This is a genomic window from Thalassolituus sp. ST750PaO-4 (genome assembly GCF_020320405.1).
Classification (GTDB): domain Bacteria; phylum Pseudomonadota; class Gammaproteobacteria; order Pseudomonadales; family Oceanobacteraceae; genus Venatoribacter; species Venatoribacter alkanivorans.
Genome location: NZ_JABVCB010000007.1, coordinates 288,356 through 346,026, shown reverse-complemented (window position 1 = coordinate 346,026; position 57,671 = coordinate 288,356). Strand labels below are relative to the sequence as shown.

The following is a 57,671-nucleotide window of genomic DNA, read 5'->3' as shown; positions in this document are numbered from 1 at the left end:
AGCAGCAGAATCTGGCTGCGGAAGGTATTCAGCCTCATGCTGTGGCCTCAGCGGCGTAGTTTATTACCAAAGCCCTGCCCCTCCTGCTGCTCTGGCGCAGCAACGGCCAGTGACAGTGTTATTTGTATATGCCCGTCAGTCCGGGGCATGGTGTTCAGTTGCTGCAGAGTCAGAGTCTGCCGCTCATTCTCGTTCAGCGACAATCTGGGATGCCAGACGCTCAGCGTTGATGCTGCCGGCAGATCAGGTATACGGATTCGTCCATCCCCGTTACTGATGAAGGTATCGTCGCCGTCACTAACATAGATATAACCAACCATCTGGTCATGAATGTTGCAGCCCAGCACAACCAGACCGGGCTGATCAAACAGTACCGGCTCTTTTGGTGTGTTGGCATATAAACGGATTTCAAAGATTTTCGGAGACGAAAAGGAATAAACATGATGGCGGATATTATCGCTGTTGGGAAAGCTGACACGCTGCCCCTGCTGAACAATGAGAACCGAAGGCCGGAACTGTTTGTTCACCTGATCCATCACCGCTACCGGGATATTTCCTGCCGGTACCTTTCTGACAGACGTTCCACGAACACTGACGACAACATCTGCCAGGGGTTTGCCCTGCTGATCGTGAAATTCCAGCACCAGCCCAGACTCAGGCTCTGCCCGGACAGAATGAACCTGAATAAAGGATAACAACAGAAACGTTGTCAGAACCTGCTCAGCCCATGACGGGCCGCCATGTCCCTGCCGGAATAATCGCCACACTTACCACCTCAGTCATCTGCAACCATCGCTTAAAAATAGTTGCAAACCGGCCTTAGCGCAAAGTATGAGATCCGGCGGGCAGCATATCAGCTGCGCTGATTGAAATGCGTCAGCTTGATATACATAAGTGCGGTCGAGATCACATCTCCCATGGCGGTATGGCGCTCAATAATGGGAACCTTCAGATCTTTGGCCAGCCCTTCAAAGGTCAGATCCAGCTGCAGCTCGGGGATATATTTACGCTTCTGGCGCACATAGAGTTCAGATACCTCGATAAAGCGGTTCGGCAACTGAAAATTATGCAATTGTTTGATATAGCGGTTAAGGATGGCGCGGTCATATTCGATATAAAAACCACAGATTGGGCGGTTTCCGACAAAATCCAGAACCTTCTCAATCGCTTCCGAAACTGCAACGCCCTGACGCCGGTCTTCGCGCCGCAGATAATGCACCCGCACCGCATTGGGGTCGGTTACGGCATTGGAATTAATGGTCAGATCCAGAGCTTCTGACAGGCGGATTTCCCCACCTTTTACCCGTACCGCGGCGACACTCAGCAGCTCGCCTTTTTTCTTATCGAAACAGCTGGTTTCGCAGTCCAGCACCACCACTTCATCGCCATCATAAGGCTCGGCCAGATGACGCCAGCGCCCTTCCGGTGGCATATAACCCGGCAGCTTTTTCAGCAACCAGAACGGCGCCATCAGAAATTCTCCAGATGATAATGATTGACCAGTAATTGCTTGAATTTTTTAACCCGGTGCAGCGCATGACGCAGCAAGCTGCGATCAACACTGCGCAGACTGTTAAGCTGCAGTTGCTGTGTCAGTCCCGGATTATCTGACCCGCTTTCCAGCTGCTGGCGCAGACGGATGCGTAAAAAGAACAGTAAAGCATCTTTAAGGCCCTGGGTTGTTTCATCATCCAGAACGTTCAGCGCCTGTAATTTATCCAGTCGTTGCAGGGTATTGCAGTCGCTGATGGCATATTCAAATGCCAGTGCACGGACACCGTGAACCAATGGAAAAATGCCGCCTTTTTTAATATCAATGGTGCCGTGGTCTTCGCGGATTTTACCCAGAAAAGTCAGCGGCGTTTCAAACTGCAGGGCTGGTTTGGCAAACCAGGCCGATGTCATACTGGAGCGCAGTGCCTCGGTCTGCCAGCTGGCTTTTACCGGTACAAATAATTCCCGGTTTCCGCATACCGGTTCAGCGTCCATAAAAATCGCCATATTCATCATGGGTTCCGGACGACCAGAGCGCATCCAGCGCTGTACTTTGCCGACCCAGCCGTCAACGGTATTAATCCAGCTGTCGTTAATAAACATGACGCCCCCCGGACAGGGCGGATAGCCAAAGTCGAGCAACGCCTGATGCAGGTTTTGCAATAACGGCTGCACCGCTTCACGGTCATGCTCATTCTGCAGGATAATGGCGTTGTCCTGATCGGTTTTCAGTATCTGCTCTCCCCGGCCCTCACTGCCCAGAACCAGAATGCACACACTCTTTTGTAGCCGTTTGGGGAAAATAAGCTCGAATGCCCGCTCCATCAGGCGGCGGTTCAGTGTGGTAATCAGCTCCATAATCGCCACGACTTTTACCCCCTGGGTACTGAGGCTGTCGATCAGAACCTCAAGGCGCCGGGCAGCCACCACCAGTTCCTTCATGGTTTTGGCCTGCTCAATACGCATGGCAATAACATGAGAGTGTGTCGAGAACACACTGAGCATATCCATCAGTTCGAGCATACCGACGATATCGCCATCACGGGTGACAATAACCCGCTCAATATGATGCTGGGTCATCTTCAGCAGCGCACTGAACAGAAAATCGCCGTATTTCACTTCGACCAGATCAAACTGAGCAATATCAGCCACTTTACTTTGCTTGGTTTTATCGCCGAGCAAAGTGGCACGCAGTAAATCGGTGCCGGTTACGATGCCGACCTGACGAGCGGTCCGAACCAGTACTGCGTCATATTTCTGCTCTTCCATAATGGCCGCAACCCGCGCCAGACTGGTTTGCCCGGTAACATAAACCGGCGGGCGTACACTGTCTTCATCGATGCGGGCAAGAATAAATTCAGAGACATCATTACTGCGTTGATCGACCAGTTCTTCCTGGGTGCCGAGATCGGTTTTGAAATAGATAGAAAAATCACTGGATTCATCCAGAAGCTGAATAAAATCTTTGGCGCGCAGTAAATAGCAGAGAGTTTCTTCTATCGCGGTGTAGCGGTGTTTACAGGAGGATTCCAGTACGGCACGTACGTCGAAGATATCCTCTTTGCCATACTGGGAAAAAACCTGCTGGCCGCTTTTATCGGTTTCTTCGACCACACCTTTGTAGACGATGTAGACCCCGGGAGACACATCTCCCTCATCCAGAATAACCGCACCGGCAGCAAAGAAAACCAGATCCAGGCGCTTGGTTAACCACTCCAGTTGCTGCTCAGACAAAAAACTGAACGGCGGCTGGTTAAGGTTTATCTGAATCGTCATAACCTGTCTCCTTTCTGCGATGACAGCACCGCTTTCCATTCAGTATAAAATAAAAAAGACACCGTCACAGGACGGTGCCAAGGGGAGCCCCAGCTCGAGGCAATCGTGCAGGCCAGCAAAACCGGCCAATATTCTCAGACCTGTTTACACCTATAAAACAGGTTCAGTGATCCGCTGCCTGTGCCGCACCCAACCCGGTATGCGAGCGCACAAACTGCTGATCAAATTTCTCCCGCTCCTGTGCTCCGGCGGCTGATTTATCTGTGATTGAGAAGTACCAGATCCCGGCGAAGGCAACAATGACCGAGAACAAGGCCGGGTATTTATATGGGAATACCGCACTTTCATTACCCAGAATCTGCACCCAGACAATCGGCCCAAGAACAACCAGAGAAACCGCCGTTAACAGACCCAGCCAGCCACCGATCATGGCTCCGCGGGTGGTCAGGCGCTGCCAGTACATCGACAGGAACAGCACCGGGAAATTCGCACTGGCAGCAATAGCAAAGGCCAGACCGACCATAAAGGCGATATTTTGTTGTTCGAATAAAATACCCAGTCCTATCGCAATCACACCCAGCACCAGCGTGGTAATTTTCGACACCCGCACTTCTTCTTCATCCGTTGCATCCGGACGGAAGACATTGGCATACAGATCATGAGACACCGCCGAAGCTCCGGCCAAAGCCAATCCCGAAACCACCGCCAGAATGGTGGCAAAGGCAACCGCAGAAATAAAGCCGAGGAACCAGTCGCCACCCACTGCTTTTGACAGATGGATTGCAGCCATATTGTTGCCACCGATTAAAGCGCCGGCTTCATTAAGAAACTCACTGTTGGTCGACACCAGAACGATAGCGCCAAAGCCAATAATAAAGGTCAGAATATAGAAATAGCCGATAAATCCGGTGGCATAAAAAACGGACTTGCGCGCTTCGCGGGCGTCAGCCACGGTAAAGAAGCGCATCAGAATATGCGGCAGACCAGCAGTACCAAACATAAGCGCAATACCGAGACTGATCGCCGATACCGGATCAGACACCAGACCACCCGGCCCCATAATGGCAATGCCTTTTTCGTGAACTTCGGTTGCCTGCTGGAATAAATTGCCCATATCAAAACCGACATAAACCAGTACCATCAGGGCCATAAAACTGGCACCGGATAACAGTAATACCGCTTTAATAATCTGTACCCAGGTTGTAGCCAGCATACCGCCCATGGTGACGTACAGCACCATCAGAATACCCACCAGCACGACGGCATAGTCGTACGGCAAGCCAAACAGCAGTTGAATCAGTTTTCCCGAGCCAACCATCTGGGCAATCAGATAAAGAGAAACAACACAAAGCGATCCAACAGCCGACAGCGTACGGATCTGGGTCTGCCCAAGACGATACGAAGCCACATCGGCAAAAGTAAACTTGCCCAGATTGCGCAGCCGTTCGGCAATCATAAACAGAATCAGTGGCCAGCCGACCAGAAAGCCGATGGAATAAATAAGGCCGTCAAAACCGGATAAATACACCAGGCCGGAAATCCCCAGAAAAGATGCCGCCGACATATAATCCCCGGCAATGGCCAGACCATTCTGAAAACCGGTAATACCACCACCAGCCGCATAATAATCGGCGGCGGAACGGGTGCGACGACTGGACCAGACGGTAATACCCAGCGTAAAGGCCACAAAAATAAGAAACATAATAATGGCCGACCAGTTGGTGGCCTGCTGCTCTACGGCCCCGCTGATAGCATCGCCGGCAAAAGCCAGACTGCTCAGGGACAAGAGCGGAAATAATACAAAGGGTTTCAAACGTTTAAACATACGGATTCCTTAACCCTTCAGACATTCTTCAATGATGCGTTGATTTTCTTCATCAAATTCGGTGTTCGCACGTTTAACGTAAATACCGGTCAGCAGAAACGATGAAATAATAATAAAAACACCCATAGGGATTCCCCAGGTGGTGACGCTGCCCTGAGCAACCGGCTCGGCCAGAACGCCGGGAGCAAAAGCAACCAGCAGAATAAAAGAAAAGTACATCACCAGCACAATGGCGGAGAGTTTCAGGGCAAAGGATTTGCGCTTTGACACCAGAATCTGAAAATCCGGGTGATCTTTAATTTTTTGGTAGACATCGGACTGCATGCCTGACTCCTGACAATGAATAACTCATTGGCATTCTACTCAACGGGGCCCGCCCCCCCAGCCCGACCATAGTCTCAGGAAGTACGCCGCCGGATCTTTCACCCTGTACGACCTTGGTCTAAGATCAGGACAGTGACGCAGAGTGAAAACAGGGGCTCGTGTTAAGCTCCCCAGAGGCAAAAAAAATACAACAAGGAAAGCTATGATTCCGGCCTGGCAGCTCATTTCAATTTCTGTGTTATACATTGGCACGCTGTTCGGTATTGCCTGGTACGGCGACCGCCGGGCTCACAGCGGCAGACCTGTGCACAACACCGGTATGATTTACAGTCTGTCGCTGGCGGTTTATTGCACCTCCTGGACCTTTTATGGTGCTGTAGGCATGGCCGCCACCAGCGGCTGGATGTTCCTCAGTATTTATATCGGCCCGATTCTGTTTCTGCTTTTTTTCTGGCGCATGCTGGGGAAAATCATCCGCATTGCCAAAGAAAAACGCCTGACCTCCATTGCCGACTTTATTGCCACCCGTTACGGCCGTGATCACACCCTCGCCATTCTGGTAACCATCGTCGCAGTGCTTGGTGTTGTGCCTTACATCGCACTGCAACTCAAAGCCATCGCCACCACTTTTGAGCTGGTCACTCAGCCATTGGGCGCCGACAGCGGCGGCCCGATTTTTTTCTGGCAGGACACCGCCTTTCATATCAGCTGGGCGATGGCGCTGTTTGTCATTGTGTTTGGTACCCGCGACATTGACGCCAGCGAACAGCATCCGGGGATGATTCTGGCGGTTGCCTTTGAATCGATGGTGAAACTGCTGGCGATTCTCGCGGTGGGAATCTGGGTGATGACGTCCCTGTTCGACTCGCCGCTGGATTTATTCACCCTGTCCAAAACAGTGATGCCCGACCATGCGCTGTTTAACAGCGATGTGATCTCCCTTGCCTTTATTCTGCAAAGCCTGCTGGCCGGGTTTGCCATTCTCTGCCTGCCACGTCAGTTTCAGGTTGGTGTCATCGAGAATGAATCGGTGCGCCACATTCATACCGCACGCTGGATGTTTCCGCTGTATCTGGTGCTGATGCTGTTGTTTGTTGTCCCCATCGCCTTAACCGGCCATCTATTTATGCGCGATCTGGGATTTGCTCCGGACACCTATGTGCTCAGCCTGCCGGTATCCCTCGGTCAGGACGTTCTGGCCATAATTGCGTTTATCGGTGGCGGCAGCGCGGCGACCGGTATGATCATTGTGGCAACCATCGCCATCAGCACCATGGTGTCAAACGAGCTGGTGCTGCCTGCGTTCTTCCGCAATACCCAACAACAGAGTGATATTCAGCAATCATCCAGTGTGCGCACACTGGTACTGACCGTGCGTCGCATGGTGATTGTGGTCATGATTCTGGGTTCCTATCTGTTTTACCGCATGGTCGGGGAATTTGAATCGCTGGCAGCTATTGGCCTGTTATCTTTTGCCGCCGTCGCGCAATTTGCCCCGCCACTGATTGGTGGTCTGATCTGGCAGGGAGGTAATCGTCAGGGCGCTATTGCCGGGCTGTTGAGTGGCACCTTTATCTGGATTTATACCCTGCTCTGGCCAGTGCTGGCGCAGGGCATTGAACAGAGCAATACAACGCCTTATCAGATGCTGGGACTGAATCTGGATGATTTCAGTTTCGGTGTGATATTAAGCCTGTCGGTTAACGTATCGCTGTATATTTTCTTCTCGGTGGTCACCAACGCCTCTGTGCGGGAACGCATGCTGGCCTCCGACTTCACCAGCACCAAGGCTCTGAATCCGGGTAATCAGGTGGCTCCGTCGTTCACCTGCAAAGTCGATGATGTACGCGTGGTGCTGGAGCGGATTCTGGGCTACAAAAAAACCGAATCTTTTTTTGCCGACTATCAGGCTCATCACGGTATTCAGTACGACCATGCCATGGCATCCAGCGATTTGCTGCACGATGCCGAGAAATTACTGGCCTCGGTGGTCGGCTCATCTTCTGCACGGGTTATCTTCTCGACCTTATTAGGTGGCGAGCAGATTCAGATCCGCGATCTGGCCTTCCTCGCCAGCGAAGCCAGTCAGGCCTTTGCCATGAGCCGCGAGCAATTGCAGGCTGCGGTAGAAAATCTGCATCAGGGCGTCAGCGTGGTTGACCGTAATCTCAATCTGGTGGCCTGGAACCGGCGCTATCTGGAACTGTTTAATTACCCTCCGGGCTTTATTCAGGTGGGCAAGCCGGTTGCCGACATTATTGCGTTTAATGCCGAGCGCGGTTTCTGCGGCCCCGGCAGCATAGAGCAGCAGGTTGCACGCAGAATGCGTTTTTTAAGTGCCGGCTCCGCCCATCAGTTTGAACGCCTGCTGCCGCATGGTGTAGTGATATCCATGCAGGGCCATCCGATGCCGGATGGTGGTTTTGTTACCAGCTTCACTGACATTACGGTTCACCGTAAAGCCGAACAGGCTTTAAAAGAAGCCAATGTAAGCCTTGAACGCCGCGTCGAAAAAAGTACCCAGCAGCTGGATGATCTGACCTCGCAGCTGATCGAAGCCAATACCAGTAAAACCCGGTTCCTGGCCGCTGCCGGACACGATCTGATGCAGCCATTAAATGCCGCCAAATTATTTGCCTCGACCCTGGCGCAGCACAATTTATCGGAGGAGCAACGCCATCTGCTGACCCATCTGGAAGGCTCACTGCAATCGGCTGAAGATGTGTTATCGGTGCTGGTTGAAATATCCAAACTGGATGCCGGAGCTATTGAACCCAGCCTGCGGCCTATTCAGTTAAGTGCCGTGTTAAAACCCCTGCGTGATGAATTTACCGCACTGGCGGCGGAGAAAGGTCTGGTGCTGCGCTTCCGCCCCTGTGATTACTGGGTATTAAGTGACGCTCACTGGCTGCGCCGTATCGTGCAGAATCTGCTCAGCAATGCCGTGCGCTATACCCATAAAGGCGGCATTCTGCTTGGCTGCCGTAAGCGTGGTGAGCAATTGGTTATCGAAGTCTGGGATACCGGTCCGGGTATTCCGCGCTCTAAGCTGGGGGAGATTTTTGGCGAATTCAAACGTCTTAATCAGGGCAAGCAGGACAGCAAAGGACTGGGATTGGGGCTCGCCATTGTTGATCGTATGGCTAAGCGTATGGGACACAGCGTGGAAGTCGATTCCTGGGTGGGTAATGGCACCCTCTTCCGTATCACCCTGCCACTGACCGAAGCCGATGTGGTGAAGCAGGATAACCGCGACCAGCAGGCGCGGGTGTCCGGCAGTTTTGAGGGCTTACAGACGTTCTGTATTGATAATGACGCTGAAGTTCTGGCCGGTATGAATGCCCTGCTCAGCAGCTGGCAATGTGAGGTTTTCAGTTGCAGCGACGAGCACGAAGCTGAACAGGTGCCATTCAAGCCGCAAATCATGCTCGCTGATTACCAGCTCGACAACGACGTCACCGGCCTGCAGGTGATGTCGATGCTGCGCCGTCATTTTAATGAGGATATTCCCGGCGTATTAATCTCAGCCGATCCACGGCCATCAGTTGCAGAAGAAGCCAAATCTCTCGGCTTCTATTTCCTGAAAAAACCGGTACGCCCTGCGGCATTACGCGCTCTGATCCGCCGTCTTATCCGCTGAATAATGCGGCAGCCGACCAGAGCATAAACGGCGGCAAGAGCATAAAAAAACAGGAGCAATGGCTCCTGTTTTTTTATGCTGCTTCTGACTGGCAGGCGACGGTCAGACCTGAGTTGCCATCAGGGTATCCGGTTTTTCAAAATCCAGACTCTGCACCGAAATAACGGCCTGGGTACGGGTGCGCACACCCAGCTTACGGAAAATGGCCGTTACATGAGCCTTGATAGTGGCTTCGCTGACGTCAAGATCGTAGGCGATCTGTTTGTTAAGCATGCCTTCCGACATCATGGTCAGTACACGGAACTGTTGCGGTGTCAGACTGGCCAGGCGTTCAGCCAGATCCAGCGCATTCTGGTTTGGCTGATGCTGATGGCGACGTGCAGCATCGGGCAGATAGATATCCCCCTGCAACACCATTTCGATGGCTTTGGCGATATGTTCCAGCGGTGACGATTTGGAAATATAACCGGACGCTTCATGATCGATCGCCTGACACATAATGGCCGGATCTTCACAGGCCGAGACAACGATCACCGGAATTTCCGGGTAATGTGAGCGCAGAAAAACCAGCCCGGAATAACCGTGCGCTCCCGGCATCTGCAGATCCAGCAGAATCAGATCGGCATCTTTATGCTGCTCCACCACCTGCTGCAATTCCGGCAGCGATTCTGCCTGCTCAATCGTAACATCGGGTACCAGCTGTTTAACCGCCTGCTGCATAGCCGTGCGGAATAATGGGTGATCATCAGCAATGATGATTTTTTGTGCGAGCTGCATAGTCCCCTCCGGAGAATCCTGCTCAGCGGTTTAACCGCTGACTATTGTTATTGTGCGACATTTTATCAGCAGATGCTTGTGTCCACTGTAAAAACGCAAAAAACTGCCCAGAGAATTCTCTGGGCAGCTCCGTCAGACACGCAATGATGACTTAATCATCCGTGCTGGTCATCCGCGATTCAGGCGCTTGTCGATCAGTGATTCCACCACCGACGGATCGGCCAGAGTAGAAATATCTCCCAGAGAATCATGTTCGTTAGCGGCAATCTTACGCAGGATACGGCGCATAATTTTGCCTGAACGGGTTTTTGGCAGCCCCGGGGTAATCTGAATCAGATCGGGTGCCGCAATCGGACCGATTTCGGCACGCACCCAGTTGCGCAGTTCCTTCACCAGCTCTTCGCTCGATTCTTCACCGGCATTCAGAGTGACGTATACGTAGATACCCTGGCCTTTGATATCGTGCGGATAACCCACCACCGCAGCCTCAGCCACTTTCGGGTGTGCAACCAGCGCACTTTCTACTTCAGCGGTACCCATGCGGTGACCGGATACGTTGATCACGTCATCCACACGGCCGGTAATCCAGTAGTAACCGTCTTCGTCACGACGGGCACCGTCACCGGTAAAGTACATGCCACGGAAAGTAGAGAAATAGGTCTGCACAAAGCGCTCATGATCGCCGTATACAGTACGGGCCTGACCCGGCCAGCTGTCGATCATCACCAGGTTACCTTCAACCGCACCTTCCAGCAGCATACCGGAGTTGTCTACCAGTGCTGGCTGCACACCAAAGAACGGACGGGTTGCTGAGCCTGGTTTAGCATCGGTAGCACCCGGTAACGGGGTGATCATGATGCCGCCGGTTTCAGTCTGCCACCAGGTATCGACAATCGGGCAACGCTCTTCACCAATGGTGCGGTAATACCATTCCCAGGCTTCCGGGTTAATCGGTTCACCCACCGAACCCAGCAGACGCAGGGATTCACGGTGCGTGCCTTCAACGGCTTTCGCGCCTTCGGCCATCAGCGAGCGGATCGCGGTCGGTGCGGTATAAAGAATGTTGACCTGATGCTTATCAACAATCTGCGAGAAACGGTTGATGTCCGGATAATTCGGCACACCTTCGCACATCAGGGTTGTACCGCCATTAGCCAGCGGTCCGTACAGCAGATAGGTATGACCGGTAATCCAGCCCACATCGGCGGTACACCAGTAAATATCGCCATCGTGATAGTCAAAAACGTACTGATGGGTAATAGACGCCCAGACCATATAGCCACCGGTGGTATGCAACACACCTTTAGGCTTACCGGTGGAACCGGAGGTATAAAGAATAAAGAGCGGATCTTCAGCGCCCATTTCTTCTGCCGGGCAATGTGGAGAAGCCAGGCTCACCAGATCGTGATACCAGACATCGCGGGCCGGATGCCAGGCGACATCAGAGCCGGTGCGCTTAACCACAATCACTTTTTCAAGTGAGCGGATCGCAGGATTGGTCAGCGCTTCATCCACGTTCGCTTTCAGTGGCACTTTCTTGCCACCACGCACACCTTCGTCTGAAGTGATGACGATTTTGGCGTTACTGTCTTCGATACGACCCGCCAGAGCATCCGGCGAGAAACCACCAAATACTACCGAGTGAACGGCACCAATACGGGTACAGGCCAGCATGGCAACCGCCGCTTCCGGAATCATCGGCATATAAATGCAGACGATATCGCCCTTGCGTACGCCCTGACCACGCAGCGCATTGGCAAAGCGGGAAACTTCTTCATGCAGCTCTTTATAGGTGATGTGACGATCCTGACCCGGATCATCGCCTTCCCAGATAATGGCGGTCTGATCGCCACGGGTTTCCAGATGGCGATCCAGACAGTTGGCTGAAGCATTCAGCGTACCGTCTTCAAACCATTTGATGTTGACGTTGTGATCATCAAACGACACGTTGCGCACACGGGTGAAAGGTTTTATCCAGTCAATACGCTGTTCTGCCTGCTCACGCCAGAACCCTTCCGGGTTGATGACGGACTGCTGGTACATCTGCAGATACTTCTCGTTGTTAATCCAGGCGGAATCAGCAAATTCCGGTTTGACTGGATAAACCTTCTGGTCGCTCATAGCGTTCTCCCTAAGTGATTATTTTTAAAGCTCGCTAGTGCCCGGCGGCAATGTATATCTTATGACTCATATTGAGTGACCGGCCGCTCTTCCCCAAATTAGACAATGGTCTATCGGCGAAAAAACCGGGCAATCAGGCGCGGATTACAGACGATCAACCTTCAGCTCCCTTACTTCTGGCTGGATCGCCCTGATGCATCCCTTTTAAACCAGGCATCCGCTTTCCGGCTGTGTGCCGGAATACAAATACCAGTATCTGTTTAATACCCCTGAATGAAACGCTGAACCAGTGTTTCTTTATTACTTATCTTGCTGATATCTAAAGGAAAACTGATCAGTCCGCATATTACCCCGGATATTCACCTGTGCCTGTCCCGAATGAATAACATGCAACCAAAGATCTGAAACGACTGAAGTTAACGGTATAAGCTGCTTGACGGAATATGCTCATACCCACCGCTCATCCGCACCAGAACGGCACACAAAGGTCCGTTTCCACTGCTGCTGTAAAGCGCCGACACTTATCCGTAGTTCAGCAGAGAGTTAGTAAGTACTTCTACTTAACGCCTTGCAGCTTCGACCTTTGGCTAATTTCGTCGCACAGAAACTGTGCACCATAGTGAGCAGGCACAACTATGATAATAAGGAGAGCGACATGCGTAAGACTTCTGCAATTCTGTTGGCCGCGGCACTGCCGATGGCTGTTCAGGCAGCAAATACCGAGTTCAGCTATGGCGGCTATATCAAGATGGACGCCATGATGAGCACCTATTCCGATGGTGATATTGGCGCAGGCAGCCTGGGTCGTGATTTTTATGTACCGTCAACCACACCAACCAGTGGTGGTACCGGCGAAGAAACCAGTAGTGTCGACTTCAGTGCCAAATCGTCACGTCTGAACTTTAAAACCGTTACCACCACCGACAGCGGTGAGAAAGTAACCGGTTTTATTGAAATGGATTTTCTGACCACATCCGGTAACGAGGTGGTTTCCAATTCCAACAGTCCACGTCTGCGCCATGCGTTCTTCACCTATAACAATCTGACTTTTGGTCAGACCTGGTCGACGTTTATGAACGTTGGCGCCCTGCCAGAAACCGTAGACTTTCTCGGCGTAAGTGACGGTACTGTATTTAACCGTCAGGCACAGATCCGCTACACCATGGGTGACTTCCAGTTTGCTCTGGAAAACCCGGAAACCACACTTGTTACAGCACCTGCCGCCCCAGGAGCGCCAGGTACACTGACAACCGATGATTCCGGTCTGCCTGATATCGTTGCCCGTTATAACCTGAAGGCCGGTGATCATGCGTTTACCGTTGCCGCGATTGCCCGCCAGTTTGCGGTACAGGATGGTGCACAAAACGGTGTAGACGAAACCGCTAATGGATTCGGTGTCAGCCTGTCCGGTATGGTCAAAATCGGCGCCGATGACCTGAAGTTCAGCTATACCACCGGTGATGTTGCACGTTACGTGGGTCTCGCCGCTGCTCAGGACGCTATTGTCGATGCAAGTGGCGACATTAAAGCCACGACCGTTAATGCTGCCTTTGTTGCTTACCGTCACTTCTGGAACGATAAGATGCGCAGCACCATCGCCTATTCCATGCTGGACGCTGACTACGATGACGACACCATTGCTGCAGGACGTGTTGAAGCATCCACCAGCACCCGTCTGAACCTGATGTATTCCCCAACCAAAGAAGTAACCTATGGTGTGGAATACAGCATGGCGACACTGGAAAAAGTGACAACCACCAAGAACGAAGGCGATATGAACCGCCTGCACTTCACCGCCAAGTACAGCTTCTGATCTGTACCTGACGCGCCTGACAAAAACCCGGCTCCGGCCGGGTTTTTTATTGCCTGATCAATACCCAAAATTCACCTGCTCCGTATAACCCAGCCGGTTATAACAACATTCTCAATAATGCTGTTGGCATTGCCTAAGTGTTTTTCCACATTTTTTCCGTGCGTCTTTCCGTGCGTCTTTCCGTGCGTCTTTTGGTACATCTTTTGGTACATCTTTTGGTACATCTTTTGGTACGTCGGTATCGCGGAGAAAAGCTGAAAAGACGATGCGCTCTCTCATCAATGTGAATAAAACGCGTTGGTTAGGCTGCTGGGAAAACAGCAATAAATCGCCTGCCGGCCAGTTACAGAACAATACAGCAGCGTTCACTTACACTCACTGACGACTCATTTTTGGCATATATGCAGATGTATTCATTGTGAAATTGACGGTTAATTATAAACAATCATATCAATGTCACAAAAATACTCGTTTGGTTACAAATGGTTACTTCGAGGATAGGGAAAAGACCTGGTGACATTTTTTGTCACATTCCCCTCATAAACGACAGTTATGACGTGTATTTTTTTAAGATTTTTTCCTGCATTGCTATTGAATGTGAGGAAAAATGTCACTTTTCAAGTAAACGAAAATTATTCTCTAAAAACAGCGTGTTACATCACAGTTTTACCCATTGCTGGTCGCCTGCCAGCAAATTGACTCAACCATATGCCCTACCTAAGATGCGCGCACAACGCACAGCACCAGGAATAACTGGCACAAGGGTACGGATTACACTTTGAGCGAACGGGTAACATTTAACATTAACGTTATTAACAAGCCTGCTTATATCTTTCGTCTGGAAGGGATCACGCTCGTCTTCGTTTTTGTTCTTATCTCCACCCACACCCTTGCCGCTGAAAATATTATTCTGCGCGAAAGCTATGCCGGTAACCTGTCGTTTGCATTGACCGGTAACACCATGCGCTCGGCCTTTGACGATTGCTACCAACTCAACAACTCCGGTGCCAGTATCACTATCCCCTCCGGCAGTACCGTTGTGGATGCCGTTCTGTACTGGTCAGGCTCGGGCAGTACTGATAACACTGTTACCTTAAACAATGAGTCTGTAAGTGCCGATACCAGTTATACCGAAACAGTCGATGGTAACGTTTTCTACAGCGCCCGTGCCGATGTAACCAACCGCATCAGCGGCTCTGGGTGGTTTACCGTTTCTGACCTCAGCTTTGATGACTCATACGCTTACTGTAATAACGGGCAGGCGTACGGTGGCTGGGCGCTGCTCGTTATCTATGAAAATTCCGCCGAGCCACTGCGGGTTGTCAACCTGTTCGAAGGTTTCCGCAATTTCTGGGGCAGCTCTATCAATCTGACACCGAATAACTTTGTGATTGCAGACAATCCGCAAAGCAAGGGTGGCAAGCACGCTCATATCACCTGGGAAGGTGATGAAGGAAATTCACAAAGTAGCAATGGCTCCAGTGAGCGCCTGACCTTCAATGGCAGCACATTGTTCGATTCTGCTAATCCAGCCAATAACCAATTCAACTCGTACTCAAACAGTGTTGGGCGCACGACCAGCGGCGTTGATCTTGATGTTTATAACATCGGCAACTATCTGTCTGCTGGTGCTACCTCTGTGACCACAACATACTCCACCGGGCAGGATCGGGTATTTCTCAGTGCAGAAATAATCAGTGTTCCTAATCGCGCGGTGAGTGACCTTAGCCCAGTCGTGATCGAGGCTCCTGCAGTATTTGCAAATCAAGTAAGCAACGTTCAGCTGCGAATAAAGAATGCCGGGCCAAGTGTCGCCAGCGCAGGTTCTGCAGTAACCATGACATTGCCCAGCGGCCTGTCATTTACAGGAAATACCGGCACGAACTGGAATTGCACCAACAATGCACCGAATCTGAGCTGTATTTACAACACTACACTGACTAAAAATGCAGTATCAGCGCCATTAAATCTGGCCATTGCCACCACACCTGTGGCGTTGGGTAACAATAACTGGACGGTTAACGTTAACGGTATCGAGTTTGATAACCGTCTTCAGAACAATACCACCACAATAAATCTGCAGGTCGACAAACCCGACCTGAGCCTATCAGAAAAACTGGCTGTCGATCAGTCTGGCGGGCTGGTTAATGCCGGTGATGTTATCCGTTACGTTATTCAGGTAACAGAAGCATCCGGCCGTGCCGTACAAGGTTTAAGTGTCAGCGACACGCTGGAAGCAACCTTTAACAGTGCTTCTCTGGTCAGTTCACCGCCCGGAAGCAATGCGGTACTTAATGGCAACACCTTAACTGTGAGTAATCTGTCATTGGCAGCTGATGAAACGGCCAGCATTATTGTTGATGCTGTTATTTCTTCTGACACTGCAGATAACACCGCAATCAACAACACTGCGTTGCTTAGTGTTGGCTATGATTCAGCTCTGGCAATTAATGCTCCGCAACTGATCGTGTCACAACCGACATATGACAGCGCGGGCAATAAGCCTCTGTACCTTGGGCCAGTCAATGGCACCTCCGGCAATATGGCCCGTATAACAACGGCCAATGCAAACAGCAGTGTATTCCTGCCACAAGATACTGAATACCGCTGGAGTCTTAATCCACTTCTGCGTGCCCCGCTTATTTTAAACAGTAACGCCGCCGGTATCCGAGCAGTCCTGACCCTGCGTCATGATCGCCGCCGCAATGGCAGTCTGGGCTACCTGCGCCGTGATCACGACATCATTCTGCGTGTTTTGCACAACAATACTGAAATTGCACGCCTTGATACTCACCGCATATTGCCAGCTGATGAGATTGCCGAAACCATTGAATTCACACTGCCTTTCAGCAACAACAATCTCAGTTTTGCCTCAGGTGACAGCCTGGAATTTACCCTTACCCATGATCTGATTGATGTACCGGAAAACAATGGTCAATCCGACGGCATGTACGTGGAGCTGGGAAGCAGCATGAGCAGCAGCCGCATTATTCTGCCAGCACTGACCGTTATCGAAGTCGAAAATATCCGTTTCTTCGACGCCCCCTGGGGCGACAGTAACCGTCAGGAACTGACACGCAGCAACCTTAACCGTGCACTGTTTATTAACGCTCAGGTGGTTGATCCTTTTGGTAACTTCGATATTACCGGAGCCAGCGCAAAAATCCTCGACAACGCCAATAACGAGCTGGCGGCAACCAGTAATATGAACGCCGTCGCTACACCTGACGATGCGCGGAAAATCTACGAATACCGTTACGACATTCCAGCAGCCAATGTAAATGAAGGCTTCTGGAAAGTTCAGGTGATTGCCCGTGAAGGTAACGAGAACGACATTACGCACCAGCGTCAGCAAACCATTGAGGTTCGTCAGCTTTATCCCAACGTCAGACTGGCCAAAACAGTCACCGCACTGACCGACCCGGTGAATGGTCCTGATAATCCCAAAGCAATTCCCGGTGCGGAAGTCGCTTATCAGATACAGGTAACGAACAGTGGCGAAGGCGAAGCCGACAGTAATACGTTGATTATTGACGAACAAATTGCTGCCTCCACCAGCCTTTATGTCGCCGATTTTAATGGCGCAGGCCCGGCTGAGTTTATTCAGGGTGCTGCTAACAGCGGCCTCACTTACAGCTTTGCATCATTAGCTGCGGCTAATGACGATCTCGATTTTTCCAACGATACCGACAGCAGCGACGGTATTACCTATGGCTACGTTCCGCAGCCAGATGCCGAAGGCTTTGACGCCAATGTCACCTATATCCGTTTTATGCCGAAAGGCACGTTAAACCCCGCGTCTGGCAGCAGCCAGCCGGAATTCAAGTTTCGCTACAAAGTAAAGGTCCAATAAGGAGCATTCCATGCAGACCATTAAACGTACGTCCCTGCTTCTCGCAGGTATGCTTGCTTCGGCAAGTGGCTGGGCGGCAACCCCTGCCGGTACAGAAGTTAAAAATACAGCAACAGCGACTTATTATTCACCGACCGATACTGTTAATCAGATCAGCGTGGATTCTAACGAAGCTAAATTTAAAGTTGATGAAGTTATTGATGTCAGCATCACTGCTCTTAACGGTACAAATGTAATTACCGACCAACAAGACGTTGCTGTTAAATATGAAATCAACAACGACGGTAACGGCTCAGAAAACTTCAAAGTAACAGCAATAAATGCTGCGACGGGTGATGATTTTGATGTTAGCGGAATTAAAATTTATTTCGATGCCGACGGTGATGGCAAGTTTACTGCAGCCGACCTGGCATCTGAATACAACGATGCACTTGGCCTGAATATGAATGCTGGCAGCTCCACCATTATTTTTGTGGTTGCTGATGTTCCAACAGTCGCGGTCGGTGAAAAAGCTGATTTCAATTTAACGGTTACCTCTCAGACACCAGGAGCGTCGGGTTCAGGAGCCGCTGGTACAGTGCTGGCAGGCCAGGGCGATGGTGGTACTGCTGCCATTGTTGCAAAGGATGATGCTGCAAGCACATTCACGCACACCTACACCGTGGTTTTAGACCCTAATGCTCCAGCCACTGCGGTTACCGTGGTTAAGTCGGTACTGCAACACGTAGACTCATTCAACACCGGAAAGCCTATTCCTGGTGCAGTCACTACTTATCAGATATTGGTAACTGTTCATTCAGCTGTTGAGTCGCTGATCATCTCAGACCCGATTCCGGCCAATCTTACCTACGTTCCTAACTCTGTATATATGGTCGCCTCTGACCAGGTAGGTAACGATCTGTCTGCAACAGAAACAGCATTGAATGATGCCACCGTCTTTTTACCGACTGCCGATACTCATGGTCGTGTTGCAATCGACATGGGCAACCAGGCAACAGCCGGTGTGTACACCATCCAGTTCAACGTAACTATTAATTAAGGAGGCTGTATGCGCACTCTTTTATGGGCACTGCTGCTCTTACCTTCACTGGCACTGGCTGAAGTCCGTCTGACAACAGAAGCCTTCAAAATCGTACCGGTCGCTCAGGCTGACGGCTCTGTCACAGAAGAGTGGCAAACAGCCGACCGCGTCGTACCCGGTGACAAAATCGGCTACCGCATTTCTTACAACAACGAAGGAAATGAGGCCGCCGATAGTGTTGTCATTAATAACCCGGTTCCAGCTGAAGCGAGCTATATCGCCAACAGCGCAACCGGTGCAGGCACCGCTGTCACCTACTCCGTAGATGACGGCAAAACGTTTGCGGTCGCCAGCCAGCTGACCGTCAACGAAAACGGCGTAAGCCGAACAGCAAAAGCTGAAGACTACAGCCACATCCGCTGGCAGCTGACTCAGCCGGTTGAGGCCGGAGCCAGTGGCAAAGTGGAATTTAAAGTTCGTATTAAATAATTAGGGGAATCGTATGAAATCCATACAAAAACTGGTTCTGCCTGCCGTGATATCTCTTGCCGGCCTCACAGCGTTTGAGGCCAATGCAGCAGCATTAACAGCAGCTGGTACCCAAATCGAAAACACGGCGGTTATGAATTACTCCGTGAACGGCTCATCGAAAGAAGTCAAGGCTCTGAACGACCTGCTGGTTGACGTGAAAGTCGACCTCGAAGTCATTCAGGCCAATGCCGACGGCGTACACTCAACGTCGGAACAAGTTACCATTGATAGTACTGTCTACTACGTAGTTGGTAAGTACGATATTTCAAACTCCAGCAACGCGAACGCAACCATCAAGTTCTCTGCTGCTGACGCTGCGTCATTTGCCCACTCCGGCGGCACGGCTGCAGCACCAACGCTGACGGGCGCTAACTACGTCTACTCACTCGACGGCACCAGCCTGCTGGTGGCTGATGGCGATGGGGAGTACTCAGTGGCGATCAATCAGGCGACTGACAACGCTTCCATCCCAGCGACCACCGTGTACGTTCTGGCCACCAGTCAGGAAGCAATCGGTAAAGATGGCGACATCATGGCTGCCCAGTTGACAGCCAGCGTGAAGAAAGTAACCAACACCCTGCTTAATGCTATTCAGTCTGGTGGTTACGCAGTAGGCGCAACCGACAGCCGGAACGATGCATTCGACAAAGACACAATTCAGTTCGTGTTTGCTGACAACGGTGGTGACAACATTGAATCCGCCATTGACGGTCTGAAACTGGACAACATGCCTGATTTCGGAACCAATCCTGATGGCACAGGCACCAACAGCGCCTTTACCAAAACCAGTGAAGTGGTTTGGGATCCTTTCACAGGTAAACTGGATACTGCTAACGGTAAAAATCCGAAAGCTATTCCAGGTTCAATCGTTAAGTACACTGTGGTACTGAACAATCAGGGAAGTGGTGCTGCGACCAATGTATCGGTTTCCGATACCCTTCCTGCTGAACTGACCTACTGCGATACCGCACCGAACGAGGCTGTAAGTGACGGTATAACCTGTGCACTGACAGCCACAGCTCCTACTGATGGTACGAACACTGATGTGGCTCCGACTGCCAGCGGTAGTACCTCTGGTGTGTCCGTTGTTTACAGCACCTTCAGCGGTGGTAGCACCAGCACAATCACGTTCTATGCGATTGTGAACTAAGCCATGATTAATGCCATCCGCCAAGTAATCAGTATGTACAGATACGGACGTTCAGTTCGTATCTGCGCCTGCCTGTGGCTGGCGGTTATGGCAATTAATCCGGTTTCTGTACTGGCAGCAACGCCTGCCGGTACAGAGATCACCAATATTGTGTACGCAGATTTCAGCAAAGACAGTAAGCTATTCCGACAATCACATTCGGTATCCTTCCTCGCCGAAAAAGGCCCGGTTGATCCTGCACCACCAACACCCACATTTTCTGAAATTTCTCTGCAGCATCTGACTGGTAGCGACCAATCAGGTTTAGACATAAACGTTACCCAGTGTGGCAACGGCAGCGGTAATTTCACACCTATTTCAAGCGTGACGGATATCCCAGGTAACAACTACAGCTTACCGGGAACCTTCACGACCGCTGATGCCGGATACGGCTTTAAAATCGGCGAACCCTTAGTTGTTGTTCTGCAAGATGCCGATCAGAACCTCAGCGCCACAGCCATTGACCAGGTTATTGTCATCGTCAGCAACAGCAGTAATACCGATACAGAACAACTGCGCCTGAGTGAAACCGGTATCAATACCGGTATCTTTGCCGGTGTCATTGCCACCAACCGTATTTCAGCGGCATCACAATCTTACGATTGCGCCTTGTCACTGAAAACCGGCATGACTGTATCAGCTAATTATGAAGATACCCGTGACGCAACCGATACCAGCGCGACCACAGCCCCTTTTGATCCATATAGCCGGGTATTTAATTCTGTAAGTGGCGAACCAATCAACGGCGTACAGGTCAGTCTTATTAATGCTGACACCGGCCTGCCGGCAACGGTCTATGGTGACGATGGTATTACCCCTTACCCTGCAACCGTTACCACGGGGCCATCAACAAATTCCGGCATCAGCATTCAGGCAGCAAGCGCAGCCGGTTTTCCGGATGGCAGCTTCCGCTTCCCATACATACCCGATGGTAATTATCGTCTGGAATTTTCTGCGCCAGAGCGTTACCGAATTCCGTCCAACGCCGACGACCAGCAACTGTCTCAGCTTACCGGTTCATTTACGGTTAACAATATTTCCCGTGGCGATAGCTTCACACTGCAACAGCGAATTCTGCTCACAGATATTCCTGCCGATGATCTGCAAGCCGGTATTTTATTAAGTAAAACCGCCAATAAAACAGAAGTCGGTGTCGGCGATTTTATTCAATACAGCGTAACGCTCAAAAACAAAGAAACTCTGGTTACCAATGCCAATATTGTCGACCAGCTTCCGGCCGGCTTACGTTTCCGCAAGGGTTCCGTGCGCTATAACGACGACAAAGCAGCCGATCCGGTTATCAGCAGCAATGGTCAGACATTGACCTTCCCAATGCCAGACCTTAGCGCAAACCAAAATCTGACCATCACCTACGTTACTCAGGTTACCGCTTTGGCACAGGGCGATCTGACCAATATTGCCTGGCTTGAAGATGACCTGGTGAACGCTAATAAAGCTCAGGCAACGGTGAAAGTGGCCGATGAATTTTTCAAAGATCGTGCGCGTTTATTTGGCCGCGTCTACCTCGACGATTGCAGCGGTAACTTGGACGCTGAAGCTGTGTCCAATGTGCGTCTGTTTATGGAAGACGGAACCTATGTCGTCACCGATGCCAATGGTGAATGGCATATTGAAAACGTCCGTCCGGGCACCCACGTCGTACAGCTGGATACCGCCACCATTCCACCTTATATGGAAGTGGTCAGCTGCGATGAACGCGGTTTCCATGCCGGCCGTGCATTCAGTCAGTTTGTTGATGTGCAGGGCGGCAGTTTCTGGCGCGTCGATTTTGCGCTGAAAATGAAAACCCCTGAAAGTGGCGAAATCCGTCAGCGTTTGAGTCATCAGCTGGTGCCTCTGGCGGCTATGGCTGATGGCAAACTGCCTTACAATTCCCCCGTGCCGGAAAAACTGCGCTTTACCGTCGACCTCGAAGGCAACGGTCTGGAAGTGAACAACGTTATTCAGATGATCGCCCTGCCCGACGGTGTTATTTACGAGCCCGGCAGCAGCGTACTGGATAATGTCCCGTGGGAAGATCCACAGATTTCCTACGGTACGCTGATTTATAAACTTGGCGATAAACCGGCCGACTGGTCACACCAGCTGCAGTTTTCGGCCATCGTCAGCGATAAAGCCGACAGCGGTGAATTAACCACGCGCTCCATTACCCGCTTCCAGGCCGAAGGTCAGCCCAAGCAGCAGATTAAACCAGCCAGTACCACCGCCGTGCTGCAGCTGCCGCCGGACGATGGCCAGGTAAAACCGATTAATCCGCCGAAATTCGATAATTTTTCTGATGTTTTAACGCCGGAAGACAAAGCCAACCTGAAAAATGTGATCGACCGCCTGGCAGGCCTGCGCAATTTAACCGTACAGGTCGTTGGCCATACCGACAGCACGCCGATTGCCCGCCGGAATAAACATATTTATGCCGATAATCAGGCGCTGTCTGAAGCCCGGGCATCATCGGTGGCCCGTTATCTGGCCGAACAGTTGGGCGTTGAGCCGCAGAATATCCGTGCCGTTGGTAAAGGCTCCTCGGTGCCGGTGGCCAGCAATGCCAGCCGTGATGGCCGCGCATTAAACCGTCGCGTGGAAGTCAAAGTACTCAGCGGCGATCCGGATATCCGTCTGGCGACTATTGCCAGCGACATTCAGATTGCTTCAGTTCAGGCATCGATTGAAGGCTTCGTTAACACGCTCCCCGCCACCGCCGCTGGTGCCACAGAAGATTATAATGCTCCCGAAATGCCTGTTTTTGATGAGTATTGGTTCAATACTGCCGCCGATCAGGCTCAGTGGTTATGGCCGCCACTGGATCGCAGCCCAGCCATTGCCAGTACAAAAATTGCTATTTCGCATGCCAAAGATGAGCGAATCCGTCTGCTGCTGAACAACAGTCCTGTAAGCCCACTTAACTTTGATGGCACAGAAAGCAGTAAAAGCCGTGATCGTGCAGTCAGCATCTGGCGTGGTGTGGATCTTCAGCCTGGCGCAAACCGTTTCAGTGTTTTCGTGATCAATAAAGATGGTGACATCGTTGATCAGTTTGAACGCAATGTGCAATTTGCACAGGTTCCGGCCAAAGCCGAACTCGTCAGCGACAAAACCCGCGCCATAGCTGATGGCATCACCCCTGCTGTCATTGCAGTACGCCTGACCGATAAAGAAGGGTTTCCGATTCGTTACAACGTCACCGGCGATGTGGACGTTACGGCTCCTTACGAGCTGTACGATATTAATCGTCAGATCGAAGCCAACCCGCTGGGCGAAACGCAAAAGATTCAGTATCGCGTCGGCAACGACGGTATTACCCTGATCAGTCTTGCTCCAACCAGTCAGGCTGGTGAAGCAAAACTGACCTTTAAACACCAGAATGGCCAGGAGGATGTCATCAGTGCCTGGCTCAAGCCTGCTCCGCGTGACTGGATTCTGGTCGGTTTAGGTGATTTTTCCGTTGGCTACAACTCATCCTCTGGCGATAGCGACAGCCGTAATGCAGCCAATGTTGATAACAACATTTACCATGATGGCCGTGTTGCATTCTTCACTCAGGGTCAGGTCAGTGGTGAGTGGCTGATTACCGCCGCTTATGATTCCGGCAAGCCGAAAGCCGAAGCCTTTGCCAGCGTGATCGAGCCTGATCGTTATTACACCCTGTACGGCGATGCCAGCCAGCAACAACTGGATGCAAGTTCAGCCCGCAAGCTGTATGTGCGCATGGAACGTGAGCGTTTCTTTGCTGTGTTCGGTGATATTAATACCGGCCTTAACAGCACAACCCTTGGCCAATACAACCGCAAAATGACCGGTGCACAAATTCAGTATCAGGGCGATGTTGTTGAAGCTTCGGGATTTATCAGCCAATCAGATCAGGGCTCAGTGCGCGATGAAATTCAGGGCGATGGCACTTCTGGTCTGTACCGTTTCAGCCAGAAAAACATTGTTCTGAACAGTGAAACACTGACGATTGAGGTGCGTGATCGTTACCGCAGTGAAGTTATCCTGTCTTCAGAAACCCTGACCCGTGACAGCGATTATGTCATCGATTACCAGGACGGTACGGTGTACTTCAAAAGCCCGGTGAGCGCTACTGACGAGAACTTTAACCCGCGCTACGTAATCGCCGAGTACGAGGTTGAAGGCGGGGAGCTTGGTTATATCAGCGGTGGCCGGGCCGGCGTGAAACTTCTTGATGACAATGTGAAAGCCGGGGTAACCAGCATCACTCAGAATCAATCGGGTGAAGACAAGCACCTGCGCGGTGCTGATATCGACGTCACATTAGGTGACACCCGTATCAAAGCGGAAGTTGCACAAAGTGAAAATGTGAATGGCCAGGTTTCTGAAGGTGCGAACGCTCACCTGTTGGAAATCACCCATCGTACCCAAACGCTTGAAGCCAAAGCCTACATTCGCAGTCAGGATGAAAACTTCGGCTTTGAGCAAAGCCCGACTGCAGAAAACGATTACCGCAAAGAAGGAGCCGAAGCGAAAGTTTATCTCTCTGATCGTGACTCCTTGCATGTACAGGGTTTTCATCACTATCAGATGAGTACTGGTAATGATAAATACCAGGCCTCATCGGAATGGGTACGCAATCTGGATAACCAGAATCAGGTATCCATCGGGCTGCTCACGGCCCAGGAAGAACTGACCGATGATACACTTATCAGCGATCAGCTGACCGCTGGTTACACCACCCGCGTGTTAAACAGTCGTCTCGCCCTGAGCGTTAAAGGCCAAACCAATATCAGCAGCCGCAGTACGGATGATGATCTGATGTCATTAGGTGCGGAATATCGCCTGAGTGAAGCCGTCAGTCTGTTTGCCGGACATGAAACAGGTTTCTCATCCGATACCCCGGAACGTTCAACTATCGGTGCACGGGCTACGCCATGGAACGGCGCGCAGGTGCAGCAAAGCATTGAGCAAATGGAACAAGACGATGCCTATCGCCTGTATGCCGTTTCCGGTCTGAGTCAGGATATCCCACTCAGCAGTGCCTGGAGCATGAGCTTTGGTTTTGATCAGGCGCAGAATCTGGAAGCCAATATTCCTGGTGAAAGCAGTGATACCACTGAAGACTACTATGCGGTGCATGCCGGTACTGCCTTCCGTACAGCTATGTGGCAATGGAACAACCGTATCGAACGTCGTGAAGGCGATGTAACAGACAAATGGGTTGCACGCTCATCGGCATACCACCCTCTTTCCGATGCATTAGCTCTGGGTGGCAGCCTGAATTATTTCAAAGAAGACGGCAGCAGCAGTTACAGCAACCAGCTCGAAGCGAGTTTCGATCTGGCCATCCGCCCGCGTCGCCACCCTTATGCCCTGCTCTGGCAAACCCGTTGGGTGCAGCAGGCTGAAGGCGGCGAAGGCACGCCAAGCCGCTCACGCAAACTGATCAACAATGTACACGGCAACTGGCTGTTCACGCCGGCGAACCAGCTGGCCGCCCAGTACGGTATCAAACGCGTGCTCGATCAGTACAACAGCGATGATTACGCTTCCACCACCGACTTTATGGCGGCTGAATGGCGTCATCACCTGAATCCGACCTGGGATATCGGTGCCCACGGCCGTCGTCTGCACAGCTACGAAGCCGGTCAGACCGCGCACGGTACCGGTGTATCGGTTGGCTGGATTCCGCAGACCAACGTCTGGCTCGGACTGGGTTATAACTTTACCGGCTTTATCGATACCGATTTCTCTGCCGCCAATTTCACCGCCAAAGGCGTGTACCTGAAGATGCGCTTCAAAGCGGATCAGGAAACCCTCGCCACTCTGCGTGCGGCTTTCTACTGATAGCCGCACGCGTCAATACTGCCCCCGCGGAATATCAGAACTGTCACTAACTGACTGGACGCAACCGTTGCAAACGCTGACAATACGCCATCATTCTCAGATACAGGTACCGGCACTGTTTCCGGTTGCCTGATAACAAAAACAAAACAAGGAACTGGCATGACCTCCCGTGATCAACTGATTAACGCTCAGGGCCAACCGGCATTTGGCATCTTTCCTGATGGCGTCAGCGAACTGAATTATCTCGATTATGATCTGCGCTCGCCGATGGATCGCAAGCGCAGTGCGCTGGCCAAACGTTTTGGCTTTAATCAGTTCCAGTTTGTCAGTTTTATCAGCCCACAGTTAATTATCGGTCTTGCCATTGTCGATCTGAAACTGGTCAGCAACGCTTTTCTGTATTTATACGATCCGGAAACGGAAGCCTTTGAAGAATTCAGTTTTCTGCAACCGCTGGGCAAAAACACCCATATCGAACCACGGCCGAATGACGGCAATGCTGAATTCCGCAAAGGCGGTAATACATTCAGTATCAAAGCCAGCCGTACTCCGGGTGTGCGCAAAGTATCGGTGTCACTGGCCAAGGGCGTACACATTGATGCCACCATCGACGAAAGCACTTCCTATAACCCGCTCGCTATCTGTACCCGCGCCGGTTACCAGGGCTGGGTATTTACCCAGAAAAGCACCGCTCAGGTCTGTAATGGCGTGGTCGACTGGCACGGGAAAAAATACGATCTGCAGGCCATTGGCGCTCTGGCGGGTGTCGACTGGACCGGCGGTTTTATGCGCCACGAAACCTTCTGGAACTGGGGCAGCCTGTCATGCCGGCTGAGCGATGGCCGTCGCCTGGGCTTTAACCTCGCTGCCGGAGTAAACGAAACCGGCTTCAGCGAAAATGCCATCTGGTTAGACGGCAAGATGATTAAAGTGGATATGGTGGATTTCCGTTTTGACCGCTACCACCCGGATCATTCCTGGGCGCTGCGCTCCGCCGATGGCAGCATTGATCTGCACTTTGAGCCTAAAGGCCGGCGTCAGGAAAAAACCAATGCGCTGATTATGGCGTCCAACTTTAATCAGTACTTTGGCCAGTATCATGGCGAGATTCATCTGCCGGATGAAAGCATTCACCTCGAAGGCGCCTGGGGTCTGGTCGAAGACCACTACGCCCGCTGGTAAAAGACGGTTGCGGAAGCCGATGTTCATTCGCGGGCCAATATTATCCGGCCACGCGAATGATCAAACACGCCAATAGCGAAAATCTGACGGCTTTTGTATAGTCATTCTGACAAATGACTGCAGGATGCCGCTATGAAATCCAACCGCCTCACCCTTGCACTTTGCCTCGCCGCTCCTCTGGCACAGGCCGAATTTTCCAATACATCCTACAGCTTCTTTGCTGCCGGCTTTGAGAATGTGAATTACTCGGAGCACCTCGATAACTTTGGCGGTTCAAAGGTCGATTCAAGTTTCTCTGCCACCAATTTTGTTCAGCGCTCCGGCGGCTATACCGCCATTGACGAACATTTCGGTTTCTTTATTAAGACAGCCTCAACGCTGATTGCTCAGGAAGAAACAGAAAAGTGGGACGCCAGTGGCTTTTCCGGCCCGGTGCAGGAAGATGTAGCAGCAATGAACTATCAGGCTCTGGATACCACCATGGCCTACCATATGGGCAATGGTGGTTACTGGCTGCTGGGTATTCATTATCAGAAAATCAGCTTTTCCCGCTTCGGCTGGGAAAGCACGGATCAGACCGAAAGCTTTGCCGATTCTATCGAAGACTATATCCGCAATACTCCGGCGTTGTTTAATCCGATTCAGACAGGTATCAGTAACGGCTCCTTTAAGGATTCTGCGGGTAATATTATTACCACCGAAGCCGAATACTTTGCGGCAACCCGCTATAAACCAGAAGATACCTTGGAGGTTGTATTCGAAGATGCCAGCTCTTTCAGCCTGACCGGTGGCTATGAATACGACAGCTACTTTATGAACCAGTCACTGGGGCTGCGTTATATTGCCGGTGCTCAGTTAGGGTTAAACCTGTATGAAAACGTACTGAACAGCGGAAATAACAAAGCGCTTACCCGCAATTTTGGCGGCGGCGTTGATCTGCGTTTAACCGCCGGTATTGGCTACCAATTCCGTCCGGAAGTCGGTGCGATGGTTATGCTGGATGCCAACGGCAGCTGGCGTGATGGCATTAAAGAAAGGCTGAATTCAGCACAAACCGTAGAGCTGCCGGATAACACCTTTTATGCCTACGCTCTGACCGGCAGCGTGTTCTGGAATTTCTGAAAAACGGAAATATTCGCGCGAAAAAAAAAACGGGCAGTGCCCGGTTTTTTATTTCTGCCTGTCGCTGAATGCCAGGCACTGCTGAATACTAAGGCAGCAACTCACTGATGGTCAGTTTAATCAGATTTTCTTCATGATTACTGACGGGTGACTGCTCGGCCTGCCAGTCACCACTTTGTGGCATTGGCTGGCCCGATTTGGAAATCCGCGCCACTAACGCGACCTGTTCATGACTGCTGAGGTTCATACCCGGCGCCATCGCCTGTGCGTCACTCAGGGTAATCACCTGTGGTAACTGAGCGACTGTCAGCTTCTGTACGGCTAATGGCATTGGCGGGCCACTGACAGCACGGGCCAGAACAAACACAGTATCCGCCGGATCAACGGCGGCCTTAGCTTCAGCAGAAAGGTCGACCAGCACTTTAATTTCGCTGCGTTTCATCCAGCTTAAATCCACCTCACCACCCTGCTCACGCACGTGTTCAACCGCACGTAAAATACCCTGTGCCAGCATTTGCGCTTCCGGGGAATCGCCCATGCCCAGCCACAGCTGACGCCAGTAATTAACGGCGCCCTGATAATCTTTTAATTCGAAGGCGAGCATACCGGCCATACCTAACGCCTGACGATTACCCGGAGTCAGTGCCAGTGCGTCTTTTAACAGCTGGTACATGCCATTATCCGCTTTCTGATCAGCGGCAAAGAAGCGAGCCTGAGCCAGGAGTGTCATGGTCGCCGCACGGTCAGCGGTTGCTTCTTCCGGCAAGGCAACCAGAATATCGGCAAAGACTTCTGCGGCCTGAGCAAAATCGCCATTGGCATTCAGCAAACGGCCGCGCAGGTAATTCCACTCGATATTGCCCGGTTGCTTTTGTCCGGCAGCGGCAAGGCGCTCAATTAATTCACTGCGTTCCGGCTGCGTCAGTTCAACCTGACTGGCTTTTTCCAGCAACTCAGTGGCGCGCAGTTCATTCGCGGCACCCCACTGCTGATACAGCAAGACGGTTCCGACCACAGAAAACAGCAGCAACGCCAGAGCAACCGGCCAGCGATAACGTGCAGGAGATGCTACTGCCTGAAGACCGGCATTACCGCTGGACGCCAGAAATTCACGATCCAGCTCCAGCTGCAGTGCCTGCTTTTGTTCCTCATCCAGATCACTGGCCGCCAGCTCATCGGTGCGTTCCTGATACAGACGCAGATTTTCTTCACTCTGATAACGGTCATCAGCTTTTTCCCGGTGCCAGACCGGCACCAGCAAAAACATCAGCAGTAACAGACTCAGTAATAACAGTGCCCAGATCATGAAGATTTCGCCTTATTTTTTAATGCCTGCAGACGTGCCTGCTCTTCTGCACTTAACGGTGCTGCTGGTTGTTTCTGACCGCGACGGATCAGCACCAGTAATAACAAACCAAATACAAAAACCAGCGCCGGGCCAAACCACAGCAAAAAGGTTTCTGCGCGGAATGGCGGGTTATAACGCACAAAATCGCCATAACGGTCGACCAGATAGCCGACAATTTCTTCGTCGCTCTGACCTTCCTGCATCAGCTCGTACACTTTATCGCGCAGATCAACCGCAACCGGGGCATTGGAGTCCGCCAGATTCTGGTTCTGACATTTCGGGCAGCGTAAATCCTGTGCCAGCTGCTCAAAGCGCGCGGCATCGTCAGGATCGTCAAAGGGATATTTATAACCATCGACCGTTGCCAGCGCTGACAGTGGCAGCAACAGGCAGAGAAACAGGAAAATTTGCTTCATTGCATCGCCTCAAATTGCGGCTGCAGTTTGTCCCAGACCGCAGGATTCAGATCGCCGATATGCTTAGCGCGGATAATCCCTTTGCTGTCGACCAGAAAGGTTTCCGGCGCGCCATAAACGCCGAGTTCCAGACCTAACTTGCCATCAGGATCGGCGATATTAAACAGATAAGGATTGCCGTAAGCCTGCAGCCACTGACGGGCTTTAAAATCATCGTCTTTGTAATTAATGCCGACGATTTTAACGCCTTCTTTGGCCAGCTCATTTAAAAAAGCATGCTCGGCTTTACAGGTTGGGCACCAGGTTGCCCAAACATTCACCAATACCGGCTCCTGCGGTAAATGATTGGTGCTTTCGCCGGACTCAACGGTATTCAGAATAAAGGTCGGAAACGGCTTACCGATTAATGGTGACGGCAGCGAGGTTTTATCCTCCTGACCCAGACCGATCCAGAACAGAATGCCCATGGCAATAAAACCGACCAGTGGAATAAACAGGAACGCGCGGTTCATGCGGTCACCTCCTGTGCAGTGTTTGCCTGAGCACTATTCTGTGGTGCATTTTTACGCTGGCGGTAACGCTTATCCAGCATGGCCAGCAAGCCGCCCACCGACATAAAGATTGCCCCCAGCCATACCCAGCGCATAAAAGGTTTTACCTGCAGACGCATACCCCAGGCACCATCGGCCAGAGGTTCACCCATGGAGACATACACATCGCGGAACAACGATACATCAATCGCCGCTTCGGTCATGATCGAACCGCTGGCGTTGTAACGGCGTTTCTCCGGCTGCAGCAGAGCAATCTCACGCTCGCCGTCATAGACACGGAAACGAATGGCATCAGACACGTAGTTCGGTCCTTCCACATGGCCGGCATCAACAAATTCAAAGCGGTAATCACCAAGCATTTCCGAATCGCCTTTGGCCATACGAACCGACACTTCTGTGCTGTAATTCGCGACCATGGTGACGCCGATAATGGTAATCGCCACACCAAGGTGCGCCAGTACCATGCCCTGATAGCTCAGACCCAGCTGCGGAATACGGCTTAAACGGCCACGGGCTTTTTTCCAGACATCCACCAGCGTGGCGCCAATCAACCAGAAACTGACGCCCATACCCAGCAGCACTTTCCAGTTCATTGTGCCGTCAGCCAGCAGAGGTACCGCAAAACCCAACAGCACAGCTGCAACCATCGCCGCCACGGTTTCAGAGCCCAGACGCTTAAGGTCATCGGCTTTCCAGCGCGCCATAGCACCCAGCGCAATCACCAGCCCCAGCACGACGCTGATAGGTACAAACATAAAGTTGAACCAGGACGCACCCACCGACAGCTTGCCCATGCCCATAAAGTCGATAATCAGCGGATACAGGGTGCCCAGCAGAATGGCAAAGGCAGCCACCAGCAACAGCAGGTTATTAAGCAGCAGGAAGCTTTCACGCGACACCCAGCTATAACGGCCCACCGACGCCACGGTCGGCGCTTTAATGGCATACAGCAATAAGGAGCCACCCACACAGATACCCAGCAGCGCCAGAATAAACACCCCGCGCTCAGGGTCAGAGGCAAAGGCATGTACCGAGGTCAGCACACCGGAGCGCACCAGGAAGGTACCCAACAAACTCAGGGAAAAAGCAAAGATAGCGAGCAACACCGTCCAGCTTTTAAACAGGCCGCGTTTTTCAGTCACCGCCAGCGAGTGCAGCAACGCAGTGGCCACCAGCCACGGCATTAATGAAGCATTCTCAACCGGGTCCCAGAACCACCAGCCACCCCAGCCAAGCTCGTAATAGGCCCACCAGCTGCCCAGAGCAATCCCCAGGGTCAGAAAGATCCAGGCGGCCATGGTCCACGGACGTGACCAGCGGGCCCAGGCAGCATCCAGACGCCCACCCAGCAACGCCGCCAGAGCAAAAGCAAAGGCAACCGACAGACCGACGTAGCCCATATACAGCGTTGGCGGGTGCACGATCAGACCAAAATCCTGCAGCAGCGGATTCAGGTCGGCGCCTTCCTGCGGCATGCTCGGCAGGTTACGTTCAAAGGGGTTGGAGGTTTCCAAGGTGAACAGAATAAAGCCCACCGACACCATCCCCATAATCGACAGCACCCGCGCCACCATATCCAGCGGCAGCGATTTACTGAACCAGGCAACCGCCAGCCCCCAGCAGCCCAGCATGGTTACCCACAGCAACAGCGAGCCTTCGTGAGCGCCCCAGACCGCACTGATCTTGAACGCAGTCGGTAAAGCGGTGTTGGAGTTTTTGGCGACATAAGCCACCGAGAAATCATCCACCACAAAGCAGTAAGCCAGAATCACCAGACTGATGATCAGAAATAACGCCTGTGCACTGGCCAGCGGGCGGGCATAAGCCATCAGCCAACCCTGACCACGGCGCACACCGACCAGCGGTACCACCACCTGAATCGCGGCCACCAGCAGCGCAAAAATCAGTGCCAGCTGGCCAAACTCAGGCAGCATTCCGGACAGATTTCCCATGTCAGTATCTCGCTTCTTCTAAGGCCTGCTTACCGTTCTGGTGCGCTTTTTCCAGCGCATCCTTCACTTCCGGCGGCATATAGTTTTCATCGTGTTTGGCCAGCACTTCCGAGGCGACGAATACACCGTCCTCACCCAGTTTGCCCATCGCCACAATCCCCTGCCCTTCGCGGAACAGATCCGGCAGGATACCTTCGTAGGCAATGGTCACTTCCGACATACCGTCACTGACCACAAAGCGCACACCCAGGCCACTGTCATCGCGCACGACACTGCCCGGCTCGACCAGACCACCAGCGCGGATAGTACGGCCAACCGGCGCTTCACCACTGGCGATCTGGGTCGGCGTCATAAACAGATTGATATTCTGGCTGAGCGAATACATCAGCAGGCCAACGGCAGTACTCACACCGAGCACCATAAACAGAATCAGAGTCAGACGTTTTTTACGCTTGGGGTGCATGCTTTTTCTCCCGGCGCAGACGCTGGGCCTGCTCTTTCAGTAAACGACGACGACGCAGCAACGGCTGAGCCACATTTAAAGCAATAATCACGGCGGTCAGACCATAAGACAGCCAGACGTACAGGCCGTGGTGACCCATGGCCAGAAATTCGCTAACACTGTTGAATTCCATCAGGACTCCAGAATCTGTTTGACCCAGCTGCGCTTACGTTCGTGCCATAAAATTTCATTGCGCGTACGCAGAATGACCAGCAGAGCGAAGAACACATAGGTGGTAACAATCATGATCAGCAGCGGTATCAGCATGTCCGGATGCATGCTGGGCTTCTCCGTCAGCTTCAGCGTGGCCGGCTGATGCAGGGTGTTCCACCACTCCACTGAGTATTTGATAATCGGAATATTCACCAGTCCGACCAGCGACAGAATGGCGCCGGCACGGTAAGAACTGTCTTCAGACTCCATCGCCTGCTGCAGCGCCATCACGCCGAAATACAAAAACAGCAGCAACAGCATCGAGGTTAAACGCGCATCCCAAACCCACCAGGTACCCCAGGTTGGTTTGCCCCAGATGGCCCCGGTCAGCAACGCAATCAGACAAAAGCTGGCACCGATCGGCGCAATCACCTTCGCCACCCAGGCCGCCATTTTCATCCGCCAGATCAGATACACCGCACCGGCCACGGCCATCATCATAAAGGCACTCTGCGCCAGAATGGCCGCCGGTACGTGGATATAAATAATGCGGAAGCTGTTGCCCTGCAGATAATCCGCGGGCGCATACAGCAGCCCCAGAACCAGTCCGACCACCGTGCCGATCACCGACAGAACGGCCAGCCAGGGAATCCAGCCGGTGGTAATTTCATAAAACCATTTGGGTGATCCCAGACGGTGATACAGCTGTTTAAGCCACTGCCACATAACAACTACCGCGATAAGTTGAGTTTTAACGCCGCCGCCGAAGCAAAGGGCGTCAGACATAACGCCAGCGCCAGCATGGCGCCGAGAAAACCAATCTGGCCGTTCCAGGCCATACCAATGCCCGCATGGTACACCGCACTGGCAGCAAAAATCAGAACCGGAATATACAGCGGCAGAATCAGCAGGCTGAGTAACAAACCACCGCTGCGCACACCCGCCGTTAACGCCGCGCCGACCGCGCCAAGCAGACTGAGTACCGGAGTTCCCACCGCCAGACTCAGAATCAACGCCCAGAAAGCATCATCCGGCAGCGCCAGCATCAGCCCCAGCACCGGCGCCATCAGGGTTAACGGCAGACCACTGATACACCAGTGCACCAGCGCCTTGCCCAGCGACATCGCATACAGCGATTCTCCCGACGCCAGCCACTGCTCCAGCGAGCCATCTTCCACATCGGCTTTATACAGAGCATCCAGCGACAACAGGGTTGCCAGCAACGCGGCAACCCAGATCACGCCACCGGCAATCTTGCTTAAAAACTTAGGGTCCGGATCAACGGCCAGCGGAAACAGTGCTGCGACCATTAAGAAAAACATCAGCGGGTTCAGCCATTCACCGGGATTGCGCGCTGCCAGTAACAGGTCACGCTTAATGGTTGCGGTTACCAGACTCATGCGCGGGCACTCCCCAGTTCCAGCTGTCGCAGACTGGCAATATTCTCCAGTGCGTGGTGGCTGGTAATAATCACCGCGCCGCCACTTTCAACCTGACGCTGCAGACGGCCTTCCAGCCAGCGCACGCCGGCTTTATCGAGTGCGGTAAAGGGTTCATCGAGAATCCACAACGGGGTTGGCGCCACACATAAACGTGCCAAAGCCACGCGACGCTGTTGGCCGGCTGACAGCTGCTGACAGGTGGTTTCTTCATAACCGCCCAGCTCAACCTCATCCAGTGCCGCCCACAGCTGATCGTCACTGACGTTCCAGCTGCTGACCAGCCAGCGCAGGTTTTCCAGCGGCGTCAGCGCTTTTTTCACCGCCGCCAGATGGCCCTGATATAAACGCTGTGAAGCATAAGCAGAAAAATCATCGGTCAGAGGCTCTCCGCACCACAGCAGTTCGCCTTCATAGTCACGGTTCAGTCCGGCCAGCAAACGCAGCAGCGTGGTTTTACCGGCGCCGTTCGGCCCCGCCAGTTGCAGCAGATCACCGTTGCCAACCGCTACATCCAGCTGCTCAAACAACACCCGGTCGTCGCGTTCACACAGCAACTGCCGGGCCTGCAAGTCGATAATGGTGGAGCCTGACGTGGCGGTCATGATGAACCTTATTCGAAAAAATCCGCGGCATTATATACAAAATCCCTCTGTCAGGACGGAAGCCGCCGAACTAAGATGGGTAAAGATGCGTAAACCTTGGCCGATATCAACATTATGCAACCCGAATCCGTCCCTCTTATCTCATCCGCGACCCTGAAGGCGGCCGCTCTGAATAAGGTTCAGGCGGAGGCTGGCAAGGCTGTGGACACCCCGGCATCCGGCCATGTTCAGCAAAGCAGCACAGCTGCGACAGGCACTGCCGGGACAAGCTCAGAAGGCGCGCGCCAGTCTGCCACGCAGAATTTTAATGCCCGGGTGATCAGCAGCATCGCTACTGATGAAGGTTACCGTCTGACCCTCGAAGGCCAGGACAGCTCCGGCAAACCTCAAACCCTGCAGGTCAGCAGTCAGTACCCACTGCCACGCAATACCCGGTTAACCCTGCAATTGAGCCAGGATGCAGACGGCCAGATGCGCCTGAGCATAACGGATATAAAACTCCCGCCGCAGACCAGCCCGTTACCAGAAACCTCAGCCAGCACTCTGAAACTGGCCGCCGACGCGTTGCTGGCGAGTCTGAAAAGCAACGACAAAACCGCGGCACAGATACCTGTACCGCTAACAACTGCTGCCACAGGCAACAACCCCGGTGTCTCACAGCCAGGACAACCGGCAGGACAGCAGCCAGGACAACCGGCAGCGCCTCTGCCCGCTCTGATCAGCCAGTTTCTGGCCAGCCGCCTGCCGTTGCTGAACACAACAGCCACAACCTCTGCGTCGCTCAGCAGCATGCTGCCAGCCGGAGTAAATTCAGCCGGTATCTATACCAACCCGGCCAGAGCACAAGCGGGCAACAATACTGCCCCACTAACAGGCTCAGCAGCCGGATTGCCCGGTACGGTGACCGCGCCATCCGGTTCAGAACAGGCACCTCCCAGCGCAACTCAGATGGGATCAAGAACGGATAGTGCGCGGCTCTTATCGGGCTCCGCCCCAGCTTTGCAGCAACTATTACAGCAGCCCGAACTGCCAGCCAGCGTGCGTCAGCCGCTGCAGCAGTGGCTGAACCAGCTGCCGCAAATACCGCAGCTGCAACAGCCCGCAGCCCTGCGTGAAAGTGTGCTGAACAGTGGCCTTATGTACGAAAACAAAGTAATGACCCTGCTGCAAAGCGCACTCACACAGCCAGCTCCGGGTATTTCTGGTTCAGGTATTTCTGGCGCAGCGACACCAGACGCCGCAGTAACCTCTGACAGCAGCTCGCTGTTCCGTACCCTCTGGGCCAAAGCCGGAATGGCGCAAGCGGCGGAACATCTGCAAACACTCAAAACGGCATTACAGGCTGCAGGCAATACTTCAAATACCACTTCCGGAGCTGCACCGGTCAGTCCAGCAGATGCCTTAACAGCAGCCCTGCAGACGACGCGCGAGCGACTTGAAACAGCAACAGAAACGCCCGCTCCTGCAATCAGCAACAGCCTGCTGCAACAGATTGAGCACCTTCTGCACAGCGACACTAAAGCCGCTATGGGCAAAGCGCTGCTTGCCTGGTTGCAGGTCATTGCCCAACACCGTGGCAGAGATGGGCAGGCCTCGGCACCGCGGGAGCTGCCATTGTCATTGCCAGCCGGTCTGCGTGACAACCTGCCGGAAGGCTTTCGCCTGCTGCACAGCACCCTGGCCCAACTCGAAGTGGATCAGGCCCAGCGTCTGCAGAATGGCGGCGACAACAGCCTCAGTATTCCGCTGTATTTCCGTGATGATCAGCAGCCCAGAGAAATCCGCCTGCAACTGCAGAAAGAAGAAACCAGCAGCAGCGACAACGAACAGAAAAAAGTCATACGCTGGCGTCTGAAACTGCATTTCGAACTGCAGCAACTGGGGCCGCTGGACGTGGAGCTGGACATGACCCTGCCGCAGCTGGCCGCGACCTTCTGGTCAGAACAGCAGGACACACTGGCGCAACTGCAACGCAGCCTGCAGCCGTTACGCAGTCGCCTGCAACAGATGGGAGTCGACGTCAGCGAGTTACGTGCCCGCCACGGCCGGCTGCCGGAAACCAGCCGCAACAGCATCAGACAAAGTCTGGTGGATGTGCACAGCTGAGGAGACGAATATGAGCATTCCACAATCCCTGCTGGATGCCAGCGAAGCTATTGCCCTGAGTTATGACGGTGTCAGCGCCCCCAAAGTCAGTGCCAAAGGACAGGATGAGCTGGCTCAGGCCATTATTCAGCTGGCACTGCAGCATCAGGTGCCGGTTTACGAAAATGCCTCACTCATGCGCTGGCTCGGACAGCTCGATCTGGGTGATGAAATCCCGCAGCAGCTGTATCAGGTGATTGCCGAGATTCTGGCCTTTGTGTATGCGCTGGAAGGTAAGACTCCGGGGCAAAAGCCTTAATGCCCCGCAGCAAAAGAGCATAAAAAAACGCCGGTTAAACCGGCGTTTTTTATTTAAGCATCAGACGGCTCAGACGATACGTTCGGCCTGGCGCTCCAGCGTCGACAGTAACCAGCTGATATGCGCCTGCACCACTTCATCCGGAATCAGATCCACGCCGGCCAGCAACATTGGCAATGCGCGGTAGCGGTAGGAATCAATCAGACCGTGAATAGAAGCAACGAAGAACAACGCCAGTTGTTGTTGCGCAGCTTCGCTGCGCTCCGCCAGCGATGGCACAGCATCACTGAGCAGCGATAAAAGATGTCGTTGCCATTCTTCAACCAGACGTCCGACCTGCAGCTGAATATCCTGATCAACAGCTTCAGTTTCATCCAGACTGAGCAGTGGTGGCTGAAACATCAGCTGGTAATAACCGGGAAAGCGCTGGGCAAAGGCAATCAGCTGTCCGGCAAAAGCATAGAGAGAATCGGTGGGACTGTTACTGCTCGACATCTGCTCGTTGATATCAGCAAACGCCAGATCAAACCCACGACGGCGGGTATGAATAAATAAAGATTCTTTGTTCGGGAAGTAGTTGTAAATATTGCTCGCAGTCATTCCCAGCTGCGACGCCAGCTTGCGCATGGACAGATGATGAAAGCCAACTTCGGCCATCACGCTGGAGGCACTGTCCATAATTCGCTCACGCTGTGCCGCAATCTCTTCCGCTGTAAACGGCTTCTTTGGCATGTCCCCACCCCTTTCAAGTCTCTGCTTCTGCAGATGTCGTTATATATCGAATTTAACTATAAAACGTCTGATCTTTTGCAAAATCAAGACTGTTAGCGGCCAAAGTCGTAAAAAGTTGAATAAATGTCAATTAAACGTCACGACTGGCATCTTGATATGGCGCAAGGCCCGGCGAGCCCTACGCTCTACAATGACAGCTGATTTCTGTTACCTGTGACGACACCATGACTGAACAACTCCTGTGGGACCCTCTGCTGATCCAGCGTTACAACAAACCCGGTCCGCGTTACACCTCCTACCCGACTGCCGTTGAGTTCCGCCCGGCAACCGACGATCTGGGTGAACGGGCAGCATTCAGTCAACGTGATTCCGGCAAGCCACTGTCGCTCTATATTCACGTCCCGTTCTGCCGCCACGTCTGTTACTACTGTGGCTGTAATAAAATTGTGACCAAAGATACCGGGCGTGCCGCCCCCTATCTGGAGCAACTGAAGAAAGAAATCCTGCTGAAACGTGCCCTGCTGGATAAGAAAGCCGTGGTTGAACAGCTGCATCTGGGCGGCGGTACACCGACGTTTCTCAGTGATGACGAGCTGGTTGATCTGGTGCAGTTCCTGCGTCAGAACTTTAGCTTCAGCAACGCCGACAGCGCCGATTACTCTATTGAAATCGACCCGCGCGAGCTGCGCCCAAACACTCTGAAAGTACTGCGTTCACTGGGCTTTAACCGCCTGAGCTTTGGCGTGCAGGATCTGGAGCACAAGGTGCAGGAAGCGGTTAACCGTATTCAGCCGGAATCCATGATCCGCGCCGTTATGAACGATGCCCGCGCACTGGGTTTCCGTTCTATTAATATGGATCTGATCTACGGTCTGCCCTTCCAGACGCTGGAAAGCTTCGACCGCACTCTGGACAGCATTATTGATATGTCTCCCGACCGCTTATCGGTTTTTAACTATGCCCACCTGCCGGAGCGCTTTAAGCCACAGCGCCGTATCTGTGCCGACGATCTGCCGGGCGCCGATGAAAAACTGGCCATTCTGGGTCATTGCATCACTAAACTCTCTGCTGCTGATTACCACTACGTCGGTATGGACCATTTTGCAAAACCCGATGATGAATTGGCCCGCGCTCAGGCGGCAGGGAAACTGCACCGTAACTTTCAGGGCTACACCACCCACGGTGATTGCGATCTGATAGGCTTTGGCGTGTCGTCCATCAGCCAGATTGGCGATTACTACCTGCAGAATCAGGTAACTCAGGCAACCTGGGAGCATGCGCTGAATGATGACCGCCTGCCGACGATGAAATTGTTGATTGCCAGCGCCGAAGACAAGCTGCGGCGCACCGTAATTGCCGAACTGCTCTGTCATCTGAAATGCGAATTTGCCGCACTCGATCAGATGTTTGCCATCGACAGTCGTCAACATTTGCAAAGCAGCCTTGATGAGTTAGCACCGATGGTGAATGATGGCCTGGTAATCATCGATCAGCATGCCATCCGCATCACCGATAAAGGACGCTTACTGGTACGTAATGCCTGCATGGCATTTGATACCTATCTGCAACAACATGAGCAGCAACGATTCTCCAAAGCCATCTGAATCCTCTCCCCGCAGCGCGCGCAGCAAATGGCTGCGCCGCGCGGCCGAACTCCTTCTGTTTGTTTTACTGTTCAGCGCCCTGAGTCACTGGCTCAGCCGCCATATGCTGGATGCCGGCAGTTATGCCCCCTCACTGCAACTCCCCGTATTGCAAGGTAATCGACCAGACGCTGCCAATAGCGGCCAGAACCCCGGTAGTTATCTGACGTCCGGAGATCTGAACTGGCCTGCAGCCCATCCGCGTACACTGGTGTATTTTTTTGCGCCCTGGTGCAGTATCTGCCGCGTCAGCATGCCCGGACTCAATCTGCTGGGTAGTGAAGATCTGCGCGTTGTGGCGGTTGCGCTGGACTGGGAAACCCGGCAGGAAGTTGAAACTTTTATTCATTCGGTAGGCTTCACAGGCGAAGTTCTGCTGGGTAACAAGAGTACCGCCGAGCAGTATCAGGTACAGGGTTACCCGAGCTATTACGTGATGGACAACAACGGGGAAATTCTGCATCAGGACAGAGGACTGAGTACACCTCCCGGGCTGTGGCTGCGTACTCAGCTATAAACAGATAACGATTCAGAGCAAACCGGGTTCACCATTCCAGAAACCCCAGCTATCCCCGTCGTATTGCAGATAAACCCGTTTTTCAAACGGCTTTTGAAAGGACTCCAGACTACGGCGCAGGGTACGGGCGGTACGGAAAGCCGGATCTTTAGCCCAGAGCTGCAGGTCATCGACATACCACTGGATATAGGCCTCGGCGTAATAGTAATCACCGATCTTATAAGGGCTCGAAAGCTCAACCAGTTTTTTCAGTTTGCCGGTCCCGTAATAAAACCCTTCCTGAGTACCCTGCTCCCGGTGTTCCAGCGGATAATCGTAAATCCAGGTCGCCAGCACTTTGCGTTTACGCCGGCCGTCTTCCTCGACCTCTGCCACTCTCATCTGCTTATCACGCTGCAACAGCCCATAACGGAACAGGCCATCCAGCAATCCGGCATCTTTATCTTTACTGCTGCGCTCAATTTCATAAGGCATAGGAAAAGGGAGCCACAGCAGGGGCTCAGCCTGCAATGCACGGGAAACCAGCTCCGCAGCGGTGTTTTCACCAAGAACCGGCTGCGCAGAAACTGTTCCACAACACAGTAACAGAATTGTAATAATTAACGGTTTCATAAATCCTCCCCGTCACTTAGCATAGCCGCCCTTTAGACGAATGTCGGACTTGTCATAGAAATGTCACAGCCCTGACTTAGAGTCGCGCTGATCAACAAGATAACAGGATTGACTATGCAGCAAGCCACTGCACGCCAACAGACTGAAACCCTCGAATCGCCACTGGTTGCCCGTATTACACAGGATCCAAAGGAGATACGTCAGGCTCTCGAACTGCGTTATCGTGTTTTTGCCGAAGGCATGGGCGCCAGCCTGCCCACCGCCAGCGAAGGCATCGATAAAGATGATTTCGACGACCTCTGTCTGCACCTGATTGTAAAAGACGTGATGAGCGACCAGGTGATTGGCTACAGCCGCATCCTGACCAACGAGCTGGCACAACGCGCCGGTGGATTCTACTCCGCCACCGAGTTTGACCTCAGCAACATCGTGCTGCCGGGAAAAACCTATATGGAAATTGGCCGCACCTGCGTTGATCCGGATTTCCGCAGTGGCGCCGCCATCGGACTGCTGTGGTCCGGCATCGCTCAATTTATGTCAGCGCACAATATCGATTACCTGATGGGCTGCGCCAGTATTCCACTGAACGAAGGCTATGCCCGCACCATCGCCATTGTGAATCATCTGCGCGAAAAACACTTCACGCCCGAACACATGCGTGCTGAGCCTAAAGTGCATATGCCACGTATTGATGTCGATATCGACGGTAAATCGCTGGTGCCATCGCTGCTGAAAGCCTATCTGCGCATTGGCGTCAAAGTCTGCGGCGAGCCCTGTCTCGATAAAGATTTTAATGTCGCCGACGCCCTGATTCTGCTCGCCCGCGAAGACATCAACCAGCGCTACCTGCGTCACTTCACCAAAACTGATCTCTGACGCTGAACCGGCGTCTGCTGCTTAAGATAATCAGGGGCCTGCGGGCTCCTTTTTATTTCTGTCTTTTCCGCATCAGCCACAACCGCTAGACTGCGCGGCCGCCAATAATGCCGTGAGAAAGTTATGATTAAAAAATTCACCCAGTGGCTGACCTCTGCATCCGGTTTACGCCGCATCCTTAATGTTTACGGGCCTTATCTCGGCGCGGGTGTCAAAGTCCGCTATCTGGCCAAAGACTTCCGCGAAGCCAAAGTCGAAATGAAGCTGCGCTGGTTTAACCGTAACTATGTTGGCACCCACTTTGGCGGCAGCCTGTTCTCTATGATTGACCCGTTTTACATGCTGTTGCTGATGAACAGTCTCGGCCGCGATTACATCGTTTGGGATGCCAGCGCTGAAATTGATTTTATAAAACCCGGGCGCGGTATTGTCAGTGCACATTTTCTGGTAACCGATGCCATGCTGGCCGAAATCCGCGATAAAACCGCGAACGGTGAAAAATTTCTGCCGACCTATGAAGTACACATTGTCGATGCCGACGGCGAACTGGTCGCCCGCGCGCGTAAAACCCTGTATATCCGCCGCAAGCCTGCCCGTAGTCACTGATCAACCGCACCTGTACGGCATGATATCGACGGTCTGCTACGCTTAAAGCAGTCACCATCAATGTTGTACAGGAGCCTTATGTCCACCATGACCATCAGTCAGGCCAGCGAACTGATCTGGGACCTGATTCAGACACTGGAAGATGCCTATTGGGAAGCCAGCAACTGCGAAGAAAAAGATCAGGTCTTTAACCTGATGCAGCTGCTGAATGCAGAATATATGGAATTGCTGAAAATCAGCATTCAGGATCATCATTACGAATATGAAGTCATCAGCACCGGACTGGTTTCACTGCAGCAGGCACTGGAAGATTTCCAACGGATTGCGCTGCAGAAAACCCGGCGTCAGAGTACCTCGTCGCGCCTCAGCGCCCTGCTGAATAAACTGAGTGCCAATTTAAGCAGTAACTGAACGATCAGTGTTCCAGCAATTGGCGCACCAGCGCCAGATTCACCGTTTCACTGAATTGATTACGCCCGGCTGATTTGGCGGCATAAAGCGCCTCATCGGCAGCCGCCAATAACAGCTCATGGCTTTCATCGGCCTGGGGTTCGCACCAGGCCAGACCAATACTCACGGTCACATACTGACTCACCGCAGACGCTGCATGAGCAATCGCCAGCCCGGCGATAGCAGCCTGCAAACGCTGGGCAACCACGGCCATCCCCTCAAAGTGAACAGACGGCAGAACCAGTGCAAACTCTTCGCCGCCGTAACGGGCCACCAGATCCCGTGGCCGCTGTACCGTTTTCTGCAGACACTGCGCCACCTGAGTCAGGCAACGGTCACCCTGCGGGTGGCCGTAATGGTCGTTAAAGCTTTTAAAGTGATCAATATCCACCATCATCAGGCCGATATTACCGCCTTCCCGTTGTGCCCGGCGCCACTCCGCACAAAGAAATTCATCCAGATACCGGCGGTTGGCAATCTGTGTCAGACCATCCGTCACCGACAAGGCTTCCAGCCGTTTGCATTGTGCCCGCTGGGCCAGCTGTTTTTTTATCCGGGTCAGTGCCAGCAACGGATTCAGCGGCTTACGCAGGTAATCAGCAACCCCTGCCATAAGCGCTTCTGTTTCCAGAACCTCATCAGCGCTACCCAACAGCAGAATATCGCAATGACGGGTTTGCGGATGATTATGCCAACGGCGGCAAAAGGCCGGGAGATCTTCTTCCAGCAAGCCCTGTTCAAGAATCAGCAGATCCGGTATCTGCGAAGGCTCATCCAGCCAGTCATAAAGCTGTGCGCGATTGATCGCTCCGGTCACACAGACTTCCGCAGCCAGCAAATCCCCCAGCTGAGCCTGGAGAGCAAGGGTTTCAGCAGCAATGATGACCAATGGCTGACTGGACATAGAATCGGCTTCCTGAATATTACGTAGACAGCGCACTCCAGCGTATTTGGTGCGCCTTTATTGCTTTATCGGCAAGAATACACCAAAGCGCATAAGCGGTAACAAAAAATCACTGGACTGTGAATATAAGACAATATTCTGACTCACATGCCTTTCAATTGTGTCAATCAGCAAGACAGTTCGTTGCCGACGTTTCTTCACGCTCCGGTACTGGGGGGAATGCGTTAAATTCGCTAAACTTAGACGAAGCTTTCTTAAAAAAATCAGTTTCTTACATGCCAAAGTACTTAGCATTTATCATCATTCTGGGATTAGCCGGCTGTTGCCGGGAAGACACCCCGCAACCAGACAATGACGTCCGCAGTGCCAGCGTGCAGATACAGCCGCTGCCTGACTTCAGCAGTTACCAGAACGTTAAAGAAAAGAAAAACGCATTCTTCTCTTACCTGTTGCCGTTAATTGAAGAGGCCAATACACGGGTGCTGGCCGAGCGTCAGATCGTGGAGAAGTGGTATCTGGCGCCTGACGAATTAACCGAACGTGACCGGGCAACCTTGCAGGAACTGCTGATCAAATACCGCGTGAATACCGACGACGAAGATGAGCAGAAAGCATTGCTGCTACTGCGGGTCAACACCATTCCGCCATCACTGGTACTGGCTCAGGCCGCCAACGAATCCGCCTGGGGCACTTCGCGCTTTGCTCAGGAAGGCAACAATCTGTTTGGGCAGTGGTGTTTCCGCGAGGGTTGTGGTCTGGTGCCTGAAGCCCGTGGCGGCAGTTCGCGTCATGAAGTACGCGCCTTTGAATCACCACTGGAATCGGTCGAAAGCTATATGCGCAACCTGAACAGCCACCCGCGCTACCGTGAGCTGCGCGAGTTACGTGAACAGGAAATCGAGCAGCGGGGCTACGCCAGTGGCGAAACCCTGACCGAAGGCCTGCATGGCTACTCAACCCGTGGTCAGGAGTATATTGACGAAATTCGTAATATGATCGAACACAATAAACTGAACCGCTATGACCAGCAGCCTCTGCAGGAAAGCCTTCCCGCCGAGCAGCAACCAGTCCCCAGGGGGTAATGTGCAAGCCAATGAACGACGTTTCCGTCAACGCTACGATGCCTCTCCGCTGAAGCTGGAAATCCGCATGCTGAATTTGTTTGGCCGGCCGAAAAAAGCCCATATGGCCATCGCCCGCGATTTTGCCATCGGCGGTATTGCCATTATTTCGCCACTGAAAATGAAGGTCGGTAAACGGCTACTGATCAGCATCGAAAGCCGTGACCACCGTCTGCAAGCCATTCCCGCCGTGATTATTCGTGCTGAAGCCTCGGGAGGCGATTACCTCTACGCGCTGAAATTTGCGATGGGGCAATTGCCGGAGGTTGCCAGTCGTGGGGCTTACACCGTTCTGCAACGTCTGGAAGTTAGCCTGAAATCCGTCAGCCCGGCCTGAGCCGGGCATACATCGATAAAAGCAAGGAATCTGCTGTGAACCAATCTGTACTTGTCATCAATTGTGGCAGCTCATCCATTAAGTTTGCTCTGTACGCTAATCCCGATGAATCCGCGCCATTGCTGACTGCACTGGCCGAGCGCCTGAATGAACACCAGCCCAGCATCCGTATTCAGGGCGCTATTGAATATCAGGGTGACCTGCCCGCAGACTCCGGCCATAAAGCCGCACTGCTGAGTTTTATTGAGCGCTGTGGTTCAGTGCTGCAAAATCTGCAGGGCATCGGCCACCGGGTTGTGCATGGCGGTGAACTGTTTCATGCCAGCACCATCATTGATGACGAACAGCAGCAGCGCCTGGCGACGCTGTCCCCCCTGGCACCACTGCATAACCCAATCAATCTGCTTGGGCTTGAGCTGTGCCGCGAGCTGTTTGCCGGCGTGCCACAGGTCGCCGTATTTGACACTGCCTTCCATCAGACCCTGAGCGAGTCAGCCTACCTGTATGGCGTGCCTTACGAGTGGTATGAGCAGGATGCGGTGCGCCGTTATGGCTTCCACGGCACCAGCTACCGCTATGTCACGCAGGAAACCGCCCGCCGCCTGAAAAAAGCCCCTGAAGACTGCAACCTGCTGATTGCCCATCTGGGGAATGGTTGCAGCGCCGCCGCCGTGCTCTGCGGCCGTTCGGTCGACAGCTCCATGGGTCTGACCCCCCTGGAAGGCCTGGTTATGGGGTCACGCTGTGGCGACATTGACCCAGGCCTGATTGAACATATGCAGCGCAGCCGTAATCTGTCACTGGAGCAGATCATGCACGAGCTTAACCGCAACAGTGGCCTCAAAGGTTTGTCTGGTTTAAGTAACGATATGCGCACCCTGCTCGCCGCCGAGGCCGAAGGCCATGAAGGCGCGCACCGCGCAATCCAGGTATTCTGTTTCCGCGTTGCCCGTCAGTTTTCCGCTTTGGCAACCTCTCTGCCAACCATTGATGCCGTGGTCTTTACCGGCGGTATCGGCGAACATGCCGCACCGGTACGCCAGCGTATTCTGGCCGCCTGGCGCCTGATGAACTTCCGTCTCGACAGCGAACTGAACCGTTGTCACGGCGATGAAAACGGACGCATCAGTCAGCCCGGCTCACCGCTGGTTATGGTGGTACCGACCTCAGAAGAGCGCATGATTGCCCTCGACACTTACCAACTGATTGCTGCGAACTGAACCTCTGATGATCAATATTTTTATTGCCCCAACCGGGCTGGAAAGCGGACTCACCACCATCAGCCTCGGTCTGATCCGCGCGCTGGATGCGCAGGGTCTGAAGGTTGGCTTCGTTAAGCCGGTTGCTCCGGGCTACGCCGCCAGCGAACGTTCAAGCCATCTGGTGCGCACCGTACTGCACCTGACAACCCCTGATCCGATGCATCTGAATCTGGTACAGCAACGTATCAGCGACGGCATGCTCGACCGTGTACTGGAAGATGTAATCGCCCTGCACGATGAAGTCAGCCGCGATTGCGATGTGGTACTGATCGAAGGGCTGGTGCCTGACCGCAGCGAACCCTACACCGCCAAACTCAACGCCGAGATGGCGAAAGCCCTGAATGCAGAAGTAATTCTGGTGGCCAGTGGCCGTAACCGCAGTCCCGCCCAGATACAATCGGAGCTGAAGCTGCAGGTTGGTATTTTTGGCGGCTCTCAGGCCAATCTGATGGGCTGCATTATCAACAAAGCAGGTAAAGCACCCGCTCAGCAGGCCATTCCCTCCGGCGAACTGATGTCTCAGGACGCAGGGGTCAGCCAACAGGAACAGGATGCTTTCTGGCAGCTCAGCATGAAGCAATGTCCGGTACTGGGCGTTATCCCCTGGAAAGCCGAACTGGTCAGTCCGCGCATACTGGATATTGCCCGAGCTCTGGATACTCAGACCCTGCACGAAGGCGAACCTGACCGGCGCGTACTGCGCATTGCCCTCTGTGCCCGCACACTGGGCAATATGGTGGATGTCCTGCGTCCCGGCACGCTGATCGTAACCCCAGGCGACCGCGACGATATTATTGTGGCTGCAGCCATGGCCGTCAGCAGCGGTATTCCGCTGGCCGGACTGCTGCTGACCAGCGGACTTCAACCCGGCGAACAGGTTATTAACCTCTGCCGTCCGGCACTGCAGACCGGTATTCCGGTACTGCAGACCCGCATGGATACCTTTACCACAGCCCAGCAACTGACGCAGATGGATACTCACGTGTCCATTGATGACGTTGACCGGGTACAACACATCATGACCACCGTTGCCGAGCACCTGAATATTCCGGTACTGATGGAACGTCTGGGCCAGCCCCATGCTTCACGCCTCAGCCCGGCGGCCTTCCGCTATCAGATTGTTGCCAAAGCGCGTGCCGCACAAAAGCGTATCGTACTGCCTGAAGGCGAAGAGCCACGAACCATTCAGGCGGCGGCAATCTGCCAGCAACGCGGTATCGCCCAGTGTGTCCTGCTCGGTGATCCGGAGCGTATCCACCAGATCGCCCAGGCCAATGAGGTTGAGCTGCCGGAAGGTCTGCAGATTATTGAACCGGCCAGCGTACGTGCCCGCTATGTACCCGGCATGGTCGAATTACGCAAACACAAGCAGCTGACCGAACCTATGGCGCTGGCGCAGCTGGAAGATAACGTGGTGCTCGGCACGATGATGCTGGCGCTGGATGAAGTGGATGGTCTGGTATCCGGCGCAATTCATACCACTGCCAACACCATCCGTCCGGCACTGCAGCTGATTAAGACAGCGCCCGGCGCCAAGCTGGTATCTTCCGTCTTTTTTATGGGACTGCCGGATCAGGTACTGGTTTACGGTGACTGTGCAGTCAACCCTGATCCGGATGCTGAGGAGCTGGCCGATATCGCCATGCAGAGTGCCGACTCTGCCATTGCCATGGGCATTCCCGCACGCATTGCCATGCTCAGCTACAGCACCGGTAAATCCGGCAGCGGCGCCGATGTGGAAAAAGTGCGCGCGGCCACCGAACTGGTACGCCAGCAGCGCCCTGAATTGCTGATTGACGGGCCCTTGCAGTACGATGCAGCTACCACGGCGAGTGTGGCGCGCAGTAAAGCGCCGGACAGCCCGGTCGCAGGGCAGGCAACCGTACTGGTATTCCCGGATCTGAATACGGGCAATACCACCTATAAAGCGGTACAGCGCAGCGCCAATGTCATCAGCATCGGACCAATGCTGCAGGGCCTGGCCAAGCCGGTAAACGATTTGTCCCGTGGCGCACTGATTGAAGATATTGTTTACACCATCGCTCTCACCGCGATTCAGTCACAACAAAATAAAGGAAAATAATAAATGCTTGCGGTTATTACCGGTGTTATTGCCAGCCTGTTGTTGTTTATCAACATCGTGTTCTGGTGCTCCCTGCTGTTTATCTTCACCTTTGTAAAAATCATTATTCCCGTGCCATTGGTACGCAAAGGCGTCACCGCGATTCTGACTGCCATTGCCAATGCCTGGGTCAGCTGTAATTCCGGCTGGATGATGCTGACACAGAAAATGAACTGGAATATTCAGCGGCCGGTAAGTCTGGATAAAAAGGGATGGTATTTCGTTATCAGCAACCATCAGAGCTGGGTAGATATTATCGTGCTGCAACATGCGCTGAACGGCCGCATTCCGTTGCTGAAGTTTTTTCTTAAACAGGAACTGATCCGCGTTCCGGTAATGGGCGCGGCCTGGTGGGCACTGGATTTCCCGTTTATGAAACGCTACAGCAAAGCGTATCTGGAAAAGCATCCGGAAAAACGCGGACAGGATCTGGCGACAACCCGTAAAGCCTGTGCAAAATTCCGCGAAATGCCGACCAGCGTGATGAATTTTCTCGAAGGTACGCGCTTTACTCAGCGTAAACACGACGATCAGGACTCTCAGTTTCAGCATCTGCTCAAACCCAAAGCCGGTGGTATGGCCTTCGCCATGAATGCGATGGGTAACCAGTTCCGCTCAATTCTGGACGTAACCATTCACTATCCGGATGGAATTCCGACGTTCTGGGACTTTTTACAGGGAAAGATGCAGCGTTGTACTGTGATTATTAACGAAAAGCCGATCCCGGAAGAATTGCTGGATGGTGACTACGAAAATGACGACACCTACCGCCTGCACTTCCAGCAATGGGTACAGCAGCTGTGGGAAGAAAAAGACCAGCAACTGAGTGCTCTGCATAACGCCAGCTGAGTGCACCTTGCTATGCCGGTTAAATAATCGCCGGTAAGGTAATCAGCAGACAGGCTCAGGCCGCAACCACCGAGTTGCGGCCCTGATCTTTAGCCTGATACAACATCCGGTCGGCGATACGCAACAAATCGTCACTGCTGTTTTCCGCCGTTGGAATCATACTTGCCACGCCGGCGCTGATGGTTGCCACAGAAAACTCTGAGGCTTCATGGCGGATACCAAGAGCAACAATACTTTCACGGATTTTTTCAGCCATATAAGCCGCTTCACCCAGCGCTGTATCCGGCAGAATAATAATAAATTCCTCTCCGCCATACCGGGCACAAAGATCACCAGGCCGCTGGCAGAATGAAGCCATATTACGGGCAATATCGTACAAGCAGCGATCACCCTGCTGATGGCCATAACGGTCGTTATAATCTTTGAAATTATCGATATCGATCATAATCAGGGCCAACGGCCGTTGCGCCCGCAGGCAGCGGCGCCATTCGCTGGCCAGACACTCTTCCAGATAACGGCGGTTGGCTATGCCGGTCAGGCTGTCAGTGGTCGACAGCAGATGCAGTCGCCGGGTCAGGTATTGCAAGCGCTCTGCTTCCAGCGCCAGTAAGCGGTTTTTCATATAATCGCTGCGCGCAGAAGACTCTATGGCATAAGCCAGATAAGCCCCCATACCGATCAACAACAGCCAGAACAGTACAAACAGTGGCATAAAAATATCAACGATGGCCCCCAGCTCGGCACTGAGTTCCGGTGCATCACTGATCAGCAGCATCATTACGTAACAACTCAGCAGCGATACCGAAACAATCAGCATAGAGCGGTAACTCAACCGCAGCGCCACCAGAGTAAATACCTGAATAGGTATCAGCCCGAGATGGTAAGCATATTTCAGGGCATCAGGAATCAGCTGAATAAAAAAGATAACCGACAGCCCCGCAATAAAAATTCCGCTGGCGGCAATGGTCATCATGTGAGTAGCAAAACGAGAGCGGGGAATCCACCACAGCAAAGCAAACATGGAAATCGTAATCAGCAGGCGACAGGCAAAAATCAGCCCGGCGTTATCCCCGCCCAGATAAAAGTCTGACCAGGTAAAGCCGAGGTAAAACAGCAGGCCAGCAATGATAATTTTCTGATCGATTTCCAGAAAACGCTGATTACGGAATTCCAGATAACGTTGTTCAAGGCGGCCAGGGAAGCGTAAATGATGACGGCCCTGTTCGAGGATGCCAGAGAGGATATTGATCTGCTCCTCTACTCGCTTTAAGGTGTCACTGTCTTGCTGACTGCTGATGTTTGGCACCGGTTCTCCCACACCCGCCTGCTGGTGTTGACAGAATCCACCAGAACACGGCAAAGCTGAAGTTATTTTTTGTGACATAAGACACGCTATCTCCATTTTAGACAATATCCTGACACGTCCATGTTCATGCGAGGTTCTATGAAGGTTTTTGAAGATATCAGCCAATCCATCGGAAATACGCCGCTGGTACGCATTCGCCATCTGACTGATCACCCGGCAATCTATGCCAAGCTGGAAAACCGTAATCCGGCGCATTCCGTTAAATGTCGCATTGGTGCCAATATGATCTGGCAGGCCGAGCAGGATGGGCTACTCAAACCGGGAATGGAAATCGTTGAGCCAACCAGTGGGAACACCGGTATCGCTCTGGCGTTTGTCGGAGCAGCCCGCGGCTACAAAATTACCCTCACCATGCCGGAAACCATGAGTATGGAACGCCGTAAGGTGATGATGGCTCTGGGCGCTAATCTGGTGCTCACCGAAGGCGCCAAGGGTATGAAAGGTGCAGTTGAGGCCGCAGAAAAACTGGTCGCCGAAGCACCGGAGCAGCGCATTATGCTGCAACAGTTCAATAACCCGGCCAACCCGGCCATCCACGAAAAAACCACAGGGCCGGAAATCTGGAATGATACCGATGGCCAGGTGGATGTTGTGGTTGCAGGGGTCGGCACCGGCGGTACCATCAGCGGCATCTCGCGCTTTATCAAACAACATAAAGCCATCACGTCGGTGGCGGTAGAGCCTTCAGCCTCTCCGATCATTACCCAGACACTGGCCGGCGAAGCCATCAGTCCTGGGCCTCATAAAATTCAGGGAATCGGTGCCAACTTTATTCCCGGCAACCTTGACCTGAGCATGATTGACCGTGTTGAGCAGGTTGATAATGACGCTGCCATGGCCATGGCCCATGAGCTGATGTCAAAAGAAGGCATTCTGGCCGGTATATCCTGTGGAGCAGCCATGGTGGCCGCACTGCGCCTGGCGCAGGAGGATGCCTTTAAAGACAAGAAAATCGTCGTTATTTTACCGGACTCCGGTGAACGCTATCTCACTTCACCATTGTTTGAAGGTTTCTTTGACAAGTAACCCGGCGGCACCCATATGGCGGCTCCGCACGGAGTCGCCTGACCTATTGCTCGACGGTTTGCTGCACTACCACCCCGCTCTGCTGGAGCCTGAACAGGCAAACGCTCTGTATCAGCAATTGCTGCATGAAATTCCCTGGCAACAGGGCCGCGTTTTTATTTACGGACGCGAGCACATTATTCCGCGTTTACAGGCCTGGCACGGCGATCCCGGCATCTGTTACACCTATTCCGGGAAAACCCTGCACGCAGATCCCTGGACACCAACACTGCAGATTCTTTGTCAGCAACTGAACCAGCTAACCGGATTACAGCTGAATGCCGTGCTGTGCAACCTGTACCGTGACGGTCAGGATTGTATGGGCTGGCATGCTGACGATGAGCAGGAATTGGGCGAAAATCCGCGGATTTTGTCACTAAGTCTGGGCGCAGAGCGGGATTTTGCCTTACGCCGTAAAGGCAGCAGCCGTCAATCGGGAATCCTGCCACTGGCCAGCGGCAGCCTGCTGGATATGCAACCCGGTATGCAGAGGCACTGGCAGCACAGCCTGCCCAAACGCGCACGCATCCGGCAGCCACGCATCAACCTTACTTTCCGCACGATTTATCCGCTTAAGCCCGTAATTTAATCGCGGGCAATCACAGATTCCAGACGGAACATAATAACCGGGGTCGTGCCATAATCTTTGTCACGATGCCAGATAAATTCCGGTGCCACCTCAGCAAATACCCAATTGCTGTATACCTGACGGCGATAACGAACACCGGCATGATAGGAATAAAAAGTTGTATCAAATTCGCTGTCGCCACTGGCCCCGGCCACAAAACCCAGAGCCGCTTTACTGCTCAATTCATGATAGAGCCCGGCGTCATACGAAAGCTTAAAATATTCATCATTCAGTTGATAACCGGCCTTGGCATTAATGCGGAATAACTTCTCCGTATTTAATGGATAATCCATCTGCAGACGGGTTTCCTCTCCCCAGCCATCGAGAGAGAAATAAAACAGTGTCTGTGTCGCTTTCAGTTCCCACTCGGATAAATAGGCATAGCGCCGGGCGCGGAAACGCACAAAAGGATTAGGCGGAACGCCCCAGCGGATACCGGCATCCACGTTGGTTTTCCATTGATCGGATTCGCGCACAATAAAACGCAGCGCCGCCGTGTAATTCACGTTTTCAACACTCTCTATCGGATCCGCTTCGCGGTTATCTTCATCTTCCGAATCGAGCAGTAAATTCAGCCGTTCATTGGTATGCGGCAATACCAGTTTTACACTCAGGCCGAATTTATAATCCACCGGGTCGCCTAAAACCCGCCGGGTGTAAAACGACAGCTTGGCGCGGCTGCCCTTAACATCATCGTCCGTAATTTCTTCACTGAAAAAAGAGTCGACAAAGAACGTATCAATATTACCGGACAACCGGTTCAGATAACCGGCCAACCAGTCCTTTGAACGATCCAGCATCGCCGGATCAACCGTAGTCTGAGCGGTATAAGGAGGCTCTTCAGCAACAGGAACCGTTACGACCGGTGCGATCAGTTGCTCACTGTCACCTTGCAGAAAGGGTTCCGGACTGAGCGCCGATGCTGACACGGAAAGTGCCAGTCCCAGCAATACCAGCCATCCCCGCCAGATCATCTGCGTTCAGACCGGATCGTGGTGAATAATAATTTCGGCACGGGGAAAACGTTCCAGAATGCGTTTCTCAACGCGATCCCCGATAGCATGTGCGGACTTCAGCGGTTGCAGCGCATCCAGCTCCAGATGAAATTGAATAAACTGCAGCGCCCCTGCTTGCCGTGTACGTAAATCATGAAACCCACGCACGCCTTCACAGCTGTTAATCAACGCTTTCAGCTCGGCCTCATCCTCATCCGGCATGGCCTGATCCATCAGCACCTGCAGCGCTTCTTTGACAATGCCGTACACGCTGTAAAACAACACACCGGCAATAGCCAGCGCCACAACCGGGTCAAACCAGTATTGCTGCCAGTAAGCTGCTATTAACGCCATAATAACCGCCACGTTGGTCAGAATATCACCGTAATAATGGGCAGAGTCGGCTTTAATCGCCAGCGATCCGGTCTGACGGAAAACCCAGCGCTGATACAGCACAAGGCCGATAGTGGCGAACATCGAAAACGTCATGACACCGATGCTCTCTCCCAAAGCAGTCAGCGGTTGGGGGTTAAGCAAACGATCAAATACGTGTAATAACAGCACCACCGCCGAGCCCAGAATAAAGGCAGACTGAATCAGCGCCGCCAGACCTTCAGCTTTACTGTGCCCGAACGGATGATCATCATCCGCCGGCATCAGCGCATAACGTACGGCAAAAAAATTCACCAGTGATGCTGCAATATCCATTAAAGAATCGAGCATAGATGACAACACACTGGCGGAATCACTGATAACCCAGGCGAAAACTTTAGCTAACAACAGGGTCACAGCAACCAGAACCGATGCGCTGGACGCACGTTTAATCAAGACAGCATGAGAAGTCACAGTCATTACAGATTCATTAACAGTAAACACAGGATTATGCCAGATTGGCCTGGGCAGATCAGACTTTTTAGCGCGAAAAGTGGTAATTTGCCACAAACTGAAACAGGATGGCGCCTGCGCCTATTGACCCATCAGAGGCATCTTGGTCTTATTATCGGCCGGACTGTCCAGAACGAGCCAAACCATGACCATAAAAAATGCTCTAGTCGTTGATGATTCCAAATCCGCCCGCATGATGCTGCAGCGCCTGCTGGGTAAAATTAATGTACAGGCCGATGCCGTCGACAGTGCCGAAGCGGCGCTCAGTTTTCTCGAAAGCAGCCAGCCTGACGTCATCTTTATGGATCATATGATGCCGGGTATGGATGGTCTGGAAGCAACCCAGCTGATTAAATCCAATCCCCGTACGGCTACCATTCCGACCATTATGTATACCTCCAAAGAGGGGCAGGAATATCAGGAAATGGCGTTGTCTCACGGAGCTCATGGTGTTCTGGCCAAGCCCGCCAGCCATGAAGCCGTTATGGCCGTCATTCAGTCTCTGGATGAGCCGGCCGCCAATGATGAGCAAAAATCTCAGTCCCCGGCCATTGCACTGGTTGAAATTGATAAGCTCGTACAAAAGCATCTGCGTAATGCTATTGCTGAAGCTAAAGCAGAAATCAGTGCCGGCCTGGATGCCACGACACAACAACTGCAAACCCACCAGACCCATCAACTGGATCTGATTCAGGCGCGCATGCATCAGCAACAGGAACGCTGGCAACTGGAAGTTAATAAGACACTGACAGAACAGGCGTTATTTCAGAAAACCCGGGTAATGAATCAGCGCCTCGCCGTTACGGTTGCCGACAAACTGGACAAGAAAAATGCTGACGACCTGATCGCCATCATGAAAACCAGCCAGACAGCACTGGAAGCAACACTCGCCACTACCCGCAGCGAATTACAGAAAGAGCTGCAAAAAACAGCTATCAGGGCTGCCACCGCTGGTGCAGTTATTGGTGCTCTGGCCGGAATTACTGCTGCATTTTTCCTCTGATTACCATCTTGCCAAAGCCCGCCAGCCGGGCTTTTCATACCCTGGTCATAAATAACCAGTATATGGCCTGACTATACCTTTCCATTCCGAAGGGTGCTGATTACACTAGCCGCTCTCACCAGACTCTAAAAATATGATCAGGGATACGATAATGATCAAAGCCATACTGACAGCGGCAACGGTTGCCATACTGACCGGCTGTGCAGCAGCAACACCTCTGCTTATTGCTGAAGCAGGTGGCCACCAGGTGGCCCGCTACGATGAAAATATAAAAGTCCGTGCAGCAGCAGCGTTGCAGGAAGAGCCAGACCTGCTCACCTTTTCTGTACAGGCCATCAGCCGCGGCAAAACTGAACAGGCCGCCAGCACCTATATGAAAGGCTACAGCGATCCTGACTACAGCAGTAACATGAAATCGCTGGCGATTTATCAGGTGGCCTTACTCTACATGAACCGCTACAACGATCAGCGCGATGACCAGAAAGCACTGGCCTACCTTAAACAGCACCGGATTGAATTTCCTGACTCGCGTCTGAAAGAAAAAGTAATCAAGCGTATTCAGGTTATTGAAGCCCGCCAGAATGAACCGGTACAGCTATCGGCCACACAACTGCTGAAACAGGTTGATCGCAGTAAACTGCTGAAAACGGACAACACACCGTTTGACGCTGAACTCACTCCGATGAGCGAGCGGGCGATTACCGAAGCCCGGGTTGCCGATGCTGAAGCGGTTTATCTGATTCTCTACGATAATAAAGCTTCGTCAGCTGAAATGCGGGCCAAATCCCTGTACCAGCTGGGTCTGATCTATATGAGTCCATATAATCAGGCCGGCAATAATCAGAAAGCACTGGCCTACTTCCGTAAGATTGTGCAGGAATTCCCGCACGTATCTGTTGCTCCACGGGCCAACCAGCGCATCAGCGAACTGATTAACCGCCAGGATTAATGGTATTTACTGATAATAAAAAAGGCCCTGAATAAGGGCCTTTTTTATGGTTAAACCATCACATCAGAATGACCAGGTGACATCCTTTTCATCTGCGACACACTCTTTGAAATCAGCCAGCACATCATCGTGACAAATAATTTCCTGCAACAGAATCTGCTCGCCATCGACATATCCTTTCAGCAATAACCACTGGTCATCATCAATGTAGTTATCCAGATCAGAGCACAGCGAATTACTGCTGCAGTTCATATTCGCGGCGCCATCGTAACCGGTAATAACCCCCGCATTATTCGCCGCCAGCGCACTGCCACGCAGAATAAATTTAAACGGATAAGTACTGTTGGCTTTATCATCCGGGCTGCTGTCGTTTTCCTTCAGTACCGCTTTACTGATGCTGCCGCCCGAGGACAGGGTTTTGACCACTTTCAGATCATATTGTTTACCCCAGACCGGAGTGAAATTACTGATATCACCAGAGAGCTGTAACAACGAGAAATCGTCAGAACTGTTTACCCGATACAGCAGACACATTGCAGCCTCAGCCAGACCACACTCTGACTGAAAGTGTGCCACCGTCCAGCTGACCGTGCTTTCTCCGGAACAATCGTTGGAGAAATCCTTTTCACTGGCACTGCACAACAGAGAGGTCAGAGTTACGGCACCGGCACTGGCTGTGAATTCCAGCTGCAAAGCATATTGCGCATCCACGGCACTTTTAATCTGCGCACAATAGCTGCCACAGGCAAAAGTAATTTCATCTCCCAGAGACCAGGTCGTGTCATTCTGGGGAGTGAGCACTCCGGCGCGACTGTACAGGGTTAAAGCGAAGGCTTCATCAGCAGGATTAACCGCCGTGGTAGTTTTTACCGCGCGGAATTCATAAGCGCTGTCTTT

The 57,671-nt window shown here is 52.7% G+C and carries 50 protein-coding genes (2 of these 50 running past the window's edge); 25 read left to right on the top strand and 25 right to left on the bottom strand.

Annotation, left to right across the window (positions count from 1 at the left end):
• From HUF18_RS07430 to HUF18_RS07405, 6 genes are all read right to left on the bottom strand, one after another.
• Positions 1 to 38, bottom strand: the beginning of a protein-coding gene (locus HUF18_RS07430; protein WP_225691700.1) for a bifunctional diguanylate cyclase/phosphodiesterase. 2,362 nt of this gene lie to the left of the window's left edge; only the first 38 of its 2,400 coding nucleotides appear in the window; it begins with the start codon at positions 36 to 38; the stop codon falls past the left edge of the window.
• Between the two features lie 9 nt (positions 39 to 47).
• The gene (locus HUF18_RS07425; protein ID WP_225691699.1) at positions 48 to 767 is read right to left on the bottom strand and encodes a methylamine utilization protein; all 720 of its coding nucleotides are present in this window, start codon (positions 765 to 767) and stop codon (positions 48 to 50) included.
• An 86-nt stretch (positions 768 to 853) separates the two neighbouring features.
• Positions 854 to 1,471 (bottom strand): 3'-5' exonuclease, encoded by a 618-nt coding sequence (locus tag HUF18_RS07420; RefSeq protein ID WP_145469402.1) that lies wholly within the window; start codon positions 1,469 to 1,471, stop codon positions 854 to 856.
• Complete coding sequence (locus HUF18_RS07415; RefSeq protein WP_186435940.1) at positions 1,471 to 3,270, bottom strand: DUF294 nucleotidyltransferase-like domain-containing protein; 1,800 nt, start codon at positions 3,268 to 3,270, stop codon at positions 1,471 to 1,473. The genes HUF18_RS07420 and HUF18_RS07415 overlap by 1 nt, the downstream gene beginning before the upstream one ends.
• Positions 3,271 to 3,433: 163 nt before the next feature.
• On the bottom strand, positions 3,434 to 5,095 hold the full coding sequence (locus tag HUF18_RS07410) for a cation acetate symporter (protein ID WP_225691698.1): 1,662 nt from the start codon (positions 5,093 to 5,095) through the stop codon (positions 3,434 to 3,436).
• Positions 5,096 to 5,104: 9 nt separating this feature from the next.
• Complete coding sequence (locus tag HUF18_RS07405; RefSeq protein ID WP_145469399.1) at positions 5,105 to 5,419, bottom strand: DUF485 domain-containing protein; 315 nt, start codon at positions 5,417 to 5,419, stop codon at positions 5,105 to 5,107.
• Between the two features lie 202 nt (positions 5,420 to 5,621).
• Here HUF18_RS07405 and HUF18_RS07400 point away from each other — a divergent pair, with 202 nt between their 5' ends.
• A complete protein-coding gene (locus HUF18_RS07400) occupies positions 5,622 to 9,059 on the top strand; it encodes a PAS domain-containing hybrid sensor histidine kinase/response regulator (protein WP_225691697.1) in 3,438 nt (1,145 codons plus the stop codon).
• A gap of 102 nt (positions 9,060 to 9,161) precedes the next feature.
• Here the strand turns inward: HUF18_RS07400 and HUF18_RS07395 are convergent, their stop codons facing one another.
• A complete protein-coding gene (locus HUF18_RS07395; protein WP_145469397.1) occupies positions 9,162 to 9,836 on the bottom strand; it encodes a response regulator transcription factor in 675 nt (224 codons plus the stop codon).
• A 168-nt stretch (positions 9,837 to 10,004) separates the two neighbouring features.
• Positions 10,005 to 11,957, bottom strand: a complete 1,953-nt coding sequence (acs, locus tag HUF18_RS07390; protein WP_145469396.1) for an acetate--CoA ligase — start codon at positions 11,955 to 11,957, stop codon at positions 10,005 to 10,007.
• 655 nt (positions 11,958 to 12,612) lie between these two features.
• On the opposite strand from acs, the gene HUF18_RS07385 reads away from it, so the two are divergent.
• Entirely contained in the window at positions 12,613 to 13,770 is a 1,158-nt protein-coding gene (locus HUF18_RS07385) for a DcaP family trimeric outer membrane transporter (protein ID WP_225691696.1), read from the top strand.
• 111 nt (positions 13,771 to 13,881) lie between these two features.
• On the opposite strand, the gene HUF18_RS07380 is transcribed toward HUF18_RS07385, so the two are convergent.
• The gene (locus HUF18_RS07380) at positions 13,882 to 14,139 is read right to left on the bottom strand and encodes a hypothetical protein (protein ID WP_225691695.1); all 258 of its coding nucleotides are present in this window, start codon (positions 14,137 to 14,139) and stop codon (positions 13,882 to 13,884) included.
• Positions 14,140 to 14,548: 409 nt separating this feature from the next.
• On the opposite strand from HUF18_RS07380, the gene HUF18_RS07375 reads away from it, so the two are divergent.
• From HUF18_RS07375 to HUF18_RS07345, 7 genes are all read left to right on the top strand, one after another.
• The gene (locus HUF18_RS07375) at positions 14,549 to 17,623 is read left to right on the top strand and encodes a DUF11 domain-containing protein (protein WP_225691694.1); all 3,075 of its coding nucleotides are present in this window, start codon (positions 14,549 to 14,551) and stop codon (positions 17,621 to 17,623) included.
• 10 nt (positions 17,624 to 17,633) lie between these two features.
• Positions 17,634 to 18,662: a hypothetical protein gene (locus HUF18_RS07370; RefSeq protein ID WP_225691693.1), complete on the top strand. Its 1,029-nt coding sequence runs from the start codon at positions 17,634 to 17,636 to the stop codon at positions 18,660 to 18,662.
• A 9-nt stretch (positions 18,663 to 18,671) separates the two neighbouring features.
• Positions 18,672 to 19,133 carry a DUF11 domain-containing protein gene (locus tag HUF18_RS07365; RefSeq protein WP_225691692.1) on the top strand — a complete coding sequence of 154 codons (462 nt, stop codon included), beginning with the start codon at positions 18,672 to 18,674 and terminating at the stop codon, positions 19,131 to 19,133.
• Positions 19,134 to 19,146: 13 nt separating this feature from the next.
• A complete protein-coding gene (locus HUF18_RS07360) occupies positions 19,147 to 20,325 on the top strand; it encodes a DUF11 domain-containing protein (RefSeq protein ID WP_225691691.1) in 1,179 nt (392 codons plus the stop codon).
• A gap of 33 nt (positions 20,326 to 20,358) precedes the next feature.
• Positions 20,359 to 26,178 carry an OmpA family protein gene (locus HUF18_RS07355; RefSeq protein ID WP_225691690.1) on the top strand — a complete coding sequence of 1,940 codons (5,820 nt, stop codon included), beginning with the start codon at positions 20,359 to 20,361 and terminating at the stop codon, positions 26,176 to 26,178.
• A 159-nt stretch (positions 26,179 to 26,337) separates the two neighbouring features.
• Entirely contained in the window at positions 26,338 to 27,360 is a 1,023-nt protein-coding gene (locus tag HUF18_RS07350) for a DUF2804 domain-containing protein (protein WP_225691689.1), read from the top strand.
• A 132-nt stretch (positions 27,361 to 27,492) separates the two neighbouring features.
• On the top strand, positions 27,493 to 28,482 hold the full coding sequence (locus HUF18_RS07345) for a hypothetical protein (protein WP_225691688.1): 990 nt from the start codon (positions 27,493 to 27,495) through the stop codon (positions 28,480 to 28,482).
• A gap of 88 nt (positions 28,483 to 28,570) precedes the next feature.
• Here the strand turns inward: HUF18_RS07345 and ccmI are convergent, their stop codons facing one another.
• From ccmI to ccmA, 9 genes are read right to left on the bottom strand one after another with little or no spacing between them, the layout of a single operon-like run.
• Complete coding sequence (ccmI, locus tag HUF18_RS07340; protein ID WP_225691687.1) at positions 28,571 to 29,788, bottom strand: c-type cytochrome biogenesis protein CcmI; 1,218 nt, start codon at positions 29,786 to 29,788, stop codon at positions 28,571 to 28,573.
• Positions 29,785 to 30,246, bottom strand: a complete 462-nt coding sequence (locus HUF18_RS07335) for a cytochrome c-type biogenesis protein (protein WP_145469386.1) — start codon at positions 30,244 to 30,246, stop codon at positions 29,785 to 29,787. Before HUF18_RS07335 ends, ccmI begins: the two co-directional genes overlap by 4 nt.
• Positions 30,243 to 30,758, bottom strand: a complete 516-nt coding sequence (locus tag HUF18_RS07330; RefSeq protein ID WP_145469385.1) for a DsbE family thiol:disulfide interchange protein — start codon at positions 30,756 to 30,758, stop codon at positions 30,243 to 30,245. The genes HUF18_RS07335 and HUF18_RS07330 overlap by 4 nt, the downstream gene beginning before the upstream one ends.
• On the bottom strand, positions 30,755 to 32,731 hold the full coding sequence (locus tag HUF18_RS07325; RefSeq protein WP_225692014.1) for a heme lyase CcmF/NrfE family subunit: 1,977 nt from the start codon (positions 32,729 to 32,731) through the stop codon (positions 30,755 to 30,757). The genes HUF18_RS07330 and HUF18_RS07325 overlap by 4 nt, the downstream gene beginning before the upstream one ends.
• Positions 32,732 to 32,750: 19 nt before the next feature.
• Positions 32,751 to 33,212, bottom strand: a complete 462-nt coding sequence (ccmE, locus tag HUF18_RS07320) for a cytochrome c maturation protein CcmE (RefSeq protein WP_145469384.1) — start codon at positions 33,210 to 33,212, stop codon at positions 32,751 to 32,753.
• Complete coding sequence (gene ccmD / locus HUF18_RS07315; protein ID WP_145469383.1) at positions 33,196 to 33,384, bottom strand: heme exporter protein CcmD; 189 nt, start codon at positions 33,382 to 33,384, stop codon at positions 33,196 to 33,198. Before ccmD ends, ccmE begins: the two co-directional genes overlap by 17 nt.
• Positions 33,384 to 34,130: a heme ABC transporter permease gene (locus HUF18_RS07310; protein WP_145469382.1), complete on the bottom strand. Its 747-nt coding sequence runs from the start codon at positions 34,128 to 34,130 to the stop codon at positions 33,384 to 33,386. The genes ccmD and HUF18_RS07310 overlap by 1 nt, the downstream gene beginning before the upstream one ends.
• Positions 34,131 to 34,135: 5 nt before the next feature.
• Positions 34,136 to 34,804 (bottom strand): heme exporter protein CcmB, encoded by a 669-nt coding sequence (gene ccmB / locus HUF18_RS07305; RefSeq protein WP_145469381.1) that lies wholly within the window; start codon positions 34,802 to 34,804, stop codon positions 34,136 to 34,138.
• Positions 34,801 to 35,448, bottom strand: a complete 648-nt coding sequence (gene ccmA, locus HUF18_RS07300) for a cytochrome c biogenesis heme-transporting ATPase CcmA (protein WP_145469380.1) — start codon at positions 35,446 to 35,448, stop codon at positions 34,801 to 34,803. The genes ccmB and ccmA overlap by 4 nt, the downstream gene beginning before the upstream one ends.
• Positions 35,449 to 35,562: 114 nt before the next feature.
• On the opposite strand from ccmA, the gene fliK reads away from it, so the two are divergent.
• Complete coding sequence (fliK, locus tag HUF18_RS07295) at positions 35,563 to 37,554, top strand: flagellar hook-length control protein FliK (protein WP_225691686.1); 1,992 nt, start codon at positions 35,563 to 35,565, stop codon at positions 37,552 to 37,554.
• A gap of 10 nt (positions 37,555 to 37,564) precedes the next feature.
• Complete coding sequence (locus tag HUF18_RS07290; RefSeq protein WP_225691685.1) at positions 37,565 to 37,852, top strand: EscU/YscU/HrcU family type III secretion system export apparatus switch protein; 288 nt, start codon at positions 37,565 to 37,567, stop codon at positions 37,850 to 37,852.
• A 69-nt stretch (positions 37,853 to 37,921) separates the two neighbouring features.
• Here HUF18_RS07290 and HUF18_RS07285 read toward each other — a convergent pair whose 3' ends face one another.
• Positions 37,922 to 38,584, bottom strand: a complete 663-nt coding sequence (locus HUF18_RS07285) for a TetR/AcrR family transcriptional regulator (RefSeq protein ID WP_145469377.1) — start codon at positions 38,582 to 38,584, stop codon at positions 37,922 to 37,924.
• 224 nt (positions 38,585 to 38,808) lie between these two features.
• Between HUF18_RS07285 and hemN the strand changes: the two genes are divergently transcribed.
• Positions 38,809 to 40,188 (top strand): oxygen-independent coproporphyrinogen III oxidase, encoded by a 1,380-nt coding sequence (gene hemN / locus HUF18_RS07280; RefSeq protein ID WP_145469376.1) that lies wholly within the window; start codon positions 38,809 to 38,811, stop codon positions 40,186 to 40,188.
• On the top strand, positions 40,157 to 40,744 hold the full coding sequence (locus HUF18_RS07275) for a TlpA family protein disulfide reductase (RefSeq protein WP_225691684.1): 588 nt from the start codon (positions 40,157 to 40,159) through the stop codon (positions 40,742 to 40,744). The genes hemN and HUF18_RS07275 overlap by 32 nt, the downstream gene beginning before the upstream one ends.
• 12 nt (positions 40,745 to 40,756) lie before the next feature.
• Here HUF18_RS07275 and HUF18_RS07270 read toward each other — a convergent pair whose 3' ends face one another.
• The gene (locus HUF18_RS07270; RefSeq protein WP_225691683.1) at positions 40,757 to 41,356 is read right to left on the bottom strand and encodes a hypothetical protein; all 600 of its coding nucleotides are present in this window, start codon (positions 41,354 to 41,356) and stop codon (positions 40,757 to 40,759) included.
• Between the two features lie 114 nt (positions 41,357 to 41,470).
• On the opposite strand from HUF18_RS07270, the gene HUF18_RS07265 reads away from it, so the two are divergent.
• The 3 genes from HUF18_RS07265 to HUF18_RS07255 all read left to right on the top strand — a co-directional run bounded on the left by HUF18_RS07265 (position 41,471) and on the right by HUF18_RS07255 (position 43,249).
• Positions 41,471 to 42,232 (top strand): GNAT family N-acetyltransferase, encoded by a 762-nt coding sequence (locus HUF18_RS07265; protein ID WP_145469373.1) that lies wholly within the window; start codon positions 41,471 to 41,473, stop codon positions 42,230 to 42,232.
• 123 nt (positions 42,233 to 42,355) lie between these two features.
• Positions 42,356 to 42,838 carry a DUF4442 domain-containing protein gene (locus tag HUF18_RS07260; RefSeq protein ID WP_225691682.1) on the top strand — a complete coding sequence of 161 codons (483 nt, stop codon included), beginning with the start codon at positions 42,356 to 42,358 and terminating at the stop codon, positions 42,836 to 42,838.
• 78 nt (positions 42,839 to 42,916) lie between these two features.
• Positions 42,917 to 43,249: a hypothetical protein gene (locus HUF18_RS07255; RefSeq protein ID WP_145469371.1), complete on the top strand. Its 333-nt coding sequence runs from the start codon at positions 42,917 to 42,919 to the stop codon at positions 43,247 to 43,249.
• Between the two features lie 4 nt (positions 43,250 to 43,253).
• On the opposite strand, the gene HUF18_RS07250 is transcribed toward HUF18_RS07255, so the two are convergent.
• Positions 43,254 to 44,192 (bottom strand): GGDEF domain-containing protein, encoded by a 939-nt coding sequence (locus HUF18_RS07250; protein WP_225691681.1) that lies wholly within the window; start codon positions 44,190 to 44,192, stop codon positions 43,254 to 43,256.
• A gap of 275 nt (positions 44,193 to 44,467) precedes the next feature.
• On the opposite strand from HUF18_RS07250, the gene HUF18_RS07245 reads away from it, so the two are divergent.
• The 5 genes from HUF18_RS07245 to HUF18_RS07225 are packed head-to-tail and all read left to right on the top strand — an operon-like array spanning position 44,468 to position 49,883.
• A complete protein-coding gene (locus HUF18_RS07245) occupies positions 44,468 to 45,274 on the top strand; it encodes a glucosaminidase domain-containing protein (RefSeq protein ID WP_225691680.1) in 807 nt (268 codons plus the stop codon).
• Between the two features lies 1 nt (position 45,275).
• The gene (locus tag HUF18_RS07240) at positions 45,276 to 45,650 is read left to right on the top strand and encodes a PilZ domain-containing protein (protein WP_186435938.1); all 375 of its coding nucleotides are present in this window, start codon (positions 45,276 to 45,278) and stop codon (positions 45,648 to 45,650) included.
• A gap of 35 nt (positions 45,651 to 45,685) precedes the next feature.
• Positions 45,686 to 46,870, top strand: a complete 1,185-nt coding sequence (locus HUF18_RS07235; RefSeq protein ID WP_225691679.1) for an acetate/propionate family kinase — start codon at positions 45,686 to 45,688, stop codon at positions 46,868 to 46,870.
• A gap of 7 nt (positions 46,871 to 46,877) precedes the next feature.
• Positions 46,878 to 48,995 carry a phosphate acetyltransferase gene (gene pta, locus HUF18_RS07230; RefSeq protein ID WP_225691678.1) on the top strand — a complete coding sequence of 706 codons (2,118 nt, stop codon included), beginning with the start codon at positions 46,878 to 46,880 and terminating at the stop codon, positions 48,993 to 48,995.
• A gap of 3 nt (positions 48,996 to 48,998) precedes the next feature.
• Positions 48,999 to 49,883 (top strand): acyltransferase, encoded by an 885-nt coding sequence (locus HUF18_RS07225; RefSeq protein WP_145469365.1) that lies wholly within the window; start codon positions 48,999 to 49,001, stop codon positions 49,881 to 49,883.
• Between the two features lie 55 nt (positions 49,884 to 49,938).
• Here HUF18_RS07225 and HUF18_RS19775 read toward each other — a convergent pair whose 3' ends face one another.
• Positions 49,939 to 51,189, bottom strand: a complete 1,251-nt coding sequence (locus HUF18_RS19775; RefSeq protein ID WP_225691677.1) for a GGDEF domain-containing protein — start codon at positions 51,187 to 51,189, stop codon at positions 49,939 to 49,941.
• Positions 51,190 to 51,327: 138 nt separating this feature from the next.
• Between HUF18_RS19775 and cysK the strand changes: the two genes are divergently transcribed.
• Both cysK and HUF18_RS07210 read left to right on the top strand, forming a co-directional pair.
• The gene (cysK, locus tag HUF18_RS07215; RefSeq protein WP_225691676.1) at positions 51,328 to 52,275 is read left to right on the top strand and encodes a cysteine synthase A; all 948 of its coding nucleotides are present in this window, start codon (positions 51,328 to 51,330) and stop codon (positions 52,273 to 52,275) included.
• A 46-nt stretch (positions 52,276 to 52,321) separates the two neighbouring features.
• Complete coding sequence (locus HUF18_RS07210) at positions 52,322 to 52,903, top strand: alpha-ketoglutarate-dependent dioxygenase AlkB family protein (protein WP_225691675.1); 582 nt, start codon at positions 52,322 to 52,324, stop codon at positions 52,901 to 52,903.
• Here the strand turns inward: HUF18_RS07210 and HUF18_RS07205 are convergent.
• Positions 52,900 to 53,916 (bottom strand): hypothetical protein, encoded by a 1,017-nt coding sequence (locus HUF18_RS07205; protein WP_225691674.1) that lies wholly within the window; start codon positions 53,914 to 53,916, stop codon positions 52,900 to 52,902. The genes HUF18_RS07210 and HUF18_RS07205 overlap by 4 nt on opposite strands.
• 6 nt (positions 53,917 to 53,922) lie before the next feature.
• Positions 53,923 to 54,789 (bottom strand): cation diffusion facilitator family transporter, encoded by an 867-nt coding sequence (locus HUF18_RS07200; RefSeq protein WP_225691673.1) that lies wholly within the window; start codon positions 54,787 to 54,789, stop codon positions 53,923 to 53,925.
• Positions 54,790 to 54,967: 178 nt separating this feature from the next.
• Here HUF18_RS07200 and HUF18_RS07195 point away from each other — a divergent pair, with 178 nt between their 5' ends.
• The gene (locus tag HUF18_RS07195; protein WP_145469359.1) at positions 54,968 to 55,825 is read left to right on the top strand and encodes a response regulator; all 858 of its coding nucleotides are present in this window, start codon (positions 54,968 to 54,970) and stop codon (positions 55,823 to 55,825) included.
• Positions 55,826 to 55,976: 151 nt separating this feature from the next.
• Positions 55,977 to 56,774, top strand: a complete 798-nt coding sequence (locus tag HUF18_RS07190; protein WP_145469358.1) for a tetratricopeptide repeat protein — start codon at positions 55,977 to 55,979, stop codon at positions 56,772 to 56,774.
• 63 nt (positions 56,775 to 56,837) lie between these two features.
• On the opposite strand, the gene HUF18_RS07185 is transcribed toward HUF18_RS07190, so the two are convergent.
• Positions 56,838 to 57,671 carry the 3' portion of a hypothetical protein gene (locus HUF18_RS07185; protein ID WP_225691672.1) on the bottom strand. Its footprint extends 270 nt past the window's final position, so the window shows 834 of its 1,104 coding nt (coding positions 271-1,104); its start codon lies beyond the right edge, outside the window; it ends in the stop codon at positions 56,838 to 56,840.

What these genes read in the sequence shown, in the direction of transcription:
- HUF18_RS07420 (WP_145469402.1), bottom strand. Translation starts at nt 1,471, where the DNA reads ATGGCGCCGTTCTGGTTGCTGAAAAAGCTGCCGGGTTATATGCCACCG.
- HUF18_RS07415 (WP_186435940.1), bottom strand. Translation starts at nt 3,270, where the DNA reads ATGACGATTCAGATAAACCTTAACCAGCCGCCGTTCAGTTTTTTGTCT.
- HUF18_RS07410 (WP_225691698.1), bottom strand. Translation starts at nt 5,095, where the DNA reads ATGTTTAAACGTTTGAAACCCTTTGTATTATTTCCGCTCTTGTCCCTG.
- HUF18_RS07405 (WP_145469399.1), bottom strand. Translation starts at nt 5,419, where the DNA reads ATGCAGTCCGATGTCTACCAAAAAATTAAAGATCACCCGGATTTTCAG.
- HUF18_RS07400 (WP_225691697.1), top strand. Translation starts at nt 5,622, where the DNA reads ATGATTCCGGCCTGGCAGCTCATTTCAATTTCTGTGTTATACATTGGC.
- HUF18_RS07395 (WP_145469397.1), bottom strand. Translation starts at nt 9,836, where the DNA reads ATGCAGCTCGCACAAAAAATCATCATTGCTGATGATCACCCATTATTC.
- acs (WP_145469396.1), bottom strand. Translation starts at nt 11,957, where the DNA reads ATGAGCGACCAGAAGGTTTATCCAGTCAAACCGGAATTTGCTGATTCC.
- HUF18_RS07385 (WP_225691696.1), top strand. Translation starts at nt 12,613, where the DNA reads ATGCGTAAGACTTCTGCAATTCTGTTGGCCGCGGCACTGCCGATGGCT.
- HUF18_RS07370 (WP_225691693.1), top strand. Translation starts at nt 17,634, where the DNA reads ATGCAGACCATTAAACGTACGTCCCTGCTTCTCGCAGGTATGCTTGCT.
- HUF18_RS07365 (WP_225691692.1), top strand. Translation starts at nt 18,672, where the DNA reads ATGCGCACTCTTTTATGGGCACTGCTGCTCTTACCTTCACTGGCACTG.
- HUF18_RS07360 (WP_225691691.1), top strand. Translation starts at nt 19,147, where the DNA reads ATGAAATCCATACAAAAACTGGTTCTGCCTGCCGTGATATCTCTTGCC.
- HUF18_RS07355 (WP_225691690.1), top strand. Translation starts at nt 20,359, where the DNA reads ATGTACAGATACGGACGTTCAGTTCGTATCTGCGCCTGCCTGTGGCTG.
- HUF18_RS07350 (WP_225691689.1), top strand. Translation starts at nt 26,338, where the DNA reads ATGACCTCCCGTGATCAACTGATTAACGCTCAGGGCCAACCGGCATTT.
- HUF18_RS07345 (WP_225691688.1), top strand. Translation starts at nt 27,493, where the DNA reads ATGAAATCCAACCGCCTCACCCTTGCACTTTGCCTCGCCGCTCCTCTG.
- ccmI (WP_225691687.1), bottom strand. Translation starts at nt 29,788, where the DNA reads ATGATCTGGGCACTGTTATTACTGAGTCTGTTACTGCTGATGTTTTTG.
- HUF18_RS07335 (WP_145469386.1), bottom strand. Translation starts at nt 30,246, where the DNA reads ATGAAGCAAATTTTCCTGTTTCTCTGCCTGTTGCTGCCACTGTCAGCG.
- HUF18_RS07330 (WP_145469385.1), bottom strand. Translation starts at nt 30,758, where the DNA reads ATGAACCGCGCGTTCCTGTTTATTCCACTGGTCGGTTTTATTGCCATG.
- HUF18_RS07325 (WP_225692014.1), bottom strand. Translation starts at nt 32,731, where the DNA reads ATGCTGCCTGAGTTTGGCCAGCTGGCACTGATTTTTGCGCTGCTGGTG.
- ccmE (WP_145469384.1), bottom strand. Translation starts at nt 33,212, where the DNA reads ATGCACCCCAAGCGTAAAAAACGTCTGACTCTGATTCTGTTTATGGTG.
- ccmD (WP_145469383.1), bottom strand. Translation starts at nt 33,384, where the DNA reads ATGGAATTCAACAGTGTTAGCGAATTTCTGGCCATGGGTCACCACGGC.
- HUF18_RS07310 (WP_145469382.1), bottom strand. Translation starts at nt 34,130, where the DNA reads ATGTGGCAGTGGCTTAAACAGCTGTATCACCGTCTGGGATCACCCAAA.
- ccmB (WP_145469381.1), bottom strand. Translation starts at nt 34,804, where the DNA reads ATGAGTCTGGTAACCGCAACCATTAAGCGTGACCTGTTACTGGCAGCG.
- ccmA (WP_145469380.1), bottom strand. Translation starts at nt 35,448, where the DNA reads ATGACCGCCACGTCAGGCTCCACCATTATCGACTTGCAGGCCCGGCAG.
- fliK (WP_225691686.1), top strand. Translation starts at nt 35,563, where the DNA reads ATGCAACCCGAATCCGTCCCTCTTATCTCATCCGCGACCCTGAAGGCG.
- HUF18_RS07290 (WP_225691685.1), top strand. Translation starts at nt 37,565, where the DNA reads ATGAGCATTCCACAATCCCTGCTGGATGCCAGCGAAGCTATTGCCCTG.
- HUF18_RS07285 (WP_145469377.1), bottom strand. Translation starts at nt 38,584, where the DNA reads ATGCCAAAGAAGCCGTTTACAGCGGAAGAGATTGCGGCACAGCGTGAG.
- hemN (WP_145469376.1), top strand. Translation starts at nt 38,809, where the DNA reads ATGACTGAACAACTCCTGTGGGACCCTCTGCTGATCCAGCGTTACAAC.
- HUF18_RS07275 (WP_225691684.1), top strand. Translation starts at nt 40,157, where the DNA reads ATGAGCAGCAACGATTCTCCAAAGCCATCTGAATCCTCTCCCCGCAGC.
- HUF18_RS07270 (WP_225691683.1), bottom strand. Translation starts at nt 41,356, where the DNA reads ATGAAACCGTTAATTATTACAATTCTGTTACTGTGTTGTGGAACAGTT.
- HUF18_RS07265 (WP_145469373.1), top strand. Translation starts at nt 41,471, where the DNA reads ATGCAGCAAGCCACTGCACGCCAACAGACTGAAACCCTCGAATCGCCA.
- HUF18_RS07260 (WP_225691682.1), top strand. Translation starts at nt 42,356, where the DNA reads ATGATTAAAAAATTCACCCAGTGGCTGACCTCTGCATCCGGTTTACGC.
- HUF18_RS07255 (WP_145469371.1), top strand. Translation starts at nt 42,917, where the DNA reads ATGTCCACCATGACCATCAGTCAGGCCAGCGAACTGATCTGGGACCTG.
- HUF18_RS07250 (WP_225691681.1), bottom strand. Translation starts at nt 44,192, where the DNA reads ATGTCCAGTCAGCCATTGGTCATCATTGCTGCTGAAACCCTTGCTCTC.
- HUF18_RS07245 (WP_225691680.1), top strand. Translation starts at nt 44,468, where the DNA reads ATGCCAAAGTACTTAGCATTTATCATCATTCTGGGATTAGCCGGCTGT.
- pta (WP_225691678.1), top strand. Translation starts at nt 46,878, where the DNA reads ATGATCAATATTTTTATTGCCCCAACCGGGCTGGAAAGCGGACTCACC.
- HUF18_RS07225 (WP_145469365.1), top strand. Translation starts at nt 48,999, where the DNA reads ATGCTTGCGGTTATTACCGGTGTTATTGCCAGCCTGTTGTTGTTTATC.
- cysK (WP_225691676.1), top strand. Translation starts at nt 51,328, where the DNA reads ATGAAGGTTTTTGAAGATATCAGCCAATCCATCGGAAATACGCCGCTG.
- HUF18_RS07205 (WP_225691674.1), bottom strand. Translation starts at nt 53,916, where the DNA reads ATGATCTGGCGGGGATGGCTGGTATTGCTGGGACTGGCACTTTCCGTG.
- HUF18_RS07200 (WP_225691673.1), bottom strand. Translation starts at nt 54,789, where the DNA reads ATGACTGTGACTTCTCATGCTGTCTTGATTAAACGTGCGTCCAGCGCA.
- HUF18_RS07195 (WP_145469359.1), top strand. Translation starts at nt 54,968, where the DNA reads ATGACCATAAAAAATGCTCTAGTCGTTGATGATTCCAAATCCGCCCGC.
- HUF18_RS07190 (WP_145469358.1), top strand. Translation starts at nt 55,977, where the DNA reads ATGATCAAAGCCATACTGACAGCGGCAACGGTTGCCATACTGACCGGC.